The 57,160-nt window shown below is 73.1% G+C and carries 47 protein-coding genes and 3 pseudogenes (1 of these 50 running past the window's edge); 24 read left to right on the top strand and 26 right to left on the bottom strand.

The window, feature by feature from the left end:
• Positions 1–31: 31 nt before the first annotated feature.
• Positions 32–1,657, top strand: a complete 1,626-nt coding sequence (locus tag AC4OXY_RS42095) for an amidohydrolase (protein WP_491992356.1) — start codon at positions 32–34, stop codon at positions 1,655–1,657.
• Between the two features lies 1 nt (position 1,658).
• Here the strand turns inward: AC4OXY_RS42095 and AC4OXY_RS42090 are convergent, their stop codons facing one another.
• Complete coding sequence (locus AC4OXY_RS42090) at positions 1,659–2,627, bottom strand: GlxA family transcriptional regulator (RefSeq protein ID WP_491992355.1); 969 nt, start codon at positions 2,625–2,627, stop codon at positions 1,659–1,661.
• A gap of 71 nt (positions 2,628–2,698) precedes the next feature.
• Here AC4OXY_RS42090 and AC4OXY_RS42085 point away from each other — a divergent pair, with 71 nt between their 5' ends.
• Positions 2,699–3,649, top strand: coding sequence for an NADP-dependent oxidoreductase (locus AC4OXY_RS42085; protein WP_491992354.1), 951 nt, complete (start codon positions 2,699–2,701; stop codon positions 3,647–3,649).
• Between the two features lie 157 nt (positions 3,650–3,806).
• Positions 3,807–4,187, top strand: a complete 381-nt coding sequence (locus AC4OXY_RS42080) for an anti-sigma factor antagonist (RefSeq protein WP_491992353.1) — start codon at positions 3,807–3,809, stop codon at positions 4,185–4,187.
• 33 nt (positions 4,188–4,220) lie between these two features.
• On the opposite strand, the gene AC4OXY_RS42075 is transcribed toward AC4OXY_RS42080, so the two are convergent.
• Both AC4OXY_RS42075 and AC4OXY_RS42070 read right to left on the bottom strand, forming a co-directional pair.
• Positions 4,221–5,165: a ribose-phosphate diphosphokinase gene (locus tag AC4OXY_RS42075; RefSeq protein ID WP_362819453.1), complete on the bottom strand. Its 945-nt coding sequence runs from the start codon at positions 5,163–5,165 to the stop codon at positions 4,221–4,223.
• A 42-nt stretch (positions 5,166–5,207) separates the two neighbouring features.
• A complete protein-coding gene (locus tag AC4OXY_RS42070; protein ID WP_491992352.1) occupies positions 5,208–7,664 on the bottom strand; it encodes an ArnT family glycosyltransferase in 2,457 nt (818 codons plus the stop codon).
• A 259-nt stretch (positions 7,665–7,923) separates the two neighbouring features.
• Between AC4OXY_RS42070 and AC4OXY_RS42065 the strand changes: the two are divergent.
• Positions 7,924–8,772, top strand: a pseudogene (locus tag AC4OXY_RS42065) (glycoside hydrolase family 16 protein); the annotation flags it as partial.
• A gap of 18 nt (positions 8,773–8,790) precedes the next feature.
• Here the strand turns inward: AC4OXY_RS42065 and AC4OXY_RS42060 are convergent.
• Entirely contained in the window at positions 8,791–9,036 is a 246-nt protein-coding gene (locus AC4OXY_RS42060; protein WP_356029418.1) for a hypothetical protein, read from the bottom strand.
• A gap of 125 nt (positions 9,037–9,161) precedes the next feature.
• On the opposite strand from AC4OXY_RS42060, the gene AC4OXY_RS42055 reads away from it, so the two are divergent.
• Positions 9,162–10,196 (top strand): PHP domain-containing protein, encoded by a 1,035-nt coding sequence (locus AC4OXY_RS42055; RefSeq protein ID WP_491992351.1) that lies wholly within the window; start codon positions 9,162–9,164, stop codon positions 10,194–10,196.
• Positions 10,197–10,356: 160 nt separating this feature from the next.
• On the opposite strand, the gene AC4OXY_RS42050 is transcribed toward AC4OXY_RS42055, so the two are convergent.
• The 3 genes from AC4OXY_RS42050 to AC4OXY_RS42040 all read right to left on the bottom strand — a co-directional run bounded on the left by AC4OXY_RS42050 (position 10,357) and on the right by AC4OXY_RS42040 (position 16,494).
• Positions 10,357–11,238: an alpha/beta fold hydrolase gene (locus AC4OXY_RS42050; RefSeq protein ID WP_356029414.1), complete on the bottom strand. Its 882-nt coding sequence runs from the start codon at positions 11,236–11,238 to the stop codon at positions 10,357–10,359.
• 141 nt (positions 11,239–11,379) lie between these two features.
• Entirely contained in the window at positions 11,380–12,669 is a 1,290-nt protein-coding gene (locus AC4OXY_RS42045; RefSeq protein WP_491992350.1) for an ROK family transcriptional regulator, read from the bottom strand.
• Between the two features lie 645 nt (positions 12,670–13,314).
• Positions 13,315–16,494 carry a cytochrome P450 gene (locus AC4OXY_RS42040; protein ID WP_491992349.1) on the bottom strand — a complete coding sequence of 1,060 codons (3,180 nt, stop codon included), beginning with the start codon at positions 16,492–16,494 and terminating at the stop codon, positions 13,315–13,317.
• Positions 16,495–16,754: 260 nt separating this feature from the next.
• Between AC4OXY_RS42040 and AC4OXY_RS42035 the strand changes: the two genes are divergently transcribed.
• Positions 16,755–17,387, top strand: coding sequence for a helix-turn-helix transcriptional regulator (locus AC4OXY_RS42035; RefSeq protein ID WP_362819448.1), 633 nt, complete (start codon positions 16,755–16,757; stop codon positions 17,385–17,387).
• Here AC4OXY_RS42035 and AC4OXY_RS42030 read toward each other — a convergent pair.
• Positions 17,347–18,206: pseudogene (locus tag AC4OXY_RS42030) on the bottom strand (DUF3626 domain-containing protein). The gene AC4OXY_RS42035 and the pseudogene AC4OXY_RS42030 overlap by 41 nt on opposite strands.
• 27 nt (positions 18,207–18,233) lie before the next feature.
• Between AC4OXY_RS42030 and AC4OXY_RS42025 the strand changes: the two are divergent.
• The 4 genes from AC4OXY_RS42025 (at position 18,234) to AC4OXY_RS42010 (ending at position 22,466) form a co-directional block, all read left to right on the top strand.
• Positions 18,234–18,728, top strand: coding sequence for an FBP domain-containing protein (locus AC4OXY_RS42025; RefSeq protein ID WP_356032873.1), 495 nt, complete (start codon positions 18,234–18,236; stop codon positions 18,726–18,728).
• A 75-nt stretch (positions 18,729–18,803) separates the two neighbouring features.
• Positions 18,804–20,057, top strand: coding sequence for an FUSC family protein (locus AC4OXY_RS42020; RefSeq protein WP_356032876.1), 1,254 nt, complete (start codon positions 18,804–18,806; stop codon positions 20,055–20,057).
• A 71-nt stretch (positions 20,058–20,128) separates the two neighbouring features.
• Positions 20,129–21,154 (top strand): hypothetical protein, encoded by a 1,026-nt coding sequence (locus AC4OXY_RS42015; protein WP_362819447.1) that lies wholly within the window; start codon positions 20,129–20,131, stop codon positions 21,152–21,154.
• Between the two features lie 109 nt (positions 21,155–21,263).
• Positions 21,264–22,466, top strand: coding sequence for a lactonase family protein (locus AC4OXY_RS42010; protein ID WP_362819446.1), 1,203 nt, complete (start codon positions 21,264–21,266; stop codon positions 22,464–22,466).
• Here AC4OXY_RS42010 and AC4OXY_RS42005 read toward each other — a convergent pair.
• A complete protein-coding gene (locus AC4OXY_RS42005; protein WP_376292975.1) occupies positions 22,434–23,159 on the bottom strand; it encodes a DUF2470 domain-containing protein in 726 nt (241 codons plus the stop codon). The two genes, AC4OXY_RS42010 and AC4OXY_RS42005, sit on opposite strands and share 33 nt — an antisense overlap.
• 81 nt (positions 23,160–23,240) lie before the next feature.
• Positions 23,241–23,846: a TetR/AcrR family transcriptional regulator gene (locus AC4OXY_RS42000; RefSeq protein ID WP_356032887.1), complete on the bottom strand. Its 606-nt coding sequence runs from the start codon at positions 23,844–23,846 to the stop codon at positions 23,241–23,243.
• 142 nt (positions 23,847–23,988) lie between these two features.
• Between AC4OXY_RS42000 and AC4OXY_RS41995 the strand changes: the two genes are divergently transcribed.
• On the top strand, positions 23,989–25,587 hold the full coding sequence (locus AC4OXY_RS41995) for a cytochrome P450 (RefSeq protein WP_491992348.1): 1,599 nt from the start codon (positions 23,989–23,991) through the stop codon (positions 25,585–25,587).
• On the opposite strand, the gene AC4OXY_RS41990 is transcribed toward AC4OXY_RS41995, so the two are convergent.
• From AC4OXY_RS41990 to AC4OXY_RS41950, 9 genes are all read right to left on the bottom strand, one after another.
• Entirely contained in the window at positions 25,549–26,424 is an 876-nt protein-coding gene (locus tag AC4OXY_RS41990; protein WP_491992347.1) for a pentapeptide repeat-containing protein, read from the bottom strand. The genes AC4OXY_RS41995 and AC4OXY_RS41990 overlap by 39 nt on opposite strands.
• Before the next feature lie 36 nt (positions 26,425–26,460).
• Positions 26,461–27,762, bottom strand: a complete 1,302-nt coding sequence (locus AC4OXY_RS41985) for an alpha/beta fold hydrolase (RefSeq protein WP_491992346.1) — start codon at positions 27,760–27,762, stop codon at positions 26,461–26,463.
• 98 nt (positions 27,763–27,860) lie between these two features.
• Positions 27,861–28,886 (bottom strand): LacI family DNA-binding transcriptional regulator, encoded by a 1,026-nt coding sequence (locus tag AC4OXY_RS41980; protein ID WP_491992345.1) that lies wholly within the window; start codon positions 28,884–28,886, stop codon positions 27,861–27,863.
• A gap of 57 nt (positions 28,887–28,943) precedes the next feature.
• On the bottom strand, positions 28,944–30,305 hold the full coding sequence (locus tag AC4OXY_RS41975) for a BNR repeat-containing protein (protein WP_491992344.1): 1,362 nt from the start codon (positions 30,303–30,305) through the stop codon (positions 28,944–28,946).
• A complete protein-coding gene (locus AC4OXY_RS41970; protein WP_491992343.1) occupies positions 30,302–30,622 on the bottom strand; it encodes an L-rhamnose mutarotase in 321 nt (106 codons plus the stop codon). The genes AC4OXY_RS41975 and AC4OXY_RS41970 overlap by 4 nt, the downstream gene beginning before the upstream one ends.
• Positions 30,623–30,639: 17 nt before the next feature.
• A complete protein-coding gene (rhaS, locus tag AC4OXY_RS41965; protein WP_362819439.1) occupies positions 30,640–31,716 on the bottom strand; it encodes a rhamnose ABC transporter substrate-binding protein in 1,077 nt (358 codons plus the stop codon).
• A gap of 37 nt (positions 31,717–31,753) precedes the next feature.
• Positions 31,754–32,743 carry an ABC transporter permease gene (locus AC4OXY_RS41960; protein ID WP_402063630.1) on the bottom strand — a complete coding sequence of 330 codons (990 nt, stop codon included), beginning with the start codon at positions 32,741–32,743 and terminating at the stop codon, positions 31,754–31,756.
• On the bottom strand, positions 32,736–33,806 hold the full coding sequence (locus tag AC4OXY_RS41955) for an ABC transporter permease (RefSeq protein WP_491992342.1): 1,071 nt from the start codon (positions 33,804–33,806) through the stop codon (positions 32,736–32,738). The genes AC4OXY_RS41960 and AC4OXY_RS41955 overlap by 8 nt, the downstream gene beginning before the upstream one ends.
• Positions 33,803–35,320 carry a sugar ABC transporter ATP-binding protein gene (locus AC4OXY_RS41950; protein WP_491992341.1) on the bottom strand — a complete coding sequence of 506 codons (1,518 nt, stop codon included), beginning with the start codon at positions 35,318–35,320 and terminating at the stop codon, positions 33,803–33,805. Before AC4OXY_RS41950 ends, AC4OXY_RS41955 begins: the two co-directional genes overlap by 4 nt.
• A gap of 275 nt (positions 35,321–35,595) precedes the next feature.
• Between AC4OXY_RS41950 and rhaI the strand changes: the two genes are divergently transcribed.
• The 7 genes from rhaI (at position 35,596) to AC4OXY_RS41915 (ending at position 44,617) form a co-directional block, all read left to right on the top strand.
• Positions 35,596–36,762: an L-rhamnose isomerase gene (gene rhaI / locus AC4OXY_RS41945; protein ID WP_356032913.1), complete on the top strand. Its 1,167-nt coding sequence runs from the start codon at positions 35,596–35,598 to the stop codon at positions 36,760–36,762.
• Positions 36,763–36,896: 134 nt separating this feature from the next.
• Positions 36,897–38,936 (top strand): bifunctional aldolase/short-chain dehydrogenase, encoded by a 2,040-nt coding sequence (locus AC4OXY_RS41940; RefSeq protein ID WP_491992340.1) that lies wholly within the window; start codon positions 36,897–36,899, stop codon positions 38,934–38,936.
• Complete coding sequence (locus AC4OXY_RS41935; protein ID WP_356032917.1) at positions 38,933–40,381, top strand: rhamnulokinase; 1,449 nt, start codon at positions 38,933–38,935, stop codon at positions 40,379–40,381. The genes AC4OXY_RS41940 and AC4OXY_RS41935 overlap by 4 nt, the downstream gene beginning before the upstream one ends.
• A 118-nt stretch (positions 40,382–40,499) precedes the next feature.
• On the top strand, positions 40,500–41,255 hold the full coding sequence (locus AC4OXY_RS41930; protein ID WP_356032919.1) for a (Fe-S)-binding protein: 756 nt from the start codon (positions 40,500–40,502) through the stop codon (positions 41,253–41,255).
• Positions 41,252–42,763: a LutB/LldF family L-lactate oxidation iron-sulfur protein gene (locus AC4OXY_RS41925; protein ID WP_491992339.1), complete on the top strand. Its 1,512-nt coding sequence runs from the start codon at positions 41,252–41,254 to the stop codon at positions 42,761–42,763. Before AC4OXY_RS41930 ends, AC4OXY_RS41925 begins: the two co-directional genes overlap by 4 nt.
• Positions 42,760–43,401: a LutC/YkgG family protein gene (locus tag AC4OXY_RS41920; RefSeq protein ID WP_376292954.1), complete on the top strand. Its 642-nt coding sequence runs from the start codon at positions 42,760–42,762 to the stop codon at positions 43,399–43,401. Before AC4OXY_RS41925 ends, AC4OXY_RS41920 begins: the two co-directional genes overlap by 4 nt.
• A gap of 61 nt (positions 43,402–43,462) precedes the next feature.
• Positions 43,463–44,617 carry an ABC transporter ATP-binding protein gene (locus AC4OXY_RS41915; protein ID WP_491992338.1) on the top strand — a complete coding sequence of 385 codons (1,155 nt, stop codon included), beginning with the start codon at positions 43,463–43,465 and terminating at the stop codon, positions 44,615–44,617.
• A 38-nt stretch (positions 44,618–44,655) separates the two neighbouring features.
• Here the strand turns inward: AC4OXY_RS41915 and AC4OXY_RS41910 are convergent, their stop codons facing one another.
• From AC4OXY_RS41910 to AC4OXY_RS41895, 4 genes are all read right to left on the bottom strand, one after another.
• Complete coding sequence (locus AC4OXY_RS41910) at positions 44,656–45,591, bottom strand: ABC transporter substrate-binding protein (protein WP_491992337.1); 936 nt, start codon at positions 45,589–45,591, stop codon at positions 44,656–44,658.
• Complete coding sequence (locus tag AC4OXY_RS41905) at positions 45,588–46,259, bottom strand: ABC transporter permease (protein ID WP_362819428.1); 672 nt, start codon at positions 46,257–46,259, stop codon at positions 45,588–45,590. Before AC4OXY_RS41905 ends, AC4OXY_RS41910 begins: the two co-directional genes overlap by 4 nt.
• Positions 46,260–46,281: 22 nt before the next feature.
• Positions 46,282–47,025 carry an ABC transporter permease gene (locus AC4OXY_RS41900; RefSeq protein ID WP_491992336.1) on the bottom strand — a complete coding sequence of 248 codons (744 nt, stop codon included), beginning with the start codon at positions 47,023–47,025 and terminating at the stop codon, positions 46,282–46,284.
• 109 nt (positions 47,026–47,134) lie between these two features.
• Positions 47,135–47,710: a TetR/AcrR family transcriptional regulator gene (locus AC4OXY_RS41895; protein ID WP_491992335.1), complete on the bottom strand. Its 576-nt coding sequence runs from the start codon at positions 47,708–47,710 to the stop codon at positions 47,135–47,137.
• 121 nt (positions 47,711–47,831) lie between these two features.
• Between AC4OXY_RS41895 and AC4OXY_RS41890 the strand changes: the two genes are divergently transcribed.
• The 4 genes from AC4OXY_RS41890 to AC4OXY_RS41875 all read left to right on the top strand — a co-directional run bounded on the left by AC4OXY_RS41890 (position 47,832) and on the right by AC4OXY_RS41875 (position 52,549).
• A complete protein-coding gene (locus AC4OXY_RS41890) occupies positions 47,832–48,689 on the top strand; it encodes an AAA family ATPase (protein ID WP_356032934.1) in 858 nt (285 codons plus the stop codon).
• Entirely contained in the window at positions 48,686–50,044 is a 1,359-nt protein-coding gene (locus AC4OXY_RS41885; RefSeq protein WP_491992334.1) for a VWA domain-containing protein, read from the top strand. The genes AC4OXY_RS41890 and AC4OXY_RS41885 overlap by 4 nt, the downstream gene beginning before the upstream one ends.
• Positions 50,045–50,113: 69 nt before the next feature.
• Complete coding sequence (locus AC4OXY_RS41880) at positions 50,114–51,097, top strand: pyridoxal-phosphate dependent enzyme (RefSeq protein ID WP_491992333.1); 984 nt, start codon at positions 50,114–50,116, stop codon at positions 51,095–51,097.
• A 486-nt stretch (positions 51,098–51,583) separates the two neighbouring features.
• Positions 51,584–52,549, top strand: coding sequence for a pirin family protein (locus tag AC4OXY_RS41875; protein ID WP_376292942.1), 966 nt, complete (start codon positions 51,584–51,586; stop codon positions 52,547–52,549).
• Between the two features lie 106 nt (positions 52,550–52,655).
• Here the strand turns inward: AC4OXY_RS41875 and AC4OXY_RS41870 are convergent.
• The 3 genes and pseudogenes from AC4OXY_RS41870 to AC4OXY_RS41860 form a co-directional block, all read right to left on the bottom strand.
• A pseudogene (locus AC4OXY_RS41870) lies at positions 52,656–52,832 on the bottom strand (LacI family transcriptional regulator); the annotation flags it as partial.
• 445 nt (positions 52,833–53,277) lie between these two features.
• Positions 53,278–54,375, bottom strand: a complete 1,098-nt coding sequence (locus tag AC4OXY_RS41865; RefSeq protein ID WP_491992332.1) for a PP2C family protein-serine/threonine phosphatase — start codon at positions 54,373–54,375, stop codon at positions 53,278–53,280.
• An 85-nt stretch (positions 54,376–54,460) separates the two neighbouring features.
• The gene (locus AC4OXY_RS41860) at positions 54,461–54,886 is read right to left on the bottom strand and encodes an ATP-binding protein (protein ID WP_376292938.1); all 426 of its coding nucleotides are present in this window, start codon (positions 54,884–54,886) and stop codon (positions 54,461–54,463) included.
• Positions 54,887–55,079: 193 nt separating this feature from the next.
• On the opposite strand from AC4OXY_RS41860, the gene AC4OXY_RS41855 reads away from it, so the two are divergent.
• Both AC4OXY_RS41855 and glpK read left to right on the top strand, forming a co-directional pair.
• Positions 55,080–55,847: an IclR family transcriptional regulator gene (locus AC4OXY_RS41855; RefSeq protein WP_356032944.1), complete on the top strand. Its 768-nt coding sequence runs from the start codon at positions 55,080–55,082 to the stop codon at positions 55,845–55,847.
• A 45-nt stretch (positions 55,848–55,892) separates the two neighbouring features.
• A protein-coding gene (gene glpK, locus AC4OXY_RS41850) for a glycerol kinase GlpK (protein WP_491992331.1) crosses the window boundary here: on the top strand, positions 55,893–57,160 show its 5' portion. It continues 262 nt past the right edge of the window; the window shows 1,268 of its 1,530 coding nt (coding positions 1–1,268); it begins with the start codon at positions 55,893–55,895; its stop codon lies beyond the right edge, outside the window.

Here is a 57,160-nt window from a genome sequence, read left to right as displayed (position 1 = left end):
TGTCGAGCACGTGATTTCAGGGAAAGGCATCATGCACGCTGATCTTCTCTTCACCGGCGGCCCCGTGTTCACCCCGACGGGCCGCACGGCGAGCGCCGTGGCCGTCACCGGTGACCGGATCACCGCCGTCGGGCACGACGAGGTGCGCGCGCTCGCCGGGCCGCGCACCGAGGTGGTGGACCTCGCCGGACGGCTGCTGCTGCCCGGCTTCCAGGACGCGCACGTCCATCCGGTGCCGGCCGGGCTGGAGCTGAGCCAGTGCGACCTGACGGGGGTGAGGACGGCCGAGGAGTCCGTGGCCGCCGTGCGCGCCTACGCCGAGGCCCGCCCCGAGCGGACGTGGATCCTCGGCGGCGGCTGGTCGATGGAGGCGTTCGCGGGCGGTACGCCGGCCAGGGAACTGCTCGACGCGGTCGTACCGGACCGGCCGGTGTACCTGCCCAACCGGGACCATCACGGCGCCTGGGTCAACAGCCGGGCGCTCCAGCTGGCCGGCATCGGCCGGGACACCCCCGACCCGGCCGACGGACGGATCGAGCGGGACGCCTCCGGCGAGCCGAGCGGCACCCTCCAGGAGGGGGCGATGCAGCTGGTCGGCCGGCTGGCTCCGCCCGCGACCCCCGCCGACCGGCTGGCCGCGCTGCTGCACGCGCAGGCGCATCTGCACGCGCTCGGCATCACCGCGTGGCAGGACGCGCTGGTCGGCGACTTCCTCGGCATGGACGACCCGGCCGGGGCGTATCTCGCCGCGGCCCGGGACGGTTCCCTCACGGCGCGGGTGCGGGGCGCCCTGTGGTGGGACCGGGAGCGCGGCGCCGAGCAGATTCCCGAACTGGTCGAAAAGCGCCGGGAGTTGAGCCATGGGCGGTTCCGGGCGACCACCGTGAAGCTGATGCTGGACGGGGTCGCCGAGAACGGTACGGCCGCGCTGCTCGACCCCTATCTGGACCGGTGCGGGTGCGCGACCGCCAACCGGGGCAAGAGCTTCGTCGATCCTGATCGACTGCCCACGTTCGTCACCGAGTTGGACGCCCTCGGCTTCCAGTGCCACTTCCACGCGCTCGGCGACCGGGCCGTACGGGACGCGCTGGACGCCGTCGAGGCGGCGCGGGCCGCGAACGGGCCGGCCGACACCCGGCCGCATCTCGCCCACCTCCAGGTCGTGCATCCGGACGACGTACCGCGGTTCGCCCGGCTCGGCGCCACCGCGAACATCCAGCCGCTGTGGGCCGCGCACGAGCCGCAGATGGACGAGCTGACGATCCCCTTCCTCGGGGCCGAACGGGCCGCCTGGCAGTACCCGTTCGGGGCGCTGCTGCGGTCCGGGGCGCGGCTCGCGGCGGGCAGCGACTGGCCGGTGAGCAGCCCCGATCCGCTCCAGGGCATCCATGTCGCGGTCAACCGGGTCGAGCCGGGCGGCGGCGGACCGGTGTTCCTGCCCGGGCAGCGGCTGGACCTCGCGGACGCGCTGACCGCGTACACGGCCGGGTCGGCGTACGTGAACCACCTGGACGACACCGGCCGGGTGGCCGTAGGGGCGCTCGCCGACCTGGTGGTCCTCGACCGGGATCCGTTCGCCGGGCCGCCGGAGGCGATCGCCGAGGCGGCCGTGGCGCTCACCTATGTGGGTGGGGAACTGGTGTACGCCGCGCCGTGATTCAGCGGGCCTGCTGGAACGTCCTGCGGTAGGCCTGCGGGGACACCCCGATCGCCGCGTGCAGGTGCTGGCGCAGCGAGGCGCCGGTGGCGAAGCCGACCTCGGCGGCGATCCGGTCCACCAGCAGGTCGCTGGATTCCAGGAGATGGCGGGCGCGGGCGACGCGTTGCTGGATCAGCCAGCGGCCGGGGCTGAGGCCGACCTCGTCGTGGAAGCGGCGGGCGAAGGTGCGCAGGCTCATCCGGGCGTGGCCGGCGAGGTCGGTCAGGGTGAGCGGCTCGCCGAGGCGCTCCAGGGCCCACAGGCGGGTCCCGGCCGTGCTGGCCGCGCCGCTCTGCGGGACGGGCTGCTCGATGTACTGGGCCTGGCCGCCGTCCCGGAACGGCGGGACGACACAGCAGCGGGCGACGAAGTTGGCCAGCTCGCTGCCGTGGTCGGTGCGCACCATGTGCAGGCAGATGTCGACCCCGGCGGCGGCGCCGGCCGAGGTGAGAATGCGCCCGTCGGCGACGAAGAGGACGTCCGGGTCGAGGTCGACGTGCGGGAAGCGGCGCCGGAACGTCTCCGTCATGTGCCAGTGGGTGGTGGCGCTGCGGCCGTCGAGCAGGCCGGCCTCGGCGAGGACGAACGCGGCCGTGCAGATCGAGACGATCCGGGCGTCCGGGCGGATGCGAGCGAGGGCGGCGGTGACCTCGGCGGGCAGTTCGTCGGGGATGCAGGCCGGGGGCATCGAGGTGACGACCACCGTGTCCGCCGTGTCCAGGATCTCGGGGCCGTGCTGGACGCCGATCGTGAAGTCGGCGCTGCTGCGCACCGGCCGGCCGTCGACCGAGCAGGTCAGCACCTCGTAGCGGCCGTCGGCCGCGCCGAGGATCCGGCTGGGGATGCCCAGCTCGAAGGGGTAGACACCGTCCAGGGCGAGGACGGCCACCCGCTCGGGGCGCCGGGTGCGCGGCGGTACATCAGCCATGGCAGGATCCTATCGAAAGGTGACTGTCATGCCATTTCCCGGCCGCGCGAACCCCGGCAGGCTGGGTGACCATGAGCGATGTGAACACGATGCGAGCCATCAGCCAGGACGTCCTCGGCGGTCCCGAGGTGCTGCGGGAAGTGGAGCTGGAGCGGCCGAAGCCGGGACCGAACCAGGTGCTGATCCGGGTGCGGGCCGCCGGGGTCAACCCCACCGACTGGAAGCACCGGGCCCTCGGCGTCTTCCTGGGCGAGCCGCCGTTCGTGCTGGGCTGGGACGTGTCCGGCGAGGTCGCCGAGACCGGGATCGGCGTGGCCGCCTTCGCGCCGGGCGACGAGGTCTTCGGCATGCTGCCCTACCCCTACGGCGCCGGCTCGCACGCCGAGTACGTCCTCGCACCGGTGCGTGCCCTCACCCGCAAGCCGGCCTCCCTCGACCATGTGCAGGCGGGCGCGCTGCCGCTGGTGTCCCTGACCGCCTGGCAGGCGCTGACCGAGCACGCGGACGTCAGGCCCGGGCAGCGCGTGCTGATCCACGCGGCGGCCGGCGGGGTCGGGCACGTGGCCGTGCAGATCGCCAAGGCGCGGGGCGCGTACGTGATCGGGACGGCGAGCGCGGGCAAGCACGACTTCCTGCGGGAGATCGGCGTGGACGAGCCGATCGACTACCGGACGACCGACGTCAGCGAGACCGTACGGGACGTCGACGTCGTCCTGGACACCCTCGGCGGGGACACCTCCGTCACCTCGCTGCGGACGCTGCGGCCCGGCGGTGTCCTCGTGTCGATCCTGCCCGTGGGCTCCCGGGAGCTCTACGAGGAGGCCGAGCGGCTCGGCGTACGGGCCGTGCGCATGCTGGTGGACGCCGACCGCGCCGGGATGGAGGCCATCGCCGAGCTGGCCGTGTCCGGGAAGCTGACGGCGACGATCGCCGGGACGTTCCCGCTGGCCGACGCGGCGAAGGCGCACGCCCTGGGCGAGACCGGCCGGACGACGGGGAAGCTGGTGCTGCTGGCCGACTGAGCACGCGCACCCGGCGTTCGTCGGACATCCGATCGACAGGCGTCGAAACCCGTCGACATATGTCAATCGAACATGCTCAAATTCCTTCCACGGAGGGTAACTTGACGGTCGGGGACCGACCCGGAACGGCCGGGCGCGGGCGGGAGGTGAGACGGTCGTGCGGGACGAGCGCGCACCCTTCCACCGCCATCTGCGGGTCTACGAGCACCGGGCGCACACGGTGCTGGAGCTGCGGGGCGAGATCGACCTCGTCTCGGCGACGGAGATCGGTCCGCTGCTGGACCGGTTCACCGGCCGGCCCAGCGCCCGGCTCGTGATCGACCTGGGCCCGGTGGAGTTCTTCGACTGCTCGGGGCTGCGGCTGCTGCACCGGGCCCGCACCCGGGTGCTGGACGGCGGCGGGCAGTTGTACCTGGTGTGCGCGCAGCCACTGGTCCTGCGCGTCCTGGAGGCCACCGGGCTGTCCCGGTTGCTGCCCGCGCATCCGAGCCTGGACGCGGCCCTGGCCCGGCCCGGAGCCGCGTCCGGCTCGCTGTGACCGTCATCTGCCGCCGGATCCCTTCCAGGGCCGCTAGGCGTGCTCGAACAGGGCGCTCACCGACTCGCCGTTGTGGATGCGCCGTACCGCCTCGGCCAGGGCGGGGGCGATGGACAACACCCGGAGTTTCCCGGTGTGTTCGTCCTCCGGCACCGGCACGGTGTTGGTGCAGACGATCTCCAGGACGTCCGGCTGCTCGCTCAGCCGTTTGGCGGCGCCGCCCGCGAACACCCCGTGCGTGCACGCCACCCGGATCGAGCGGGGCCCCGACTCACGGAGCTTGTCGAGGAGTTCGAGTACCGTGCTGCCCTTGGCGATCTCGTCGTCCAGCACGATGACATCGCGGCCGGTGACGTCGCCGATGACGGAGCTGATGCTCACCCGGTCGTCGGCGTAGCGCTGTTTGGCGCCGGCCGCCACCTGCGCCCCGATCAGCCGGGCGAAGGCGGCGGCCTGCTTGGCGTTGCCGAGGTCCGGCGAGACGACCGTGGTGCGCGTCAGGTCGTACTGCCTGAAGTGCGCGGCCAGTTCGCGCAGCGCGTGCAGATGGTCCACCGGCACCGAGAAGAAGCCGTGCACCTGCGGGGCGTGCAGGGTCATGGCGAGCACCCGGCGGGCGCCGGCCGCGACCAGCAGGTCGGCGACCAGGCGCCCGCCCAGTGAGATGCGCGGCGCGTCCTTCTTGTCGGAGCGGGCGTAGGAGTAGTGCGGCATGACGACCGTGATCCGGGCCGCCGAGGCGCCCCGGGCGGCGTCGCACATCAGCAGCAGCTCCACCAGGTGCTCCTGCACCGGCCGGACGAGCGGCTGGATCAGGAAGACGTCCCGCTCCCGGCAGTTGGCCTGAAGCTGCACCTCCAGACAGTCGTTGGCGAACCGGCTGACCCGGGTCGGGCTGAGCGGCACTCCGAGGTGGGCGCAGACCTCCCGGGCCAGGTCGGGATGCGCGCTGCCGCTGAAGACGGAGATGTCCCGCACGATCCGCTCCTCGCATGATCGGCACCAGCTGCCGGGCTCATGCTACTGGCCCCGTCCGCACAGGTAGAGCGTCTGTGCGCTGGCCGTCGCCCCGATACGGCCCGCCAGGGACGGCGGCGCGGCGGCGGAGTCCGTGCCGCCGTAGGCCGAGGCCGGGACCTTGGCGCAGGTGGCCTGGACCCAGGCGGTGATCTGCGTGACGGCCGTCCGTCCCGTGGCCGCCGTGGCACCCTCCGCGGTGCCGGTGGCCGTCTTCGCACCGGTGCCGGGCTGCGCGGCGCCCCCGAACATGCCGCCCATGCCGCGTCCGCCGCCGAGCACCACGTACCGCACCTCGCCGCTGTCGACGAGCTGCTGGAACCGGCCCTCGGTCGGGAACGGCACCCGGCCGCTGAAGCCGCCGATGGACAGCACGTGGGCGCCGTCCGCCAGGATGTACGGCGATGCCGTGCTCCAGCTGGTGGTGGCGAACACATAGGCCGCGGTGCCCTGGTGGGCGCGGGTGTAGTCGAACAGCCGCTGCTGCGCCGCGGTCAGCGCGCCGCTCCCGGAGGCGCCGCCGAATCCGCCCATGCCGCCCATGCCCCCGGCGGCTCCGGTCCCGGTCATGCCGCGCCTGCTGCCCCGGCTCGCCCGCCCGAAGGCGCCGGCGCCGGTCCAGGCCGTCTGCCCGAGCCGTCCGGTCCCGGAGCGTGTCGTGCCGAAGCCGCGCCCGGAGGCGGACGGGCCGACCGCGCCCATGGTGTTGGTGCGGTAGGACGGGGCGAAGACCTGCACCGCCCAGGCGCTGGGGGCGATGAGGAGGGCGGCCAGCGCGGCGGCGAGCCCGCCGAGCGCGAGCCGGCCGCCGGCGCTCCGCCCGCCCGGCCGGGCCAGGAAGAGCAGCACCAGACCGGAGACGGCGAGCACGCCCACGGTGGGCGCCAGCCACGCCGCGAAGGACGTGAACTGCCCGGCGAGATAGGCGGCCCAGGCCGCCGTCGCCGCCACCGCGCCCGGCAGCGCCCAGGCGCGGGGCCCGCCGGCCCGGTAGGCGCGCCACATCAGCACGGTCCCGGCCCCGGTGAGCGCGGCGAGCGGTACGGCGATCACTCCCATGTAGTAGGTGTGCCCGGCGACGCTGCCGGCGCTGAAGACCAGGAAGTACAGGGCGAGCCAGGTGCTCCACAGGACGTACCCGGCGCGCAGCCGGTCGGTGCGCGGCCGCCCCCGGGACCACAGCAGTCCGCACACCGCGGCAATGGCGGCGATCGGGTAGAACCAGCCGGTCTGGGAGGCGAGCGACGTGCCGAACATCTTCGACCAGCCGTTCTGGTCACCGCCGAAACCGCCGCCACCACCTGTCCGCGCGGCTGCCGCGCCGGTGCCCTGCGCACCGCCCGCGCCGAGGGCACCGGCACCGCCGAAGGCACGGTCACCGCTGTGCGCACGGTGACCGGTGCGGGCGAGGTCTCCGCCGAACGCACCGGCTCCGCCGTACGCGCCCGCGCCGCCGGAGCCGGTACCCGCGGCGCCCGTGCCCGCCACCCGGCCGGATCCCGGCCCGGCCCCGAACCCCGCCGCCTGGCCGGGGCCCTGCCCGGTGCGGGCGTGGCCGCCTCCGCCGCCCTGGGTCGAGGTGACGCTGCCCGTCGAGGCCGCGCTGATGCCGAGCGAGGAGAAGCGGGTGAGGAAGTTGTAGCCGACCACCATGCTGAACGCGGAGTTGTTGGTGGTGCCGTCCACATAGGGCCGGTCCTTGGCCGGGGTGAGGGTGACGGCGAGCATCCACGACGCCGACACGGCCGTCATCACCACGGCGGAGATGCCGAGGTGGGCCAGCCGCCGGCGCAGTGTGAGCGGCGCCGAGATCAGGTAGACCAGGGCGAGCGCGGGCAGCACGGCCCACGCTTCCAGCATCTTGGCCTGGAAGCCGACGCCGACCCAGACGCCGGCCATGATCAGCGGGCGCAGCCGGCCGGCGAGGGCGGCCCGCTGGGTGGCCTCGGCCGCGAGCAGCACACACAGCGTGAACATGGGATCCTCGACCGAGGTGCGGAACAGCCCGACCGCGACGGGGGTCACCAGGAACACCGCGCCGGCGATCAGCGCCGCGTGCGCCCCGGCCCAGCGGCGCACGATGCGGTGGAGCACCAGCAGGCTCGCCACGCCCTCCAGGACCTGGGGCAGGGTCAGCGACCACGGATGGAATCCGAAGAGCCGCGCGGACAGCGCCTGCGGCCACAGGAATCCCGGCAATTTGTCGAGAGTGATGGAATTACCGGGATCGAAAGAGCCGTAGAAGAAAGCCTTCCAGCTCTCCGTCATGCTGCGGGCGGCACTCGCGTAGAACGTGTGGTACTCGCTGCGGTCGATGCCCCAGGCGTAGAGCACGGCGGCGAGTACGACGAGAACCAGCAGCACAGGGCGTGCGTACGGGGGATCGCCCTGTGGTGATCGCCAGGGCGGGCGGCGATCGGCACCGGTGGGGACGGTTGCGTCGAGGACGTTCGTGGCCATGCGCAGCAGTCTTCGGCACGCCGTGTGCCCGCAACGACGATGCGGCCCCTTTTCAAGGAAACTCTCACCGCCCCAAGGGTAATTCTTTAACCGCATGACATCGCAATTACGCCGGTCAAGCGAATCCCTTACCAGCGAAGTAACGCGTTTTCATCTGACATCACGTCAGAAACAGGTCCGGACCAGGGTGTTGACGGCCTCTTATCTCACCCCTTAAATCAAGAGGCGACTCGCACCCCCCCACAGTGAACGGAGAGTCATGGCTTCCCCACGCCTGCTCCGCAGTTGCCTCTTCGCCGCCCTGTCCGCCGCCCTGGTCGGCACCGCCGCCGTCGGACCGGCACGGGCCCAGACCGCCGCTCCGCGGGCGGCAGCCGTCAACACCTTCTCCGACACCTTCGACGGGCCCGCGGGCGCCGCGGTCGACTCCTCGAAGTGGACGTTGGAGACCGGCGACAACGTCAACAACCACGAGCGGGAGTACTACACGTCCGGGACGGACAACGCGGCTCTGGACGGCCAGGGGCATCTGGTGATCACGGCCCGCAAGGAGAACCCGGCCGGCTACCAGTGCTGGTACGGCACCTGCCAGTACACCTCGGCCCGGCTGAACACGGCTGGGAAGTTCGACGCCCGGTACGGGCACGTCGAGGCGCGCATGAAGATCCCGCGCGGGCAGGGGATGTGGCCGGCCTTCTGGATGCTCGGCACGCCGGTCAACTGGCCGGACTCGGGCGAGATCGACGTGATGGAGAACGTCGGCTTCGAGCCCTCGACCGTGCACGGCACCATCCACGGGCCCGGCTACTCGGGTTCCGGCGGCATCGGAGCCGGCTACACCCTGCCGAACGGCCAGGCCTTCGCGGACGCCTTCCACACCTTCGCCGTGGACTGGGCGCCCGGCTCGGTCACCTGGTCGGTGGACGGGACGGTCTACGAGCGGCGCACGCCCGCCGACCTGGGCGGCAGGACATGGGTGTTCGACAACAAACCCTTCTTCCTGATCCTGAACCTCGCCGTCGGCGGCTACTGGCCCGGCGACCCCGACGGCTCCACCCGGTTCCCGCAGCAACTGGTGGTGGACTCGGTGTCGGTGACGACGAGCAACGGCTGAGCGGCGCCGGGCTCAGTGCAGCGACCAGGTGTACTTGCCCCCGCCGACCCAGCGGACCGCGTCGGGGTCGTCCAGGTCGTGGATGGTGATGCCGTGCGACGCGGCGGTCTCCAGTACGTCGGTGACGTTGCGGACCGCACCGATCACCTGACCGTCGATCTCCATGATCCGGAAGGGCGGCTCGCCCGGCTTGCCCGGGCACACCCCGAGCACCAGGACCCGCGGATGGGAGATGTGGGGAGCTGCTTGTTCGGTCATGCACATCAGCCTAGAACGCATCCGGGTTCGGGGTGATCCGGAGCGTTTTCGACAGCGTGGACCGCATGCGGTCGGTCGCGCCGCTCCCCGCGCCTCCCCGGCGCGCCTGAGGCAGCCTTGGTTGCGTGGAACCCGTCGCCGCGCTCGAACGCATCGCCTTCCTCCTGGAGCGGTCACTGGCACCCGCCTATCGGGTGAAGGCCTTCCGTACGGCCGCCCGGACGCTGGCCGCGCTGCCCGAGGGCGAGGTCGCCGAGCGTGCGGCGGCGGGGACGCTGGAGGCGCTCAAGGGGATCGGGCCGAAGACCGCGCAGGTGGTGCGGGAGGCGCTGGCCGGCCAGGTGCCCGGGTATCTGCGCGGGCTGGAGGACGAGGGCGGGGGCGGCGTGCCCGCGGAGGGCGCCGGGGCCGGGCTGCGGGCGCTGATCCGAGGGGACTGCCACACCCACTCGGACTGGTCCGACGGCGGCAGCCCGATCGAGGAGATGGGGCGGACGGCGGCCGCGCTCGGCCATGAATGGACGGCGCTGACCGACCACTCCCCCCGGCTGACCGTGGCCCGGGGCCTGTCGCCGCAGCGGCTGCGCGAGCAGTTGGACGTGGTGGCGGGGCTGAACGCGCGCTGGGCGCCGTTCCGGCTGCTCACCGGCATCGAGTGCGACATCCTGGAGGACGGCTCCCTGGACCAGGAGCCGGAGCTGCTGCGACTGCTGGACGTGGTCGTGGTGTCCGTGCACTCCAAGCTGCGGATGGACGCCCGCTCGATGACCCGGCGGATGGTGGCCGCCGTACGCAATCCGCACGCGGACGTGCTCGGGCACTGCACTGGGCGCCTGATCACGGGGTGGGGACGGCCGGAGTCGGAGTTCGACGCGGACGCGGTGTTCGCCGCCTGTGCCGAGTCCGGTACGGCCGTGGAGATCAACAGCCGGCCCGAGCGGCTGGACCCGCCCCTACGGCTGCTGCGCCGGGCCGTGGCGGCGGGGGTGCTGTTCTCGGTCGACACCGACGCGCACGCTCCGGGCCAGCTGGACTGGCAGATCCTCGGCTGTGCCCGGGCTGAGGAGTGCGGGGTGCGGGCCGAACGTGTGGTCACCACCTGGCCGGCCGGGGAACTGCTGGCCTGGACCCGTGAGGGCCGGGTCCCGGCGAGGGCGTGAGCGACGTGGAAAGCCCCGGTCGCGACGGGGGAATCACGACCGGGGCGGTCTGGCGGTGGGCACGCAGGGCAGACGCCTCCCAGTGAAGGCCTCGCCCGCACCCACATGTGATTCAACGGGCAACCATCCCCGGGTGTTCCGGAGCCGTACGTGAGCCGCGTCACCGTGCGCCGGCGCCCGCCCCGGCCAGTTCGGCGGTCTGCCGCACGGCCCCCGCCTCGATGAATTCCCGCAGGTCGGCCGTGAGCCGGTCCGCGTGGGTGGCGAACAGGCCGTGACCGGCCCGTTCGTACACCTTCAGGGTGCCGTCCGGCACCAGCCGGGCCGCACGCTCGCCGGTGAGGGCCAGGGGCGCGGAGGCGTCATGGGTGCCGTGCACGACCAGCACCGGGAGGTCGAGGCCGGGCAGCTCGTCGGCGATGTCCAGACCGGCGACCACCGCCCGGACCCCGGTCGAGGCGCGCGGCCCGGCGGTCAGACAGAGGTCGATCAGATGGCGGACGTAGGCCGGCGAGACGTCGTTGCCGGGGAACCGGACGGCGAAGAAGTCGTCCGCGAGGAGCGTGTAGTAGGCGGGCCGGTCGCGCCGGAACAGCTCCTCGTCGGCGCGGATGTCCGCGGGATCGACGCCCTCGGGGAGGTTCGGGCAGCGGACGATCCCGGGGCAGACCCCGGCGACGAGGGCGACCCGGTGCACGCGACCGGTGCCGTGCCGGGTCACGCAGCGGACCACCTCGGCGGTGCCGACGGAGTGCCCGACCAGGGTGACCTCGCCGAGGTCGAGGTGGTCGAGCAGGCCGTGCAGGTCGTCGGCGAGGGTGTCGAGGTCGTAACCGGACCAGGTGTCGTCGGAGCGTCCGTGGCCGCGCCGGTCCAGGGCCACGCAGCGGAATCCGGCCTCCGCGAGCGGCAGGGTCTGGTACTCCCACATCTCGTGGCCGAGGTAGGCGCTGGCGACGAAGACGGCGACGGGGCCGGTCGCGGGGCCGTGGTCGGTGTAGTGCAGCCGGGTTCCGTCGACGGGGCTCTCGAAGTACGGCATGGGGTGCCTCCGCAGGGTGTGGGGCCGTCGGGACCAGGTGCGACGCGGCTCGGTCGCCCTGGCATCACCGATGCTCCCCGGATCCCGCGCACGGGTCGATTACCCGCGACGTCATCCCCCTTGGCCGGGCCGCGGCGCCGCTCAGCGCGGTGCGCGTTCGCGCAGGGCGGCGCGCCAGGCCGGCAGGCGGTCCTCGGCGAGGGGTTCGGGACGGCGGCCGCCGCTCGCGAAGAAGTCGGCCAGGGGGAGGATCGCGGCGCCGACGGTGACCGCGTCGGGGCCGAGCCGGCCGAGGTCGATGGTGACCCGGTCGGCCGGGTGGCGCAGTGCGTACGTCGCCGCGTGCCTGCGTACGGCGGGCAGGAAGCGGGTGCCGAGCTGGAGCCCGGCCCAGCCGCCGACGATGATCCGCTCGGGCTGGAAGAGGTTGATCAGGTCGGACAGGCCCGCGCCGAGGTACTCGGCGGTCTCCTCCAGGACCGCGAGGGCCACCGGATCGGGCGCGGTGCCCTCGGGCGGGTAGGCGGCGACGAGCATCGCGGTGAGCGCGGTCTCCTCGTCGGCGCGCTCGGGCGGCCGGCCGCCCTCCTCGCGCCAGCGGGCGAGCAGCGACTCGGCGCCCGCGTAGGCCTCCAGGCAGCCGGGCGCACCGCACCGGCAGCGGCGCCCGCGCACCCGGACCGTCAGATGCCCCCACTCCACGGCGCGCCCGTGCTCCACCTCCGGGGTGACCAGGCAGGCGCCGACGCCGGAGCCGAAGAGCACGACGACGGCGTTGCGGGCCCCGCGTCCGGCGCCGAACCACATCTCGGCCTGGCCCAGGGTCTTGGCGCCGTTGTCGATGAAGTACGGGATCTCGTCCGGGAGTCGGGAGGCGGAGCGGAGCAGCTGCTCCAGCGGTACGGCGTCCCAGCCGATGGTCTGGCCGTGCACGACGGCGCCCCGGTCCGGGGTGTGCTCGACGATGCCGGGGACGCCGACACCGACGCCGAGCAGCCGCTCGGGAACGGCCCGTTCGGCACCGAGGACCTCGGCGATGCCGTCGCGGATGTGACCGGCGATCACCTCGACGTCGTAGCCCTGCGGCGTCAACGGACGTTCTGTGCGCGCGAGTTCGGTCAGGGCCAGGTCGAACAGCTCGACCCGGACCCGGGTCTCGCCGACGTCGACGCCGATCATCTGTCCGCTGCGCGGACTGACGCGCAGCAGGGTGCGCGGCCGGCCGCCGTCGGAGTCGACGCTGCCCGCCTCCTCGACCAGGCCGTCGGCGACCAGATCCGCGACGACGTTGCTCACCGAGCCGGAGCTCAGGCCCGTCGCGGGGCCCAGCTCGAACCGGCTGAGCGGGCCGTCGAAGTACAGCTTCTGCAATACGGCCGTGCGGTTGCCCCGCCTGAGGTCGCGTACCGTGCGCCCGTTCCGCCCCGCCATGCCGCTCCCTTCACAAACCCTGCCCGACCTGCAACATACCCCTTCGGGCAGCCGGAACGCGACTTTCCCACCGTCTTAGTTCACGCTATGAGCTAAGAGGGGTTCCGCTGCGCGTGTCCCGTGGGCCGCGTGATCTCGCCCAGCACGGCCACGAGGTGCGGCGAGACCGTCTCCCGCACCCGGCGGGCATCGGCCTCCCCGATCCGCCGCCACCGAGCCCGCCACCGCAGGACCGGTCACCACCGGATCCGCCACCGCCCGGCCGATCGCCGCGACACCGGCCGCTGCCGCATCCGCCACCCGATCCGCCGCAACCGATCCAGCCACCACAAACCCGGTCGGCACCGAATCCTGCGCCATCAAGTCCGCCACCGCAGGACCAGCCACCGCCAGTTCCGCCGCCGCCTCGCCGGTCGCCGCAACGCCGGTCACCACCGGATCCGCTATCACCCGATCCGCCGCCACCGAACCGGCCGCCGCAGACCCGGTCGCCACCGGATCCTGCGGCGCCGAACCGGCTACCACAGGCCCGGTTGTCGCCGGGTCCGCCGGCGATTCAGTGGCCGGCGGATTCGTCACCGGTGAGTTCGCCGCCGGGGAGTTGCCCGCTCCTGCGTCTCCCACCGCGCGCCCCTCCCCCGCGGCTCAGCCCGCCGCGTACACGTCCTCGACGTAACGCCCGTCCGCCACCAGCGAGTTCAGCCAGTCGTCGGCCGCGGACCCGTCGGCGTCGTGGGAGCGTTCCCGGTACAGGGTACGGAACGCCTCGCGTACGCCGGGGGCCATGCGGGAACCGTCGCCGCAGACGTAGACCCGGGCGCCCGCGTCGAGCAGGTCCCAGACCTCGTCGGCCTCGGCGGCGATGCGGTGCTGGACGAACAGGGCGCCGTTCTCGGGCGCCGCGCTGAAGGCAGGGCGCAGCGAGACGGCGCCGGCGGCCTCGGCGGCAGCCAGCTCGTCCGCGTGCAGGTAGTCGGCGTCGGGGGCGTCGCAGCCGAAGTACAACAGGGCGGGCGGGAGTTCGGTGCCCGCGGCGCGGGCCGCGGCACGGTCGGCGACGGCGCCGCGGAACGGGGCGAGACCGGTACCGGCGGCGATCATGACGACCGGCGCCGAGCCGTCGATCCGGAAGACCTCGCGGCAGGGCTGGACCCGGGCGTACACGGTGTCGCCGGGCTTCAGGGCGGCGAGATGGCCGGAGCCGGTGCCCCGGTAGCGGCCGCGGCCCGAGCGGGCGGGGGCGTCGAGCACGGAGACCATGAGGTCGACGTGGTGCGCGTCGGACGCCGGGGAGGAGGACACCGAGTAGTGGCGCGGCCTGAGCGGGGTCAGCAGGTCGAGCAGGAGCGGCCAGCCCAGGGCGCCGCGCAGCGCGGGGTGGTCCTCGACGAGTTCCAGGAGGGTGCGCGGGTCGTCGTCGCCGAGCGCGGCGAGGGCGGCCCGCTCGGGCGGGCAGGGGTTGGCCTCGGCGAGCAGGGCCCGTTGCCGGGCGGTCGGGCGCTCCTGCAACTCGACGTGGCTCGTGAGGAGTTGGCGTACCGTCAGCGGGCGGTCGACGGCGAGGCCGTCGCGGCGCGGGCGGGTGGCCCGGATGTCCAGGACGGTGTCGGCGTCGAGGCCGAACGCGGCGAGCGCGCGGTCCACCGGCTCCGGCGCGTTGGCGGGGAGCACGGTGAGGTGGTCGGCGGTGCGGTAGGTGACGCCCTCGGGCAGGGCGATGCGCAGGAACCGCTTGGTGCGCGGGTAGCCGGGCGCGGTCAGGTCGTGGGCCTCGGTCACCGTCATCGGGAGCAGGTCGTGCCGCTCGGCGAGGGCGTCCAGCGGGCCACCGGCCAGGGTGCGGACCTCGTAGGCGTGGGCGGGCTCGTCCGTGGTCCGCGGCGCGGCGTCGGAGTCGCCGTACCCGGTCAGCAGGGTGGTGCGCAGCCGGGCGGTGAACTCCCGTACGGCGCCGGCGAGATCGCCGGAGGCGTCGGCGGCGGCGCGCTCGGTCAGCCTCGTCGCGCCGAGTTCGGCGAGGCGGGTGTCGACACGGGTGGGGAAGTGCTGGTAGGTGGCGGCCCAGTTGCGGTCGCCGACGCCGAGGACGGCGTAGGTGACGCCGGTCAGGTCGGGGGTGCCGTCCAGCCACGCGGCGAAGGCGGTCGCGTCGTCGGTGGGGCGGCCGTTGTAGGAGGCGGCGGTGATGACGACGGGCCGGTCGGTGGGCAGCCCGTCGGCGTACGCGTCCAGGGCGGCGACCTCGGTGGCGCAGCCGACGGCGGCGGCCTCGTCGGCGAGCTGGGCGGCGAAGGCGCGGCAGGTGCCGTAGTTGCTGCCGTGCAGGAACAGGGCGCCGGTGCCGGGGCGGACGCGGGCCGGGAGCGTGTCCGGGGTCCGGCCGGCGTCCTCCTGCGGGCGCGCGGCGCCGGGCAGCGAGGCGTGGACGCGGTCGGCGGCGGTGCGCGGGGTCAGCGTGAGGGTGAAGCCCTCGGGTTTGAGGGTGAGGGTCTCCTTGACGTGCAGCTGGTAGTCGGCGTGGTCGTGCAGCCGGTAGCGGTGGACCAGCATGGCGAGCAGCATGGTGGCCTCGTGCAGCGCGAACTGCCGCCCGATGCAGGCGCGTTCGCCGGTACCGAAGGGCTTGAAGGCGTGCACCGGGCGGGCCGCCTCCGCCTCGGCGGTGAACCGCTCGGGGTCGAAGTGCTCGGGGTTGTCGCCCCACACCGGCTGCCGGTGCAGCATCGGGGCCATGACGGTGACGGCCTGTCCGGCGCGCATCGGGATCCGGCCGCCGAGCAGGGTGTCCTCGCGGGCCTTGCGGCTGAAGGCGGCGGCCGTCGGCCACAGCCGCAGGGCCTCGTTGAGGACCTGGCGGGTGTAGGTGAGCCGGCCGATCTCGTCGTACGTCGGCTCCGGGTCGGCGTCGTCGCCCCACAGCGCGTCGGCCTCGCGCTGCACCAGGCGGAGCACGGCCGGATGCTTGGCCAGGTAGTACAGGGCGAAGGACATCGCGCCGGAGGTCGTCTCGTGGCCGGCGATGAGGAAGGTGATGACCTGGTTGCGGATGTTGGCCGGGTCCAGGGTGGTGCCGTCGGCGGGGTGCGGGGCGCTCAGCATCAGGCCGAGCAGGTCCTCGGCGCCGCTCTGGTCGGTGCCCGCGCGGGAGGCGATGACGTCGTCCACGACCTGGGCGAGATAGTCGGCGTCGCGGCGGAAGGCGGCGTCGGCGGCGGAGTGGTCCTGGCCGGGAGTGCGGGCCAGGCGGGTCATGCTCCACTCCAGGCAGCGGACCATCGACTCCACGAAGGGGTGCGGCTCTGCCCGCTCGAACGACCCGAAGTCGTAGTCGAACCCGGCCAGTCCGATGGTGTCGAGCGTCATGCGGGTCATGTCGTCGGGCACGTTCACGGCCTGGCCGCCGTGGGCCGCGCGGTCCCAGGAGTCGATGAGCCGGCGGGCCACCTTGAGCATGACCGGGTGGTAGGTGCGCATCGAGCCGAGCGCGAAGGCGGGCATCAGGATGTCGTGCGCCTTGGCCCAGTTGGGCTCGTCGTTGTACGCCGTGAACAGGCCGTCGGCGGCGAACTCGCGCACGTTCTCCAGGGCGGGACCGATGTGCTTGGCGAACCGGTCCTCGTCGGCGAGGTCCGCGACGAGATCGGCGTCGGCGACGAACATCACGTCGCGGCCGTGCAGCCGGCGCACCAGCACCGGGCCGTGGGCGCGCATCAGCTCCATGACCTGCTGGATCGGGGTGCGGCCGGGACCGGTGGCGGTGATGTCGACGACGGGGACGCCGGGCAGGGCCGCGGCCGGGTCGGGGTGCGGTGCGGTGGGGGGCATGACGCGACAACTGCCTTTCGCCGTAACGGAGTACTCGCGGTAACGGAGCACTGGATCCAGCGTGGGCGACCGGTGGCACGTGCCGGCGCCGTGGCACTACACGATCGCGCAGTCAAAACTCGGCCGCGGGGCTTGCGCCGGCCCGCGGGAGGCGTGCGGTTTGCCGCTGACCTGGATTCTCGTCTTGGATGTGCGGGGACCGACGAGCGGCGATCGACGAGCACGGACCGAGGGACGGCTCGGCGCATCGGGAGGTGGACATGGACCTGGGGCGGGCCGACGCGGTGGTCTGGCGCAACCGGGCCCTGCTGGTCTTCGACCGGGTGTCGGTGCCGGTCGCGGTGTGCGACGTGTACGGCCAGGTGGTGCTGGCGAATCCCGCGATGGCGGCGGAGTGCGGTACGACGCCGGGGCGGCTGCGCGGCCGGGACGTGCTGGAGCTGTTCCGGCCGCAGGAGGCCGGGCAGGTGGAGCGGATCGCCCAGGCGCTGCGGCTGCGGCACCGCTCGCGCTACCAGGTGTCGGTGCGCTGGCGCGCGCCCGGCGGGGCGGAGCGGTTCGGGGAGCTGACGGCGGACCCGGTGAGCGACACCGTGGACGAGACCCCGGCCCTGCTGGTGATGCTCCGGGTGCAGGGCGAGTGCGCGCCGCCCGAGCCGGAACCGGCCCCGGTCACCACGGTGGAGGGGCGGGTGCTGGCCCTGCTGGCGGGCGGTGCGAGCACGGCCGAGGCCGCCCGCGAACTGGGCCTCAGCAAGGACGGCGTCACCTACCACCTGCGCCGGCTGTCGGCCCGCTGGAACGCGGCGAACCGTACCGAACTGGTCGCCCGCGCCTACGCGTCGGGCGTCCTCAGGCCGGGGGTGTGGCCGCCCCAGGCGCGGACGGAGTAGGGCGTGCCTGTCCCGCGGGCGCCCGGGCCGTGCCCGCGCCCTCCGGCGCGCCGAAGCGGGCCAGGGTGTGCCAGACCGTCTTCAGGTGCTGGAGTTCGTGGCGGCCGGTGCGCACCGCGTCGCCGATGACACGCGGGGTGAGCAGGCCGCGCTCGGCGATCGGGGCGCCGAGGTCGGCGTACCGCGGCCCCCGGTAGTCGGCGTGGCGGCGCAGCGCGGTGACGGTGAGCCGGTGGCCGGGGCGCCATTCGACGGGGAGGGGCAGGCGCCGGGCCGCCGTCTCGACCTCGGTGGCCCGGGAGCTCGCGTCGCGGACGAGGGCCTCGACGTCGGTGTCCAGGAGAGCACCGGCGTGCACATGGCTCTCGACGTAGTCGTTGAGCGGGGCCTGCTCGTCCCGCTCGGCGAGCGCGATCAGCGGCATCGCGGCGGCCACCCCGAAGTCGGTGGGCTCGGCCGCGCTGTCGGGGTAGCGGAAGGTGGCGCGTCGCAGGACCGCGCCGGTGAGCCTCAGGTGCGGGGAGCCGAAGCGGGGGGGCCGCGCCGACCACCTGCCGGCGGAAGTCCAGGGCGCCGTACAGCGGGCGCTCCGGCGCGGGCGCGTCGTCGTACGCACCCCCGAAGATCCGGCTCTCCCGGCGTGTGCGCGCCGCCCGGGTGCGCGGTGAGCCCGCCGTCGCTGGTGCCGGTGACGTACTGCGAGTGGGAGGCGCCGTCCCGGGCCAGGGCCTGTCCGGCGGAGATCCGGGAAAATCCATTGGCCACTCTCCTTTTGGCTACATAAGCTAGTCGAAAACCTAGGCATCCTAGGCTGACCATCGCCTGCGCACCCAGAAGGACTCCCCCATGAAATCGCTCACCGAGCAGGACATCCGCACCTCCTTCGTCAACTGCTCGAAGGGGGAGGCCAAGCGGCTGGCGGTCCCGCGCGACCTCGACGAACGTCCGTGGGACGACCTGGACTTCCTCGGCTGGCGGGATCCGGGCGCGCCCGACCGCAGCTATGTGGTCGCCGAACGGGACGGCCGGCTCGTGGGCGTCGCCCTGCGCTTCCAGGCCGCGCAGCGCGGGTTCCTGCACCGCAGCATGTGCTCGGTGTGCCTGACGACGCATCCGCGCGGCGGGGTGACGCTGATGACCGCGCGCAAGGCGGGACCGGCGGGCCGCGAGGGCAACTCGGTCGGCCTGTACATGTGCACCGACCTGGCGTGTTCCCTGTACGTGCGGGGCAGGAAGGTGCCGGAGTCCGGCATCCGGATCGAGGAGAGCCTGAGCGTGGCGGAGCAGATCGCCCGCGCCCGCGGCCATCTGCACGCCTTCCTCGACAAGCTGTACGCCTGATCCGGCCCGCCCGCCGGGGCGCGGCCCCCGACCGGGGGCGTTCGAGGCGTCCGGGGAACGGGAACAGGCCAAGGGATGCACGACGTACCGAAGTGGCGCCGGGGACTGCTGCGCCTGGTGGAGCGCCGCCGGGAGCCGGTGGTCGTCCAGACGCTGCGCTCGGCGACGGCGGCGACGATCGCCTATGTCATCGCCCTGCGGCTGAGCCCCGAGCCGGCCCCGCTCACCGCGCCCCTGACCGCGTTGCTGGTGGTCCAGGTGACCTTCTACGCCACCCTCACCAACGGCATCCGCCGGGTGAACGCCGTGGTGGCCGGGGTGCTGGTCGCCATCGCCTTCAGCGTGCTGGTGGGCCTGACCTGGTGGAGCCTCGCGCTGCTGATCGTGGCCGCGCTGGCCGTCGGACATCTGGTGCGGGTCGAGGAGTACGTGGCCGAGGTGGCGATCAGCGCCATGCTCGTGCTCGGGGTCACCACGATCGGGTTCACGGCGTGGGCACGCATCGTGGAGACGCTGATCGGCGCGGTCGTCGGCACGGCCTGCAACCTGCTGCTGCCGCCCCCGGTGTGGGTGGACGAGGCGGGCCGCTCGATCGAGGACCTGGCGCGCCGGCTGCGGCAGTTGATGCTGCGCATGGGCGAGGAGGCGGCCGGCGGGATCCCCTGGCAGCGGGCGGCCGAGCGGCTGCACGAGGCCCGGCGGCTGGACCAGCACATCGCCCACGTGGACGCGTCGCTGCGGCAGGCCGAGGACAGCCTGCGGCTCAACCCGCGCGTCAAGGAGGGACTGCTGCACCGGGTGGTGCTGCGCACGGGCCTCGACACGCTGGAGATCTGCACGGTGGTCCTGCGGGTGCTGGCCCGTTCCTTCACGGACCTGGCGAAGGCCCGCGGGTCCGAGGAGCTGTTCCCGCCCCGGGTCGGGGCGACCGTGGAGCAACTGCTGTCCGAGATGGGCGACGCGGTGGTCAGCTTCGCGGTGCTGGTCACCACCCATCTCAGCGAGGACGCCGAGTCGGCGGAGGCCCGGCTGACGGCCGAGCTGCACACGGCCGCCGGCACCCGGGACCGGCTGGCCGTGCTGCTGCGGGAAGAGGTCGCCGGGAACTGGGAGAACTGGCAGCTGCTGGGTGCCGTGCTCACCGAGGCGAACCGGATCATCGACGAACTGGACACCGAGCACCGCACCCGCCGCCTGCTGGAGGAGCTCGACCGGGTCTCCCGCGAGCAGCGGGCCAAGCTGCCGCGCACCACCCGGCTGCGCGAGCGCCTGGGTGTGCAGGACGAGCTGTGGCGGAACCGTACGGGGTTCGGCGAGCGTTCTCGGTGAGGACGGACGTTCTCGGCCGAGGCGCACGTTCTGCGGCGGAGCGGACAGCGCGACGGGAGGGGGGTCACCGGATGACCGGGGCCGGGGTACGGATCACCGGGAACACGCTGCGGCTGCCGGGCGGGGCGACCGTGCGGTTCGTGCGCACGCTGCGGCTGCCCGAGACGGGCACGCACCGGCTGCCGCCGGGGCTCGGCGAGTTCCCGGTCCGGCCGGTCGCCGACCACGCGGACCGGGTGCCCGAGCGGTGGCGGGCCCGCGGGGGCGTGCTGCTGCCGGTGTATCTGCGCGAGGCGATGTGGCTGAGCTTCGCGGGCACGACGGAACCGGCCGCGCTCCAGGTCGGCGTCGGCAAGGTGTGCGCGGTCTCCGGCAAGCCCTGGAGCGAGCGGCTCGCCCGGGATCCGCAGAACTACGTGGTACTGCCCCGCCAGCCCTGGCTGGACGGCGTCAACTCCGGCGAGGGGACGGTCCGGCAGTTCGTCGCCGTGCCGCTGGGCCTCGGCGCGACGGTGGAGGGGCAGGTCACCGGCGAGGAGGTGTGGGGCGGGGTGCAGCTGCGGTCCTTCGCGCTGCGCGCGGACCCGCTCGCCGAGTGGCGGCGCCGCGAGCAGGAGAGGCAGGCGGCCGCGAACCGCGCCCGGACGGCCGGTCCGCCGGTCGGCGGATACGGCGCGGCGATGATGCCGGCCGCGCCCGGGGCGGCGGCGCCCGCCGCCATGGGGCTCGGCGTCGGCGGCTCGATGCGCCAGGAGGTGTACCGGGACGACCGGCCGCTCACCGACTGGTCCGAGGAGCCCGCCGGGCGCGTGTTCGTTCACCTGGTCACGCCGCCGCAGTGGCGGCACATCACCGGCGAGGCGCCTCCGCCGTCACCGGTGGACCGGGCGGCGTACACCCGCGCGGGCCTGCCCTGGTTCGACTACTACGACGCCGATGCCGAGGATCTGGCCCCGGCGGACGCCCTCCAGGAGGTCAAGCCGGTCGGCGAGTGGCTCGGCGACGATCTCGACCCCTGGCAGGAGCCGTCGGCCGGCCAGGTGACGCCGCTGAAGGACGCCCCGCCGGGCAAGCCGGTCGAGGACGGCGAGTGGTGACCTCGCGTTGCATGGTGCGCAATCCCCGTTGCCCTACTTGCCGTTGACGGCCGATGGGGCCAAGGTGGCTGCTGTCACGACCGGGGCGAGCGACGACCTGAGGTGCGGCATGGACACGGAGGAAACGGCGGAGAGCGGGCGCTGGAGCAGGCGCCGGTTCGTCGGGGCCGTGGCGGGGACGGCTGCCGTGGTGGCGGTGCCGTCCCCGGCGGCCCCGCCGGCCGCCGGCGCGCTCCCGGCCGGGAATCCGCGGTCCGCCGCACCACCCGGAGACCCGTCCGGCCCCCGCCCGCTGTTCATCGGCACGTACACCTCCGTCGTCGGCGGCGGCACGGGCATCGGGCTGGCCTCGTACGACCCGGTGACCGGCCGGATCTCCGGCGCGGGCACGCTCACCGGCGTCCCCGATCCGTCGTACCTCACGGTGCACCCGGACGGGCGCACGCTGTACGCGGTGGACGAGCGCGAGGACGGCGGGGTGACGGCCGTACGGCTCGCGGACCGGCACGTCCTCGGCACGCGCGCGACCGGCGGTGCGGGCCCCTGCCATGTGTCGGTGCATCCGTCCGGGCGCTGGCTGCTGAGCGCCGACTACGGCTCGGGCAGCGTCGCCGTGCACCCGATCGACGCCTCGGGCGCCCTCGGCGAACGCACCGCCCTGGTCACGCACACCTCTCCGGCCCCGGGACCGGGTCAACAGGGGCCGCACGCGCACCAGTTCATCACGAGCCCGGACGGCGGCCACGTCCTCGCGGTCGACCTCGGCACCGACACCGTCTACACCTACCGCCTGGACGAGGCCGAGGGCACGCTCACGGAGGTGTCGCAGGCGCACACCCGGCCCGGGGCGGGCCCGCGCCATCTCACCTTCCACCCGGGCGGGCGGTACGCGTACCTGGCCGACGAGGTGGACGACACCGTCGCCGTCTGCGCCTACGACCCGGCCTCCGGCCGGCTGACGATCGGCGCGCCGCAGTCCACGGGGTCGGCCGGCGGCACCACCAACTACCCGGCGCAGTTCCTGGTGACGGCGAACGGCCGGTACGCGTTCCTGGCCAACCGGGGCGACAACACCCTCGCGCGGTACGCGGTCGAGGCCGACGGCGCCCGGCTGCGGCTGCTCGGCACGGTGCCGGTGGGCGGGGACTTCCCGCGGCAGATCGCGTTCTCGCCCGACGGCACGCTGCTGTTCGCGGCGAACCAGCGCTCGGGCACGGTCACCGTCTTCCAGGTGGACCGGGACAGCGGTGAACTCCGCCCGGCCGGTGAGCCGTTCGCCTCACCCGTCGCCGTCTGCGCGCTGCCGCTGTAGCGCGCGGGGGCAGCCCGCGGTCGCGGCCTGGGCGAGCAGGGCGTGGACGCGCTCGGTGAGTTGGGTGACGTCGTCGGCGGGTGCGTGGAAGGGCAGGCGTACGTCGCCGTGGGCACGGGTGCGCTCGATGCGCAGGGTCAGTCCGTGCCGGTCGACGGCGAGGGGCAGCACACGGGTCGCGGCGTGCAGGCTCTCGGGCCGCACCAGCCGGGTGAGCCGCTCGACGGCGTCCGGGTGGGCGTCGGCGAGGTGCGTCAGCAGATGGGCCTCGGCGCTGGCCAGGGGGTCGGGCCGGGCGGCGGCGAACTCGCCGAGGTCGACGACCACGGCACCGCCCGACTGCCGCAGCACCACCCGGGTGGGCCGGAACAGCAGCTCGCCGCCGTCGGCGGCGAACCAGCCGGCGAGGTGGAGCCGGGCCCGGATCCGGCCGCGCACCGGTACGGGGGCGACGTCGGCGAACTCCAGCACGGCGGACGGCTCCTGGCGCGGGGCGCAGATCGCCGCGGTGAGCAGGCCGCTGTCGTCGGGCACCGCGAGCCGAACCGCGCCGTCGTCGGGCACGGTGTGCGCACCGACGTACTCCTCGCGGACGCCGTCCGCGGTCACCGCGCACGACCATGCGGCGGCGAGCACCGACCGCGCCCGTTCCGCCGCGCCGGGTGCGGCCGTCCAGTCCTGTGTGTCACCCATCCCGAGACCTCCTTAGGTAAGCCTTGCCTAACCTACCGAAGAACGGGGCGTGCGCCAACCACGCCTCGATGACACGAGAGGTCAGCCGAGGACGCCCAGCAGCGCCCGGGCGCACAGATCGCGCACCTGCTCCTGGCTCAACTCCCCTTCGCGCAGCCACTCCAGGCACACGGCGGTGGTGAAGGCGAGCCAGCCGCGCACCGCCAGCCGCACCTGGGGAACGGTCTCGGAGGCGGACCCGAACTCGGGGTCGGCGGCGAGCGCGGCGAGGATCTGCTCCTCCTGGGCGGCCAGCGCCCGCCGGTAGACCCGGCGCACGGCCTGGTCCCCGGCCGCGTCGGCGCGATGGAAGGCGCGGAAGCCGTGGGCGTGGGCGCGGACATAGCCGAGGTAGGTGTCGAGTCCGGCGGCGAGCTGCTCGCGCACCGGCACACCGGGCACGGCCGCCGTCATGCGCAGCATCCGCTCGCTCTCGCGCTCCACGACCGCCGCGAAGAAGTCCCGCTTGGTCGGGAAGTAGTGGTACAGCAGCCCGCGCGAGACCCCGGCGATCTCAGCGACCTGCTCGATCCACACCTCGTCGTAGGGACTGTCCGAGAACAGCTTCGCGCCGACCGACAGCAGCTGCTCGCGGCGCTCCCCGGTGCTCAGTCGGCGCCGGGCGCGCTCCCCCTGGTTCGCGGCCATGCCGTCACTTTACTGGACGCCGGTTCAACAAGCCTTGACGCCGGTTCGAGGGACGGATCACACTGGGGCCGCGTTATTGAACTCACGTACAACACGGGCGGCACCGGCTCAACAGCTCGCTGGATCAAGGGAGATCGGCGTCATGGCGCGGACGACGAAGACGGCGGAGACGGCGGAGAGCAGGGAAACCGAGCTGCCGAGGGGTTTCCGCAGTGCCGAGCTGGGCTGGCCCGAGCTGGACCGCATCCCGCACCCGCCGCGCCGGGTGCCGCTGCTCGGTGACGTCCTCGGCGTGAACCGGCGCACGCCCGTCCAGGACTCGATGCGCCTCGCACGCGAGCTCGGCCCCGTCTTCCGGCGCCGCGCCTTCGGCAAGGAGTTCGTGTTCGTGTGGGGCGCGGCGCTCGCCGCCGACCTCGCCGACGAGACCCGGTTCGCCAAGCACGTCGGACTCGGGGTGGCCAATCTGCGGCCGGTCGCCGGCGACGGGTTGTTCACCGCCTACAACCACGAGCCCAACTGGCAGCTGGCGCACGACGTCCTGGCGCCCGGCTTCAGCCGGGAGGCCATGGAGGGCTACCACGGCATGATGCTGGCGGTCGCCGAGCGGCTGACCGGCCACTGGGACCGGGAGAGCGCGGCCGGGCGCACGGTGGACGTGCCCGGGGACATGACCAAGCTGACCCTGGAGACGATCGCGCGCACCGGGTTCGGGCACGACTTCGGCTCCTTCGAGCGGGACCGGCCGCACCCCTTCGTCACCGCGATGGTCGGCACGCTCACCTACGCCCAGCGCCTGAACAGCGTGCCCGGGCCGCTCGCCCCGCTGCTGCTGCGCTCCGCCGCCCGGCGCAACGCGGCCGACATGACCTACCTCAACCGCACGGTGGACGACCTGGTCGCGGCCCGGCGCCGGGGCGGCCGCGGGGAGGGCGACCTGCTCGACCGTATGCTTCGGACGGCGCACCCGGAGACCGGCGAGAAGCTGTCGGCCGAGAACGTCCGCAAGCAGGTGATCACGTTCCTGGTGGCGGGCCACGAGACCACCTCGGGCGCGCTCTCCTTCGCCCTGTACTACCTCGCCCGCCACCCGGAGATCGCCGCCCGCGCCCGCGCCGAGGTGGACCGCGTCTGGGGCGACACCGAACGACCCGCGTACGAGCAGGTCGCCAAGTTGCGCTACGTCCGCCGGGTGCTGGACGAGTCACTGCGCCTGTGGCCCACCGCGCCGGCCTACGCCCGCGAGGCCGTGCGGGACACGGTGCTCGGCGGCGACCATCCGATGCGCCGGGGCGCGTGGGCGATGGTGCTGACGCCGATGCTGCACCGCGACCCTGAGGTGTGGGGCGAGGACGCCGAGCGCTTCGACCCGGACCGCTTCGAGGCGGCGGCCGTACGGGCCCGCCCGCCGCACACCTTCAAGCCGTTCGGCACCGGCGCCCGGGCCTGCATCGGCCGCCAGTTCGCCCTGCACGAGGCCACCCTGGTCCTCGGCCTGCTGCTGCGCCGCTACGACCTGCGGGCCGACCCCGCCTACCGGCTGAAGGTGATCGAGCGGCTGACGGTGATGCCGGAGGGGTTGCGGTTGGGGTTGGCCAGACGCCCTGAAGGGGCGCGGGGCTGCGCTGAACATGCCGCTACCGCCGCGTGCGCACGATCAACCACGACGACGCCGCGGCCGAACGACGACACGTCCCGGCACTCAGCCGCTGGTTGCCCAGTGCAGCGGCCGGCCGACTGACTCCGGCAACCGAGTACCGGCACTGCCCCGCGCGGCGTTCACCTGCGGCTGGGTGAGGAAGAAGGCACCGGTCAGGTCGGCGTCGGTCAGGTCCGCGTCACGCAGATCGGCACCGATCATGTCCGCGCCCCGCAGATCCGCCCCGGTGAGGTCCGCGGCGATGAGCAGGGCGCCCCGCAGAGTCGCCCCGCGCAGGTCGGCGCCGCGCAGCCGGGCCCCGACGAGATCCGCGCCCCGCCGGTCCTTGCCACCGCCCTTGCCCTTCTTTCCGCTCTTACCGCTCTTTCCGCTTTTCCCGTCGCCGACGTCCGCCCGGGCCAGCTCGCTGGTGCGCAGCAGGAGCACGTTGACCCGCTGCCGGTGCGCGGCCACGTCCAGGGCGGCCAGTTCCTCGGGGCTCTGCCGGGTCAGCCGTTCGGTCTCCTCCAGCGTCCGGCGCAGATCGGCGTGGACGGGCCGGGCGGCGGGCAGGCCGAGCGCCTCGGTCAGGTACCACAGCAGCTCGTGCAGCTGCCGTACGACCGGGAACACGTCGAACATCCGGCGGGCGTGCTCCTCGGACCCGGTACGCCAGTCCTGCCCGCCGAAGGTGACCTGCGCGACCTTCTGCCCGGCGCCGAAGCAGTCGTAGACCGTGCAGCCGGTGAAGCCCTTGGTGCGCAGGTCCGCGTGGATGCCGCAGCGGTGATCGCGCCGGAGGTTCGCGCACGGTGTGCCGGCGGGCTTGTTCAGCGCGAAGTCGGCGGACCTGGCGAAGGGCAGGGCGACACAGCACAGCCCGAAGCACTGGGCGCAGTCGCCGCGCAGGTCGGAGAGGTCAGCTATCTGTTCCGGCATGGGCTCCACCCTACTGACCTGCGGGAGTGCCGCGCGCTACACCTCGTCCCTCGTCAGCGCCAGCAGCCGGTCCAGCACCCGCGGCGCCCCCGTCCGCAGCCCGTCGTGCTCGAACTCGTCCGTCACCCAGGTCCGCAGGCCGCGCACCGCGCGTGCGGTCTCCAGGGAGTGGGTCGCGTCGACGTACATGTCGTCGTGGTAGACGGCCGCGGCGACCGGCACCTCGTTCGCGGCGAGGTGGGCCGGGTCGTACAGCGGGGTCCAGTCGGTGCGTGCGGCGAGGAGTTCGGCCGTCTCGCGCAGCGGGCGCAGGGCGGGGTCGGCGTCGAACATCCAGGGGTGGACCGTCTCGCCGGTGAAGAGTACCGGGGCGTCGCCCGCGAGGGCCTTGGCCGCGTCGAACTGCGGGAACTCGGCCCGGATCCGTTCGGCGGCCCAGGCCGTGGGCCGGGCGCCCTGGCCATAGATCGTCTCGTGGACGAGGGCGTACAGCGGATAACTGGCGTACGACAGCAGGCTCATGACCTGTTCCAGGAAGGCGTCCGCCAGCTCCGGGCCGGCCGGGGTGCGGACGAAGGCGTCCTCCAGGAGCAGGTGCAGACGGTGGCTGCCGTCGCTCATGCCGAGCATCAGGCCGAGGGACTGGAAGGCCTCGGCGGTGAAGCGGTAGCCGCTCGGGAGGACCACGTCGTGGGTGAGGAGGTGGTCGGCGATGCGACGGGCCCGCTCGACGTCCTGCGGGTAGCGGGCGTAGTGCGCGGTGACCTTGCGCTCGACGCGCGGGTAGGCGGCGCGGTAGACGTCGTCGGCGTGGGCGTGCAGGGACGGCAGACCGCCGGTGACGAGAGCGGCGGAGAGGCCCTCGGACGCGAGGGAGAGGTACGACACCGTGCAGAAGCCGCCGAAGCTCTGGCCGAGCACGGTCCAGGGGGCGCCGCCGGTGACCTCGGGGCGGATGGCCTCGCAGTCCCGGACGATGGAGTCGGCGCGGAAGCGGGCGAGGTAGTCGGCCTGCTCGGCGGGCCCGCCGCGCAGCGGGAGCGTCTGCCGGGTGGCGGGCGTGGAGCTGCCGGTGCCGCGCTGGTCGAGAAGGAGGACGCGGTAGTCCTTCAGGGCCCGTTCGAGCCAGGCCTGACGTCCGACGAAACGATTCGCCCCGAAGCCGGGCCCGCCCTGGAGGTACAGCAGCCAGGGCAGGTCCTGCCCGGCCTTGTCGCTCGCGACCACCTCGCGGGCGTACAGCTCGATGGTCTCGCCGCCCGGGTCGGCGTGGTCGAGGGGCACGGCGAAGCGGCGGTCGGTGAGGACGACACCGGGCTGGCGGTAGCTGAGGCTCAACGGGGCTCCCGGGGCGGACGGTACGGACGGGACCCAGTTCAGCACACGACCGGCCGTCGGCCGACCCCGGGGATCATGGTTTTCTACTGAACTTCGGGTCAGCGGGCGGCCAGGCTGGAGCGGCGCACCACCAACTCCGGCTGGAGCACCACCCGGCGGTGCTCGTGCGGCCGCCGTCCCTCGCCCTGCTCGGTCTCCTCCAGCAGCAGCTCGGCGGCGAGCGCGCCCATGGTGACGGCCGGCTGCCGTACGGAGGTCAGCGGTACGGCGGCCGCCGCTGCGAACTCGATGTCGTCGTAGCCGACGATCGCCAGGTCGTCCGGGATGCGCACGCCCGCCGCGTACATGGCCTGGAGCACGCCGAGGGCGAGCAGGTCGTTGGCGCAGAAGACGGCGGTGGGGCGGTCGGCGAGGCCCAGCAGACGGGCGCCCGCGTCCCGGCCGGCGGCCACGTCGAGACGCTCGGTGGGCAGTTCCCGCAGCGCGCCCTGGCCGAGCCCGGCCTCGGCGAGCGCGCTCAGCGCGCCGGTACGGCGGTCGCGGACCTGGTTGAGGCCGGGCGGTCCGCTGACGTAGGCGATCGAGCGGTGCCCGGCGTCCACCAGGTGACGCACCGCGAGGGCGCCGCCCGCGACGTCGTCCATGGAGACCGAGCACTCCGTGGTGCCCTCGGCGACCCGGTCGACCAGCACGAACGGGATGCCGTGGCGGCGGAAGGCCTCGATGTTGCGGCCGGTGGCGTCGGCCGGGGTCAGCAGCACGCCCCGCACCCGCTGTTCGGCGAACAGGGACAGGTACTCGGCCTCTTCGGCGGCGTTCTGCGCGCTGTTGCAGACCATCACGCCGAGCCCCGCCTCCCGGGCCGCCCGCTCGGCACCGCGTGCCACGTCCACGAAGAAGGGGTTGCCCATGTCGAGCACGAGCAGGCCCATGATCCGGCTGCGGCCCGCGCGCAGCTGGCGCGCGGACTCGCTGCGGACGTAGCCGAGCCGGTCGATCGCGGACAGCACCCGGGCCCGGGTCTCGCTCGCGACGGTGTCCGGGCGGTTGATGACGTTCGACACCGTGCCCACCGAGACTCCGGCGGCGCGGGCGACGTCCTTGATACCCACCGACTGGGTCATCGGGCGAGGACCTCCAGGGACGAAAGGGACGGACGGCGGGCGGCCTTCACATTACCGTCATGCGGGCAGGGCGAAATCGGCCACGTACAGGGGCGAGGGCACCTGACCGGTGGACCTCTCCTGGTACAGGAAGGACAGGACGCCCTCCGCCACGGCCCGCGTCTCGTCGATCACCACCTCGCCGAAGGCGTTCAGCTCGCCGCCGTCGTACAGCGCCGTCCAGTCGGTGTACCCGGAGGCCTTCGAGGCGGCGGCGATGCGGCCGTGGGGAAGGACCGCGTAGGCGTTGTCGTACCGGTCGAGGACGAGCTTGGTGCGCTGGCTGGAGTTCAGGGGGACGGGGATCTCGGTCTTCCGCCACGTCCCGTCCGGCCTCTTGCGGAGGTGGAAGGCGCGTCCGTGGGCGATGCGGTCGGCGACGTAGTCCGTGGTGCACGGCCCGAGGCGGCCCGGTACGTGGCTGATGATCGCGTGCGGCAGCCCGGCGGAGTCGGTGGCCTGGCTCTCCTGGTTCATCAGGCAGTGGTCGGGGCCGAGCGGGTCCACGACGAGACCGGGATCGGTGACGGCGACCGGATCCGGGCCGCCGGTGGTGGCGACGACCGCCCCCGCGTCGTTGCGCCAGGTCCGGCCCCGGTCGGTGGAGTGGACGTAGCCGGTGTCGTGATTGGTCAGTCCGCCGCCGCCGCACATCACGGCGCCGTCCTGCTCGCGCCAGGTGAACAGGGCGTGCAGTCGGCCGTGGACGTCGTAGTCGATGCCGTGCAGATACATGTTCCGCGCGGTGCTGGAGCCGTGCGCGCTCGTGTACGTGCCCGTCGACGCGGTCCACTCCCCCAGCACCGTCCAGCCCGAACGGCCGTACTCGGCAAGGGCGTTGCTGCCGTCGCCGGAGATGCCGACGCGGTAGCTGAGCTGGAGGTCGCCCTCGGGCGTCGTGAGGAACTGCGGGTAGGTGAACCGGGTGGTGAGGGCGAGCCCGTCGAGGGTGGTCCGTACGGCGCCGAAGACGGACGGGTCCCAGGGCGTGTCGGCGGGGCGGTCGAGCAGCCCGGCGACGGACTTCACGTACCGGAAGCCGCTGCTGTGCGCGTCCATGACCAGGTGCAGCCGGCCGTCACGCCGCGAGACGCCCATCGAGATCACGTTGTGCGAGTCGTCGCTCCCCAGCCGGTGGTCCAGCGGCACCGCCGCCCAGTCCGCCCGGCCCGCGGTGCGGCGGGCGACGGTCGCGCGGCGGTCTTCCGCGTACCAGGCCGCGTACTGCCGGCCCCGGTAGGTGAACAGGCCGTTCTTCTGGAAGGAGTTGTTGTTGACGAGCCCGTCGTACGAGACGAAGTACAGGGCCCGGTGATCGAGGAGGGTGCGGCCGAGGGGGGTGACCCGGGGTGCCGCGAGCCCGCTTCCGGCGGCGGTCATGACAGGTGGAACACCTCCGTGAGCGGTCTCACGGCCTCGTCGGGCCGGGCACCGTCCGGCGACTCGAAGAACGGCGCCATCTCCGCCTGCCAGCGGGCGTTGACGCCGGTGGCCGCCATGCCGGCCCGGGCGGCGGCGAAGTCCTCGGTCTCCAGATAGCCGACGAGCAGGCCGTCCTCACGCAGGAAGAGCGAGTAGTTGTGCCAGCCGGTCGCCCTCAGGGCGTCGAGCATCTCCGGCCAGACGGCGGCATGCCGCTCCCGGTACTCGTCGAGGCGGTCCGCCCTGACCTTCAGCAGGAAACACACGCGCTGCATCAACGCCCCTCGCTTCACTAGAAGTTGAACCGGTCGACGTTCTTCGCGTCGAACACGGTCGGCTTGCCGAGGGTGATGACGCCGTCCTTGCCGAGGGTGTACGTCGTGGCGCCGGCCTTGAAGGTCTCCCCCTCCTTGCCGGTGATCTGCCCCGAGGCCAGCGCGACCGCGGCCCGCGCGGCCAGGTCGCCGAGCGCCGCCGGGTCCCACAGCTCGAAGGCGTCGACGGTGCCGTTCTTGACGTACGTGCGCATGTCGTTCGGCGTGCCGAGACCGGTGAGCTTGACCTTGCCCCTGTACTTCGAGCCGGACAGGTACTGGGCGGCGGCCTTGATGCCGACGGTGGTCGGGGAGATGATCCCCTTCAGGTCCGGGTGCTCCTGGAGCAGTCCCTGGGTCTGCTGGAAGGACTGCTGGGCGTCGTCGTTGCCGTAAGCGATCTTGACGAGCCTGACGTCCTTGTACTTGGGGTCCTTCAGCTCGTCCTTCATGTAGCCGATCCAGGCGTTCTGGTTCGTCGCGGTCTGCGCCGCCGACAGGATCGCGATCTCGCCCTTGTACCCGATCTGCCGCGCGAGCAGCTGCACCTCGGTACGACCCAGGTCCTCGGCGGACGCCTGCGAGACGAAGGCGTCGCGGCAGCCGGGGTCCGTGTCGGAGTCGTAGGTGACGACCTTGATGCCGTTGCCCATGGCCTGCTTCAGCGCGGTGCACAGCGCCCCGGGGTCCTGTGCGGACACGGCGATCCCGTTCACCTGCTGCTGGGTGAGCGTGTTGACGTAACTCACCTGCCCCGCGGTGTCGGTGGCGCTGGAGGGGCCCACCTCCTTGTAGGTCGAGCCGAGTTCGGCGAGTGCCTTCTCGCCGCCCTTGTCGGCGGTGGTGAAGTACGGGTTGTTCACCTGCTTGGGCAGGAAGCCGACGGTGAGCCCCTTCTTGAGGGCCGCATGGGGATCGGCCTTGCCCGTGGGGGCGACGGAGTCGTTGTTCCTGACGTCGTTCTTGGTGGTGCCGCCGCAGGCGGTGAGGGCGAGGGCGAGGGAGGTTCCGGCGGCGAGGGCGGCGCAGGTACGGCGGAGGGACGGCTTGCGCATGGCGGAGGGTCCTTTGTGAGGGAGGGCTGGGGACGGGCTACGGGGCCGGAGCCGAGGCGGCTCTGCGGCTCACCCGCGCGACGGCGATCTGGCGCGCGACCCGGGGGCCGAGCACGGAGACGACCAGCAGCACACCGGTGACGACGATCTGGGACTGCGCGGAGACGTTCAGCAGGCTCATCACGTTCTGCAGCGCACCGAGCAGAAACACCCCGGCGATCGCACCGCCCAGCGTCCCGCGGCCCCCGTCGAAGTCGATCCCGCCGAGCAACACGGCTGCCACGACGGAGAGTTCGAGCCCGGTGGCGTTGTCGTAGCGCGCGCTGGCGTAGTGCAGCACCCAGAAGACACCGGTGAGCGCCGACATGAAGCCGGTGGCGACGAAGAGCAGCAGCTTGGTCCGCTTCACCCGGATCCCGGCGAAGCGCGCCGCTTCCTCGCTCGCGCCGACCGCGAACAGCGAGCGCCCGAACGGCGTGGCGTGCAGCACGAGCACGGCGATGGCGAGCAGGGCGAGGAAGGGCAGGAACGCCTGCGGCAGGAACGTGCCGCCGAGCCGGCCGGACCCGAAGTCCAGGTACTGGGACGGGAAGTCGGTGACCGCGTCGGAGCCGAGCACGATCTGGGCGAGGCCCCGGTAGGCGGCGAGGGTGCCGATGGTGACGGCGAGCGAGGGCAGGCCGAGCCGGGTCACGAGCAGGCCGTTGACCAGTCCGCACACCACGCCCAGCAGCAGGCACAGCGGGATGATCGTCTCGATCGCCATGCCCTCGTTCCAGAGCTTGCCCAGCACCGCCCCGGACAGCCCGGCCGTGGACGCCACCGACAGGTCGATCTCGCCGCAGACCACGAGCAGGGTCATCGGCAGGGCGATCAATGCGATCGGAAGCGTGTTACCGATCAGGAAGGACAGGTTCAGCGCGTTGCCGAAACCGTCCACGAAACCGAACGACAGAAGCAACAGAACGATCAGGAGCGCGCCGACGACGGTGTCCCAGCGGACGGCGCGGGTCAGTGACTCAGGCACCGGCGTTCTCCTTCGGCAGGGCGGTCCCCGGCCGGACCGACTTCTTCTTCAGGGCGGCGGCCACCCTCAGCGCGACGATCCGGTCGACGGCGATGGCGAGGAGCAGCAGGACCCCGTTGATCGCGAGCACCCACACAGAGCTGACGCCGAGCGCGGGCAGCACACTGTTCACGGAGGTGAGCAGCAGGGCGCCGAGCGCGGCGCCGTAGACGCTGCCCGAGCCGCCGGTGAAGACGACGCCGCCGACCACCACCGCGCTGACGACGGTGAGTTCGTAGCCGTTGCCGGTGCCCGAGTCGACGTTGCCGAAGCGGGCCAGGTACATCGCCCCGGCAAGTCCGGCGAGCGCTCCGCAGGCGGTGTAGGCGGTGAGGATCCGCCGGCGCACCGGGATGCCGGCCAGCCGGGCGGCCTCCGGGTTGGAGCCGAGGGCGTACAACTCCCGGCCGCCGCCGAAGTGTTTGAGGTAGTAGGCGGTGGCGACGAGGACGGCGAGCGCGATCACGGCGAGCCAGGGGATCGCTGCGACGCCGCCGGAGCCGAAGTCGACGAAGTCACCAGGGAGGTCGGCCGCGGTGATCTGGCGTGAGCCGACCCAGATGGAGTCGATGCCGCGGATGATGTAAAGGGTGCCGAGGGTGACGACGAGGGCCGGCACCTGGCCGAGGCTGACGAGCAGGCCGTTGAGGACGCCGAAGCCGACGCCGAGCAGGACGGCCAGGACGATCGCGAGGACAGGGTTCCCGCCTCCGTGGAGGTACGTGCCCGCGGCGAAGGCGCTGATGCCGAGAGTGGAGCCCACCGACAGGTCGACGTTCCTTGTGATCACCACCAGGGACTGGCCGGTGGCGACCAGCACCAGGATGGTCGCGTTGAGCAGCAGGTCCTTGATGCCCTGCTCCGACAGGAACTGGCTGTTACCGGCCTGGGTGACCGCGATCATCACCAGGAAGACGACCAGGATGGCGAGTTCGCGCATCGTGAAGACGCGGTCGGCCAACCGGGTCCCCTGCGACCGGGTTGCTTCGGCGACGGGGGTGGAGCCGGGGGTGGTCACCGTCATGCGGCGGCCCTCCCGGTGGCTGCGGCCATCACGGTCTCCTCGGTGGCTCGGGAGCGGGGGATCTCGGCGGTGATCCGGCCCTCGTGCATCACCAGCACCCGGTCGGCCATGCCGAGGATCTCGGGCAGGTCGGAGGAGATCATCAGCACCGCCACCCCCTCGGCGGCGAGTTGCGACAGCAGCCGGTGCACCTCCGCCTTCGTGCCGACGTCGATGCCCCGTGTCGGCTCGTCCACGATGAGCACCTTCGGGCCGGTCGCGAGCCACTTGGCGAGGACGACCTTCTGCTGGTTGCCTCCCGAGAGGGTGCCGACGGCATCCGCGATCCGGGCGTACTTCACCTGGAGCCTCACCGCCCAGTCCAGGGAACGGCTGCGCTCGGCGCCGCGGTCCATCAGCCCGGCGCGCACGGTCGCACGCAGCCCGGTCAGCCCGATGTTCCGCTCGATGGACATGTCCATCACCAGGCCCTGGGCGCGCCGGTCCTCGGGGACGAGGGCGAGGCCCGCGGCCATCGCCGTGGAGGGCGCGCCGCCCGTGAGCCGGCGCCCGTCGATCTGGACCTCGCCCGCGTCCCACCGGTCGACGCCGAACACGGCGCGGGCCACTTCCGTACGACCGGCGCCCACCAGCCCGGCGAGACCGACGATCTCGCCGCGCCGCACCTCGAACGACACGTCGGTGAAGACGCCCTCGCGGGTCAACCGCCGTACGCTGAGGGCCACTTGGCCGGGCTCCACCTCCTGCTTCGGATACAGCTCGGCCAGCTCGCGGCCGACCATCCGGCGGACCAGGTCGTCCTCGGTCATGCCGTCGAGCGGCTCGCAGGCGATCCGGGCGCCGTCCCGCAGCGTGGTCACCCGGTGGCAGATGCGGAAGATCTCCTCCAGGCGGTGGGAGATGAACAGGACGGCGGCGCCCTGCTCGCTCAGGGTGCGCACGACGCCGAAGAGCCGGGCGACCTCGCTGCCGGTCAGGGCGGCCGTCGGCTCGTCCATGATCAGGACCCGGGCGTCGAAGGAGAGCGCCTTGGCGATCTCGACGATCTGCTGGTCGGCGATCGACAGTCCGCGGGCGGGCCGGTCGGGGTCGAGGCCGACGCCGAGCCGCTTCATCAGGGCGGCCGTGGCCGCGCGGGTGGCCCTGTGGTCGATCCGGCGCAGGGCCCGCCGGGGCTGGCGGCCCATGAAGATGTTCTCGGCGATCGACAGGTCGGGAAAGAGCGTGGGCTCCTGGTAGATGACGGCGATCCCCGCGTCGCGGGCGTCGCCGGGGCCGTGGAAGACGACGCTCTCGCCATCGAGCAGCACCTGGCCGGTGTCCGGCCGGTGCACCCCGGCGAGGGTCTTGATCAGCGTCGACTTGCCCGCGCCGTTCTCTCCGGCGAGGGCGTGCACCTCGCCGGGCAGCAGCTCCAGGGAGACGTCCCTGAGGGCACGTACGGCGCCGAAGGACTTGGAGACGCCCCTCAGCGCCAGCACCGGCGCCGGTCCCGTGTCGGGCGGGTGGGTCATGGCAGGCTCCTCGACGACACCGGCGGAAACGGCCGCGAGGCCCGCACCCACAGCATCGTGAAAGGTTTCAACTGGATTGCCGGGACCGTAGGCACAGCAGCCATGTCACGTCAATGGGTCCGTATCGAAAAAATTTCGATAGCCCAAGGTCACGGCGGAGTCACGGAAAACCGGCTCGACCGGAGTCCTTGACACCCTTCCGAGGGGCCCCTAGCTTGCGCTTCTGAATCGTTTCACATACCTCGTTGTTCCGACCACACCACCAGGAGCCCGCAGTGACCGACCTCGCCGCGGTGAAGGCCGCGCTCAAGACCCAGGCCGTCGAGACACCGTCGTGGGCGTACGGAAACTCGGGAACCCGTTTCAAGGTGTTCGCCCAGGCCGGCGTGCCCCGCGATCCCTGGGAGAAACTCCAGGACGCGGCGAAGGTGCACGAGTTCACGGGCGTGGCCCCGACCGTGGCCCTGCACATCCCCTGGGACAAGGTCGAGGACTATGCGGCGTTGGCCAAGTACGCCGAGGAACGCGGGCTGAGGCTGGGCGCGATCAACTCCAACACCTTCCAGGACGACGACTACAGGCTGGGCAGCATCTGCCATCCGGACGCGGCGGTGCGGCGCAAGGCGCTCGATCATCTGCTGGAGTGCGTCGACATCATGGACGCGACCGGCTCCGCCGATCTCAAGCTGTGGTTCGCCGACGGCACGAACTACCCCGGCCAGGACGACGTCCGCGCCCGGCAGGACCGGCTGGCCGAGGGGCTGGCCGAGGTGTACGAGCGGCTCGGCGAGGGGCAGCGGATGCTGCTGGAGTACAAGCTCTTCGAGCCGGCGTTCTACGCGACGGACGTGCCGGACTGGGGCACGGCGTACGCGCACTGTCTGAAGCTCGGGCCGAAGGCGCAGGTCGTGGTCGACACCGGGCACCACGCGCCGGGGACCAACATCGAGTTCATCGTCGCCACGCTGCTGCGGGAGGGGAGGCTCGGCGGGTTCGACTTCAACTCGCGGTTCTACGCCGACGACGACCTCATGGTGGGGGCCGCCGACCCGTTCCAGCTGTTCCGGATCATGTACGAGGTGGTGCGCGGGGGTGGGTTCGCGGCGGAGGCCGGGATCGCGTTCATGCTCGATCAGTGTCACAACATCGAGGCGAAGATTCCGGCGATCATCCGGTCCGTGATGAACGTGCAGGAGGCCACGGCGAAGGCTCTGCTGGTCGACCGGGCGGCGTTGGCGCAGGCTCAGGCCGCCGGTGATGTGCTCGGCGCCCATGGGGTGTTGATGGATGCGTACAACACCGATGTGCGGGCGTTGTTGCGGGAGGTGCGGGGGGAGATGGGGGTGGATCCCGAGCCGATCGCGGCGTATGCCCTCTCGGGCTGGGCGGAGAGGACTGCCGCTGAGCGAGTCGGGGGGCAGCAGGCTGGCTGGGGGGCGTGAGCGTCTGCCCGGTTGAGCGCCGTTGCGGGGTGCGGGTCGTATGTGGCTGGTCGTGCCCACGCGGCGGAGCCGCACATCGATGCAGCCCCGCGCCCCTGGTTTACCCACCCCCTGCTTGAAAGGAACCGTCTCTCATGACTTCCCACCCCGAAGCCGCCGCCCTCCTCTCCCGCTCCCGTCGGCTCGGCTCCGACCCCCGTAACACCAACTACGCCGGCGGCAACGCGTCCGCGAAGGGCACCGGGACCGATCCCGTGACCGGTGGTGACGTCGAGCTGATGTGGGTCAAGGGGTCCGGAGGGGACCTCGGCACCCTCACCGAGGCCGGGCTCGCGGTGTTGCGGCTGGATCGGCTGCGGGCGCTCGCGGACGTGTATCCCGGGGTCGAGCGCGAGGACGAGATGGTCGCCGCGTTCGACTACTGCCTGCACGGCAGCGGCGGGGCGGCGCCGTCCATCGACACCGCCATGCACGCTCTGGTGGACGCCCCGCACGTCGATCATCTGCATCCGGACTCGGGAATCGCGCTCGCCTGTGCGGCCGACGGGGAGAAACTGACCGCCGAGTGCTTCGGGGACAGCGTGGTGTGGGTGCCGTGGCGGCGGCCGGGGTTCCAGCTGGGGCTGGACATCGCCGCGGTCAGGGCCGCCCACCCGCAGGCCGTCGGATGCGTCCTCGGCGGGCACGGCATCACCGCCTGGGGCGACACCTCCGGGGAGTGCGAGCGCAACTCGCTGCACATCATCCGCACCGCCGAGGAGTTCCTCGCCGAGCGGGGGAAGGCGGAGCCCTTCGGGCCGCTCGTCAAGGGATACGGCGCCCTGCCCGAGGCCGAGCGCAGGGAGCGGGCGGCGGCGCTCGCGCCGTACGTACGGGCCCTCGCCTCCCAGGACAAGCCGCAGGTCGGGCACTTCGACGACGCCGGCGTGGTGCTGGACTTCCTGGCGCGGGCCGAGCATCCCCGGCTGGCCGCGCTGGGGACGTCGTGCCCGGACCACTTCCTGCGCACCAAGGTACGGCCGCTGGTGCTCGACCTGCCGCCGGCCGCGCCCCTGGCGGAGGCCGTCGCGCGGCTGAGGGACCTGCACGCCGCCTACCGGGAGGAGTACGCCGCCTACTACGAGCGGCACGCGCTGCCCGACTCCCCCGCCATGCGCGGTGCCGACCCGGCGATCGTGCTGATCCCGGGCGTGGGGATGTTCTCCTTCGGCAAGGACAAGCAGACCGCGCGCGTGGCAGGCGAGTTCTACGTCAACGCCGTCCATGTCATGCGGGGCGCGGAGGCCGTGTCGGCGTACGCGCCGATCGAGGAGTCCGAGAAGTTCCGTATCGAGTACTGGGCGCTGGAGGAGGCCAAGCTCCGGCGGATGCCGAGGCCGAAGCCGCTGGCCACCCGGGTCGCGCTCGTCACGGGCGCCGGCAGCGGGATCGGGCGGGCCGTCGCGCGGCGGCTCGTCGCCGAGGGGGCGTGCGTCGTCGTCGCCGATCTGAACGCGGACAGCGCCGCCGCCGTCGCGCAGGAGCTGGGCGGGTCCGACCGGGCCGTCGCCGTCAGCGTCGATGTGACGGACGAGGAGCAGATCGCCGCCGCGTTCCGGGCCGCCGTGCTCGCCTTCGGCGGGGTCGACCTCGTCGTGAACAACGCCGGGATCTCCATCTCCAAGCCGCTGCTGGAGACCACCGCCGAGGACTGGGACCTCCAGCACGACATCATGGCCCGGGGCTCCTTCCTCGTGTCGCGGGAGGCGGCCAGGGTGATGATCGCGCAGCAGATGGGCGGTGACATCGTCTACATCGCGTCCAAGAACGCCGTCTTCGCCGGGCCTCACAACATCGCCTACTCGGCGACCAAGGCCGACCAGGCCCATCAAGTGCGGCTGCTGGCAGCCGAGTTGGGTGAGCACGGGATCCGGGTCAACGGGGTCAACCCGGACGGGGTGGTGCGCGGGTCCGGGATCTTCGCCGGCGGCTGGGGCGCGCAGCGGGCCGCCGTGTACGGGGTGCCGGAGGAGAAGCTGGGCGAGTTCTACGCACAGCGGACCCTCCTCAAGCGGGAGGTGCTGCCCGAGCACGTGGCCGCTGCGGTCTTCGCGCTCACCGGCGGGGACCTGACGCACACCACCGGGCTGCACATCCCGGTCGACGCGGGCGTGGCGGCCGCGTTCCTGCGATGAGCGCGGGAGTGAGGTCGTACGCCGCGGTCGATCTGGGCGCGTCCAGCGGGCGGGTGATGGTCGGCCGCGTGGGGGCCGACGCGCTGGAGCTGGGTGAGGCGCACCGGTTCCCCAACCGGCCGGTGCGCGTCCCGGAGGGGCTGCGCTGGGACGTGCTCGCGCTGTACGGCGGTGTCCTGGACGGGCTGCGGGCGGCCGGGCAGGTGGCGTCCGTCGGCATCGACGGCTGGGCCGTCGACTACGGTCTGCTGGACGCCGACGGGGCCCTGCTGGGCAACCCGGTGCACTACCGCGACGCCCGCACCGAGGGCGCCGCCGAGAAGGTGTGGGCGACGGTGCCCGCCGGGGAGTTGTACGGCGCGACCGGTATCCAGTACGCGCCGTTCAACACCCTCCTCCAGCTCACCGCCGCCCGGTCGTCACGTCAACTCGCCCATGCGGAACGGCTGTTGCTCATCCCCGATCTGCTCAGCCACTGGCTCACCGGCGAGCAGGGCACCGAGCTGACCAACGCCTCCACCACCCAGCTCATCGATCCCCGGACGCGGACGTGGGCGTACGGGATCGCCGAGCGGCTCGGCATCGACCTCGGGCTGTTCGCGCCGCTGCGGCAGCCGGGGGATCCGGCCGGAGTGCTGCGGCCCGAGGTGCTGGAGGAGACCGGGCTGGCCGGACCCGTGCCGGTGACGGCCGTCGGCTCGCACGACACCGCCTCCGCGGTGGCCGCCGTCCCGGCGACCGGGAGGAACTTCGCGTACATCTGCACCGGCACGTGGTCCCTGGCCGGGCTGGAGCTGGCCGCCCCCGTGCTCACCGAGGAGAGCCGGGCCGCGAACTTCACCAACGAACTGGGGCTGGACGGCACCGTCCGCTACCTGCGCAACATCATGGGGCTGTGGCTGCTCCAGGAGTGCCAACGCGCCTGGGACGAGCCGGACTTGGGGTTGCTGCTGCGCGAGGCCGGCACCGCGCCGGGCCTGCGCTCGGTGGTGGACGCCGGGGACGATGCGTTCCTCGCGCCGGGACGGATGCCGCAGCGGATCGCCGCGGCCTGCCGGGCATCGGGGCAGCCGGTGCCCGGGACACGGGGCGAGGTCACCCGGTGCGTCCTCGACTCGCTGGCCCTCGCCCACCGGCGGGCCGTCGCGGACGCGCGGCGCCTCGCCGACCACCCGGTGGACGTGGTGCACCTCGTCGGCGGCGGCACCCGCAACGCGCTGCTGTGCCAGCTGACGGCTGACGCCTGCGGGCTGCCCGTGGTGGCGGGGCCGACGGAGGCGGCCGCCCTCGGCAACGTGCTCGTGCAGGCCCGCGCCCACGGGCTCGCCGGTGACCTCGCCGCGCTGCGCGGGCTGCTCACCCGGACCCAGCCGCTGACCCGGTACACGCCGCGCGGCGACGACGCCCGCTGGCACGCCGCCGAGGCGCGGCTCGACCGGAAATGAACCCGCCGCACGGTCAACGCGGCGCACCATGAACGCGGCGCACGGAGTCGCCCTCTCGCCCCGGCGGTACCCGCCCACTAATCTGCACTCGTCCGATGACCGACCCCGAGGAGCCGCGATGCGTGTCGCCCTGTTCCTGACCTGTGTCAACGACACGCTCTATCCCGACACCGGCCGGGCCGTGGTGAAACTGCTGACCAGACTGGGCGTCGACGTCGACTTCCCGATGGACCAGACGTGTTGCGGGCAGGCCCACTACAACACCGGCTACCGCCATGAGACGGAGCCCCTGGCCCGGCACTTCTCCGATGTCTTCGGCGGGTACGAGGCGATCGTCACGCCGTCCGGGTCGTGCGCGGCGATGGTGCGGGAGCTGTACCCGAGGATGGGCGAACGGGCGCGCGCCGAGGGGCGCGGGGACACCCTGGCCCGCACGCTGGCGCCGGTGGTGCCGAAGACGTACGAACTGACCGAGTTCCTGGTCGACGTCCTGAAGGTCACTGACGTGGGCGCGTACTACCCGCACCAGGTCACCTACCACCCGACCTGTCACGGGCTGCGCGGCCTCGGACTGGGCGACCGGCCGCACCGGCTGCTGCGAGCGGTCAAGGGGCTCGAACTGGTGGAGCTGCCGGGGGCCGAGGAGTGCTGCGGGTTCGGCGGCACGTTCGCGGTGAAGAACGCCGCGGTGTCGGCGGCGATGGGCGCGGACAAGGTGCGCGCCGCCGAGTCCACGGGCGCGTCGGTGCTGTGCGCGGCCGACAACTCGTGTCTGATGCACATCGGCGGCACGATGAGCCGGCTGCACACGGACATGCGGCCGGTGCACATCGCGGAGATCCTGGCGAGCACGGAGGAGGAACCGGCCGTATGAGCGGGACGTTCGTCGGCATGCCTGCATTTCCCCGACCCACCCACCCGGCGTTTCCCCCGTTCCCGGAGGCGGCCGCAGAGGCCGTCGGCGACGCGACCCTGCGCGGCAATCTGCGGCACGCCACCCACACCATCCGCGCCAAGCGGGCCAGGGCGGTGGCGGAGGTGTCCGACTGGGCCGAGCTGCGGGAGGCGGGCCGGCGCATCAAGGACCACACGCTGCGCCATCTCGACCGCTATCTGGTGCAGTTGGAGGAGTCGGTCACCGCGGCGGGCGGCAGGGTCCACTGGGCCGCGGACGCCGACGAGGCCAACCGGATCGTCACCCGACTCGTCAAGGAGACGGGCGAGTCGGAGGTCGTGAAGGTCAAGTCGATGGCCACGCAGGAGATCGGGCTCAACGAAGCCCTTCTCGAAGAGGGCATCCACGCCTACGAGACCGATCTCGCCGAGCTGATCGTGCAGTTGGGCAGGGACCGGCCCTCGCACATCCTCGTCCCGGCCATCCACCGCAACCGGGGCGAGATCCGGGACATCTTCGCGAAGGAGATGGGCGCGTGGGGCCGCCCGGCCCCCGAGGGCCTGACCGACACGCCCGCCGAACTCGCCGAGGCGGCCCGGCTGCATCTGCGGGAGAAGTTCCTGCGCGCCAAGGTCGGCATCTCCGGCGCCAACTTCATGGTCGCCGAGACCGGCACCCTGGTGGTGGTGGAGTCCGAGGGCAACGGCCGTATGTGCCTCACCCTCCCCGAGACGCTGATCTCCGTCGTCGGCATCGAGAAGGTGGTGCCGACCTGGCGCGACCTGGAGGTCTTCCTCCAGACGCTGCCCCGCTCCGCCACCGCCGAGCGCATGAACCCGTACACCTCGACGTGGACCGGCACCACCGACGGCGACGGTCCGAGCGCCTTCCACCTGATCCTGCTCGACAACGGCCGCACCGACACCCTCGCCGACCGGGTCGGCCGCCAGGCCCTGCGCTGCATCCGCTGCTCGGCCTGCCTCAACGTCTGCCCGGTCTACGAACGCGCGGGCGGACACGCCTACGGCTCGGTCTACCCGGGCCCGATCGGCGCCATCCTCAGCCCTCAACTGAGGGGCACCGCAAGCGAGATCGACGCCTCGCTGCCGTACGCGTCGAGCCTGTGCGGGGCCTGCTACGAGGTCTGCCCCGTCGCCATCGACATCCCGGAGGTGCTGGTGCACCTGCGGGAGCGGGTGGCCGAGGGCGGTCCAGCCGTGCGGGAGGGCAACCGGGTGCTGCTGAAGCCCGCCAAGGGACACGCGGCCGAGCGGGCCGCCGTGCGCGCGGCCCGCTGGGCGCTGACCCACCCCGGCGCCCTGCGCACCGGACAACGGCTCGCCTCCCGCACCCGTCGCCTGCACCCCCGCACGCTGCCCGGCCCGGGGCGGGCCTGGACCGGCACCCGGGATCTGCCACCGGTGCCGGCGGAGCCGTTCCGGGACTGGTGGCAGCGCACCCGCGGCGGAGAGGACGGGGCCAAGTGAGCAGCAGGGAAAGGGTGTTGGGCCGGGTGCGGCGGGCGCTCGCCGACGTGGGTCCGGACCAGCGGCCGTACGAGGAGGTCGTGGGCCGGGACTATCTGCGCGCGCACGGGCGGCGCACCACCGCGCAGACGGTGGACCTGCTGGCACAGAACCTGGCGGACTACCGGGCGCTCGTGCACCGCGCCGACGACGAGGAGCTGCCGTACCTGGTCATGCGGCTGCTGGCCGAGCGCGGCTCGCAAGAGGTGCTGGTGCCGCCCGGGCTGCCGCCGGAGTGGATGTCCGCCGCGGACCCGGTACGGATCCACGACAGGGCGGTGAGCACCCCGCAGCGGCTGGACCGGGTCGGCAGTGTGGTGACGGGGTGTGCGGTGGCGATCGCCGAGACCGGCACGATCGTCCTGGACGGCTCCCCCGACCAGGGCCGCCGCCGCATCTCGCTGATCCCGGACCACCACATCTGTGTCGTCCGGGTTCCGGACCAGGTCGTCTCCTCCGTGCCCGAAGCCCTCGAACGCCTCGATGCGGCACGGCCGTTGACGTGGATCTCGGGTCCCTCGGCGACGAGCGACATCGAGCTGGACCGGGTCGAGGGCGTGCACGGCCCGCGCACGCTGGAGGTGATCCTGCTCGGCTGACCGGTGCCCCGTTTCACCACGCCGGCGCGCAGGGCGCGGACGGCGCCGTTAGCGTGGGGGAATGATCCGGTTCGAGCAGGTCAGCAAGCGGTATCCGGACGGTACGACGGCCGTGGACGACCTCTCCTTCGAGGTCGGCGAGGGTGAGCTGGTCACCCTCGTCGGGCCGTCCGGCTGCGGCAAGACGACGACCATGATGATGGTGAACCGGCTCATCGAACCCACCTCCGGCCGGATCCTCGTCGAGGGCGAGGACGTCGCCCGCGTCGACCCGGTGCGGCTGCGCCGGCGGATCGGGTACGTCATCCAGCAGGTGGGCCTCTTCCCACACCGCACCGTCCTGGACAACACCGCGACGGTGCCCGCGCTGCTCGGCTGGAAGCGGGCGAAGGCCCGGGCGCGGGCCGCGGAGCTGCTCGATCTGGTCGGGCTCGACCCGGCGACGTACGGCCCGCGCTACCCGGAGCAGCTGTCCGGCGGGCAGCGGCAGCGGGTCGGGGTGGCGCGGGCGCTCGCCGCGGATCCGCCGGTGCTGCTGATGGACGAGCCGTTCGGCGCGGTCGACCCGGTGGTGCGCGAGCAGTTGCAGGACGAGTTCCTGCGCATGCAGGCCGCGGTGCGCAAGACGGTGCTGCTGGTCACGCACGACATCGAGGAGGCGGTCCGGCTCGGTGACCGGATCGCGGTGTACGGGCAGGGTCGGATCGAGCAGTTCGACACGCCGGGGGCGGTGCTGGGGGCGCCCGCCACGCCGTACGTCGCCTCCTTCGTGGGCGCCGACCGCGGCCTGAAGCGGCTGTCGGTCACCGAGATCGAGCCGGACGACCTGGAGCAGCCGCTCGTGGCCCGGCCGGACGAGCCCGCCGAGCGGGCCCGGGAGCGGCTGCGGGCCGGGGGCGCGCGCTGGGCGGTCGTCCTCGACCCGGACGGCGATCTGCACGGCTGGGTCGGCCTCGACGCGCTGGCGGCGGGCGGCACGGTCGGCGCGCACACGCACCGGATGACCGCGTGGGTACCGGTGGGCGCGCCGCTGAAGCAGGCGTTCGGGGTGATGCTCCAGTACGACGCCGGGTGGGTCGCGGTGCTGGACGGCGCGCGTTTCCTCGGCGTGCTCACCCCGGCGAAGCTGCACGAGGCGCTGCGCCGCTCGGTGGACGCGGACGCGCGGGGCGTGGCGCGGGGGCAGGTGCCGTTCGACTCGGTGTCGGACGCCTGAGCCGGACCGGGCCGCCGGGATGATCCGAACGGCACCCCCTAGTTCAGCAGGCCCTTGTCCGTGAGATAGGTGCGGGCGACGTCGGCGGGCAGCCGGCGCCAGCTGTCGACCTGCTGGTTCATGGACGCCAGGTCGGCCGTCGTCAGGACGTCACCCAGCGTGCCGAGCGCCTTGGTCACGCCCTCGCCGCCCGCGCGGGAGCGGTTGACGACCGGGACGACGTAGTCGGCGTTCTGGAGGTGCTTGTCGTCGGCGAGGAGCACCAGGCCGAACTGGTCCAGGGTGGCGTCCGTGGTGGTGGTCAGCACCATCTGGTCGCGGCCCGCCTGCACGGCGCGCTTGGCCTGGGTGGTGCCGACGCCCTTGGGGTCGACGCCGGTGATGTCGATGCCGTAGACCTTCTTCAACCCCGGTTCGCAGTACGGCCGTTGGACGCACTCGTCGCCCGCCGCGAGGCGCACCTTCAGCCCCGAGGCGCCCAGGTCGCTGAGGCTCTTGAGGCGGTGTTCGCGAGCGTAGTCGGCGCGTACGGCGAAGGCGTTCTGGTCGACGGCCCGGCCGGGCGGCAGGACGGTGAGGCCGCGTGGGGTGGCGAGCCGGCGCAGGGCCCGCATCGTCGTGTCGAGGTCGGGTGAGCCGACGGGGGTGGCGTCGGCGCCGTGGGTCTTGGCGTTCAGCCAGTCGGCGAGGGTGGCCGCGTACTCGGGCACGACGTCGATCTGGCCGGACTCCAGCGCCGGTTCGTACAGCTCCCGGTTGGCGACCGTGATCATCGAGGTCTTGTAGCCGGCCCGGTTCAGGAGCTGGGCGTACAGCTGGGCGAGCAGGTCGCTCTCGGTGAAGCCGGCGGAGCCGATCGTGAGGTGGTGGCTGTCGCCGGGCGGTGCGGTGACCTCGCCGCGGTTCTCCAGGGAGGGGCCGGTGGCGCAGCCGGTGAGGGCGAGGAGGAGGGCGGCGGGCAGGGATCTTCTCATCGGCCGCCCCGGGCCCACACCGGTGCCAGCCGTTCGGCGGTCTCGAAGACGCCCTCGACGACGAGCGCGAACGCGGCGACCAGGATCGCGCCTGCCACCACCTGGGGGGTGCTGGCCAGGTTGAACCCGGCGGTGATGATGCGGCCGAGGCCGCCGCCGCCCGCGAGCGCGGCGATGGTGGCGGTGGCGACGAGCTGGACGGCGGCGATCCGTACCCCGGTCATGACCAGCGGGAGCGCGAGGGGCAGCTCCACGCGCAGCAGCATCTGCGCTCCGGTCATCCCCATGCCCCGGGCCGCCCGGACGACGCCGCGGTCGACCTCGCGCATGCCGACGTAGGCGTTGGTGAGCAGCGGCGGGACGGCGAACAGCACCAGTGCCACCACGGTGGGCCCCTCGCCCCACCGGCCGACCGGGGTGAGGAGCAGCAGCACCAGGACGGCGAAGGTGGGCACGGCACGGCCGACGTTGGAGACGTTCACGGCGAGCGCGCCGCCCCGGCCGAGGTGGCCGAGGACCAGGGCGACCGGGAGCGCGACGGCGCAGCTGACGGCGAGGCAGACGACGGTGAGGACGAGGTGCTGGAGCAGCCGGTGCCGGATGCCGTCGTCGCCCGACCAGTGCGCAGGGTCGGTGAGCCAGTGCCAGGCCGCGGTGAGCGTGTTCATCGCCGGGCCGCCGTCCGGTCGTTCATGTGCGGCCCGCCCGCGTACCGGGGAGCCGGGTGCGCGGCCGCCCGCGTGCGGCGGGCGTGCGGGCCCGGCCGGCCCTCGTCCACGGTGTGACGAGCCGCTGCACGCCCAGCAGGAGCAGGTCGGCGGCGACGGCGATCAGCACGCACAGCACGGACGCGGTGAGCACCTGTGCCTTGAAGTAGGTGTTCATGCCCGCGTAGATGAGGTTCCCGAGGCCGCCGAAGCCGACGATCGCGCCGACCGTGACCAGCGAGACCGCCGACACGGTGGCGATGCGCAGCCCGGCCATCGCGGCGGGCAGGGCGAGCGGCAGCTCGACGGTGAGCAGGAGGCGGACCGGGCCGTAGCCGAGGCCCCGCGCGGCCTGCCGGGTCTCCTCGGGGACCGCGCGCAGACCCGCGAGGATGTTCCGGACGAGGAGGGTGAGGGAGTACAGCACGAGTCCGGCGACGACGAGGGTGGCGGACAGGCCGTACACCGGCAGGAGCAGGGAGAACATGGCGAGCGACGGGATCGTGTAGAGGATCGTCGTCACGGCGAGGACCGGTCCCGCCGCCCAGCCCCAGCGGCGGGCCAGCACCGCGAGCGGCAGGGCGATGACGAGCCCGATGAGCACCGACAGGGCGGTCAGGCGGAGGTGCTGGGCAGTCGCGTCGAGCAGGATGTGCCGGCGGGTGCGCAGATAGGCGCCGCAGATCCAGGCGTTGCGTGCGAGGCAGTCGTGCGGCGGGGTGGTCACCGTCTCATTGGACCGGGTGGGCGGGCCCGGGGCGCGTTGTGCTGGCCCGTACGGGGCGCGGGGCTGCGTCGGCCTGCGGCTGCGACGGACGCGGGCCGCCGACGGCCGGTCAGTCCATCCCGGCCGCGTCCATCAGCGCGGTCACCGTCGTCACGGCCAGTCCGTCCGCCAGGTGTTCCACCCGCGCGCCGGCCCGCGCGCTGGCGCCGTCGAAGACCAGGACGAGCTGGCGGGCGAGCAGTTCGGGATCGCGGGCGCCGCCGCGCTCGGCCTCGGCACGGAAGCTCTCGGTCAGCCGCTGTTTGACGGCGCGGGCGACCACGCTCGCCGGGTGCTCGGGGTCCTTCAGCTCGACCAGGACGGCCAGGTAGGGGCAGCCGTGGTAGTCGGGGTCCGCGGCGGCCTCGGTGACCTGTTCGAAGACGTGGCGGATGCGCTCGCGCGGGGTCGCGTGGTCCGGGTCGGGGTGCGCGAGGCGGGCCTCGTACCGCGGGATCCGCCGCTCCAGGCTCGCGGCCAGCATCGCGTCCTTGCTGTCGAAGAGCTGGTACATGGACCGCTTGGAGACGCCGGCCTCCCGGCACAGGGCCTCGATGCCGATGCCGACGCCGTCGCGGTAGGAGAGCCGCGCGGCCGCGTCGAGCAGCCGGTCGCGGGAGGACGCCTTGTCGGTGGTGGTGGCCATACGGCGAGGTTACCCGGGCGACGGGCCAGGCGGAAACCGATCGGTGTATTTACGTGACACGAACACTGACCAAGCGCTTAGATAGGAGCTGGACCCCGCTCCCGACCCGCCGGAGGCCCCGTTGTTCACGTCCGTCGACGACGTCTCCGCCCGCCTCGCCGAGACCGGCTACCTCGCCTCGCCCGCCGTCGCGACGACCGTGTTCCTCGCCGACCGGCTGGGCAAGCCGCTGCTGGTCGAGGGCCCCGCCGGGGTGGGCAAGACCGAGCTGGCCAAGGCCGTCGCCCAGGTGGCCGGGGCCCGGCTGGTCCGGCTCCAGTGCTACGAGGGCGTGGACGAGTCCCGGGCGCTGTACGAGTGGAACCACGCCAAGCAGCTGCTGCGCATCAGCGCGGGCCGCGACGAGAACTGGGACGAGACCCGCACCGACATCTTCAGCGAGGAGTTCCTGCTCCCCCGCCCCCTGCTCACCGCCATCCGCGGGGACGAGCCGACGGTGCTCTTGATCGACGAGACCGACAAGGCCGACGTCGAGATGGAGGGGCTGCTGCTGGAGGTGCTCAGCGACTTCCAGATCACGGTCCCGGAACTGGGCACGGTCACCGCGACCCGCCGCCCGTTCGTCGTCCTCACCTCCAACGCCGGCCGGGAGCTGTCCGAGGCGCTGCGCCGGCGCTGCCTGTTCCTGCACATCGGTTTCCCCGAGGAGGAGCTGGAGCGGCGGATCGTCCGGCTGAAGGTGCCGGGCCTGACCGAGGCGCTGGCCGGGTCGGTGGTCCGGGTGGTCGGCGCGCTGCGGGCGATGGACCTGCGCAAGGCGCCGTCCGTCGCCGAGACCGTCGACTGGGCGCGCACCCTGCTGGCCCTGGGCGCGCAGGCGCTGGACGAGACGGTCGTCCGGGACAGCCTCGGGGTGATCCTCAAGCACCAGGACGACATCCAGAAGGCGGCGGCGAAGCTCGACCTGGACGCCCTGTGACCGAGGTCGCCGAGCGGATCACCGGCCTGGTCGGGGCGCTGCGCGCGCACGGGATGCGGATCGGCACCGGCGAGAGCGTGGACGCGGCCCGCGCCGCGCGCGAACTCGGGTTCGCGGACCGGGAGTTGCTGCGGGAGGGGCTGGCCGCGACGCTGCTGCACGGTCCCGGGCAGCGGGCGGTGTTCGACCCCGTCTTCGACCTGTACTTCCCGCGCGCGGTGGGCGGCCCGGACGGCGCCGGATCCGGCCGGGACGAGCTGCGCGACCGCCTGGCCGAGGCGCTGGCCGCGGGCGACCGGGTGTCGATGGCCCGGCTGGCGGCCGAGGCCGTCGACGGCATGGGCGGATACGGCGGTTCACCCGGCTCCGACGGCTTCTCGGCGTACCAGACCCTGGACCGGCTGCGCCCGCAGACCCTGTTGGCACGCGTGCGTGCGGACATCCGGGGCGGGAGCGGTGACGGCAGCGGCGACGGCTTCGCGGACCGGCTGCTGGACGACGAGATCCGCGCCCGGATCGAGCAGTTCCGGCGGATGGTCGGCGCGGAGGCGCGGCGCCGGGTGGCCGAGCGGCGCGGGCGGGACGAGATCGCCCGGCGCGGTGTCGCACCGACCGCGGACCGGGTGGACTTCCTGTTCGCGGGCCGGGACCAACTGGCCGAGCTGCGCAGGGCGGTTCGGCCGCTCGCGCGCAAGCTCGCCACCCGGCTGGCCGCGCGCCGGCGCCGGGCCGCGCGCGGCTCGGTCGACCTGCGCCGCACGCTGCGCTCCTCGCTGTCCACGGGCGGGGTGCCGATGCGGCCGGTGCTGCGCCGACGCCGCCCGGTCCGCCCCGAACTGGTCCTGCTGTGCGACGTGTCCGGCTCGGTGTCGGGATTCTCGGACTTCACGATGCTGCTGATGCAGGCGCTGCACGACCAGTTCAGCAAGATCCGGGTGTTCGCCTTCGTCAACCGGCTGGACGAGGTGACCGCACTGCTCGACCACGGCCGGGCCGACCCGGACGGGCTGAGCGCCCGCATCCGCGCCGAGGCCACGCTGACCGGCTGGCACGGCAGCAGCGACTACGGCGTGGCGCTGGGCGAGTTCGCCGAGCGGTACGGCGCCGCGGTCGGCCCGCGCACGACGGTGTTCGTCCTCGGGGACGCGCGCACCAACATGAGCGATCCGAACCTGGCCGCCGTGCGCGAGGTCGCGCGGCGGGCCCGGCGGGTGTACTGGCTGAACCCGGAGCCCCGGGACCGCTGGGGCACCGGCGACTCGGCCGCGCCCGCCTACGCGGAGCTGGTCGAGATGCACGAGTGCCGTACGGCCCGTCAGCTCAGCGCATTGATCGCGCGGCTGCTGCCGGTGTGATCGACTGGTACGCGACGACCGCGATCCGTATCTGAACCGCGCCCGAACCGGCGCCGAAGGACGTACGCCATGAACGCCTCCCCCGTCTCGCTCGGCACCTTTCCCACCCCCGTCGAACCCGCGCCCCGGCTCGCCGCCGCGCTCGGGCTCGGCCCGGAGGACCTGTGGATCAAACGGGACGACCTGACCGGTCTGGGCGGCGGCGGGAACAAGATCCGCAAGCTGGAGTGGACGGCGGGCGCGGCGCTCGCCGAGGGCGCCGACACGCTCGTGACCACCGGCGCCCCGCAGAGCAACCACGCCCGGCTGACCGCCGCCGCGGCCGCCCGGCTGGGTCTGGCCGCCGTGCTCGTGCTGCGCGGCACGCCCGGCGCCGCACGGTCCGGGAACCTGGCCCTGGACGGGCTGTTCGGGGCGCGGATCGCCTGGGCGGGCGAGGTCGACCAGGCGGGGCTGGACGCGGCGGCGGCCGACGTGTGCGCGCGGCTGCGGGCCGAGGGTGCCCGGCCCGCACTGATCCCGTTCGGCGGGTCGGGCGTGCTCGGCGCCCGGGGTTACGTGCGCTGCGGCGAGGAGCTGGACGAGCAACTGCCCGAGCTGCGCACGGTGGTGGTCGCGCTCGGCTCGGGCGGCACCATGGCCGGGCTGGTCGCGGCCCTGGGCGCGGGCGCGGTGCTCGGTGTCGACGTGGGCGCGCTGGCCAACCCGGCCGCGGCGGTCGCGGCGTTCGCGACGCCGCTGACGGCGCGGCAGGTCACGGCCGAAGAGCTGCGGGTGCGCCGGGACCAGGTGGGCGGCGGGTACGCGACGCTGACCGGCCCGGCCGCCGAGGCGCTGCGGCTGGCCGCCCGTACCGAGGGCCTCGTCCTCGATCCCGTCTACACCGGCCGCGCCCTGGCCGGCCTGCGCGCGGCCGTCGCCGACGGCGGCATCCGGCCGGGCGAGAAGACGGTCTTCGTGCACACCGGCGGGCTGCCCGGCCTGTTCGGGCACGCGGACGCGGTGGCGTTCGCGGAGGAGGGGGCGACGGAGTTCGCCGGTCACGCGGGCTGAGCGGGACCGGGGAGGGACCGCGGAAAAATTCGGCGCGCCGATCGCGAGTTCGCCCGCGCCGGGCACGACCCCGGCGCGGCGAACTCGACCGGCCCGTCGGTGCGTTGCGTCATCGGCACCTCTCCGCGCACATCGGTGCCGATCCCCCCGCGACCCGCACCCCCGCACCACGCCGGCCGGCCCGCCGTTGCCGGCGCGCAGCACGTCGTACGCGACCGGCTGCGCGCCGACGACGACCGTGCCGGCCCGCGGCGCGCGGCCGTCGGCGGAAGCGGCGGGCACGTACGTCCCCTCGCTCGGCGTGCCGACGCCGTACCCGCCGAAGTCCCGGCCCCGCCGGCGCACGGACTCGGTGACCCGGCCCGGACCCCTGAACCGGCGAGACTCCGTGGATCCGCGGCCCGACGGCACCGCTCGGACTCCATTCGCGGGTCGGGGGGCCCGTCCGCCCGGCGGCGCGGGGCGCCGGCCGCTAGGTTGGGCGGCATGAGCAACCTTGACCGCGCGCCCGTGCCCAGTGTCTGCGGCGGCCGTGGGTTCGTCGTCGCCGAACCCGTGCGCGAGCTGCTGAGCCCCCGTCATGTGAAGCTGGGCGAGTCGACCGAGGTGCGCCGGCTGCTGCCCAACCTGGGCCGGCGCATGATCGGCGCGTGGGCCTTCGTCGACCACTACGGCCCGGACGACATCGCCGACGAGCCCGGCATGCAGGTCCCGCCGCATCCGCACATCGGCCTTCAGACGGTGAGCTGGCTGCACGACGGCGAGGTACTGCACCGCGACTCGACCGGCAGCCTGCAGACGATCCGCCCCAGGCAGCTGGGCCTGATGACCTCGGGCCACGGGATCAGCCACTCCGAGGAGAGCCCGCGGCCGCACGCCCGCTTCCTGCACGGCGCCCAGCTCTGGGTCGCCCTGCCGGACGAACACCGGCACACCGCCCCGGAGTTCGAGTTCCACCCGGACCTGCCGACGGTCACCGCTCCGGGCCTGACCGCCACGGTGATCCTGGGCGGCCTCGACGGCTCGGCCTCCCCCGGTACGACGTACACCCCGATCATCGGCGCGGACCTCGCCCTGACCCGGGGCGCCGATGTCCGCCTCCCCCTGGAGCCGGACTTCGAGTACGGCGTGCTCGCGATGTCCGGCGAGGTACGCGTGGACGGCGTGCCGGTGCTCCCCGGCTCGATGCTCTACCTCGGCTGCGGCCGCACCGAACTGCCGCTGCACGCCGAGTCGGACGCGGGAATCATGCTGCTGGGCGGCGAGCCGTTCGCGGAGGAACTCGTCATGTGGTGGAACTTCGTCGGACGGTCCCAGGAAGAGATCGTGGAGGCCCGCGAGGACTGGATGAAGGGGGCCCGCTTCGGCGAGGTGCGGGGCTACGACGGAGGCCCACTGCCCGCACCGGAACTGCCGGCGACACCGCTGAAGCCGCGTGGAAGGGTGCGTTGACCCTCCAACTCGGCTGACACGTACCTCTGTTGACTGTAGCGAAGCAGCTCAGCCGGGACAGCGTGTCGTCGTCATGGCCGGCCACGGACACCTCGCCCGGGACGGCGACCCCGGCGCGGGTCAGCGCGGCCGGGACACCGATGGCGCACTGGTCGTTGAAGGCGACGACCGCGCTGGGCAGCCGGGGGCCGTCGAGGAGATCACGGGCGGCGCGTTCGCCGGCCGCCTCGGTCCTGTCCCCGGCGAGGACTCGGACGCGGTCGGCCAGTCCGTCCCGGCGCATGGCGGCGCGGTAACCGCGGCGCCGGGCCGTGGCGATGACGTCCTGGCCGCCGTCGACGTGCGCCTTCGCCGAGATCGACCCCGGAGCGAGGGGCTCGCCCTGGCCGCCAGGAACCTCCACAGCGCCGCGGCAGGTCTGTGATCCATATCCGGCGCGGCCCGATCCCGTGCACGTCGATGCCGTCGGCCCAAGCGGGGCCCGGCGTGACGTCGCCTCGCCGCCCGGGTCCCGGCGCCGTGTGTCCGGAGCCGGGACCGGTCGCGCCACGCGGGATGTGACAGCGCCGCTCGCCGACCTGAGCCTCAATCTGGTCGACACCTACAACTCGGCGCGGTTCGGCGTGCGTTCGTCGACGACTGCCTGGTCGCCTGGTTCCTGACGCCGGTATCGCCGATTCCCGGCCCCGGTGACCTTCACCGCCGAGACCGCGAGCCGGGGACCGGGCTCACTCCGAGGGTTCGCACAGGCGCACGGCGAGGGCGGCGATGTCGTCGTCGAGGCGTCCTCTGCTGTAGCGCAGGAGGTCGCGGTGCAGCGCCGTGAGCAGTTCGTGCGGCGGTGTCGGGGGCTGCCGGCTCATCCAGGCCGCCAGCGGGAAGAACTCGCCGTCGTGGGCGCGGGCCTCGGCGACCCCGTCGGTGTAGAGGAGCAGCAGGTCGCCGGGGACGAAGTCGTACGTGTCGACGTGGTAGTGATCGCCGATCAGGTCCGCGAGGTTGAGCAGCGGCGAGGGGGCGGTGGGTTCGAGGGCGCGGAGTTCGCCGTGGTTCAGGAGCAGCGGCGGGGGGTGTCCGCAGTTGAGGATCCCGATGCGCCCGCCCCCGTGCGGGATCTCGACGAGCAGGGCGGTGGCGAAGCGCTCGGTCGGCCCCTCGGAGGGAAAGGCGGCGTTGTACCGGGTGCTGCTGGCGTCCAGCCGGCGCGCGACGCCGACCATGTCGGCCTCGCCGTAGGCCGCCTCCCGGAACGCGTTGACGATCGCCGCGGCCGCCCCCACCGCCGGCAGGCCCTTGCCCCGGACGTCACCGATGAGCAGCCTGACTCCGAAGCGCGTGTCGACCACCTCGTAGAAGTCCCCGCCGATACGGGCCTCCGCCGCGGCCGCGAGATACAGCGACTCGATCTCGACGCCTCCGAGGCGGTGCGGCATGGGGCTGAGCACCACCTGCTGGGCCGCGTCGGCGACGAGCCGCACCTGGAAGAGGGTCCGCTCCCGCTGGAGCCGGACGTGGCTGCCGTACGCGGCCGCCACGGTGACCGCGATGATCCCCGCGGCCGTCCACCACGTCCCCAGTCCGGGGAACACCAGACTGAGCCCGATCATCAGAAAGAGACAGACGGTGCCCAGCAGGACGGTGGGGAGCACCGGCCACATGGAGGCGGCGAGGGCCGGCGCCGCGGGCAGGAGGCGGCTGAAGGCCATGTCCGGAGGGGTGGAATAGGCCAGGCTTGCGATGACGACGGTCAGGACGACCGGCGACAGCCGCACAAAACTCCCCCGGCCGCGGCGGTGGCGGGGCCGCGGCCGCCCAAGCTCGATCACACCCCACAGAATATCTACGCATTCCGGGCATAGCGCTCCGACGGATCAGCGACAGCCCCCGGCCGCGGCCTGCGGAGGCCCCGTTCTAACCGGTCGCGAGATCGGCCCAGCGGGTGACCCCGCCGGGATGGACGCGTATGCCGTGCCGCGTGGCGAGGGCGTGGACGATCGTCTCGCCCCGGCCGTGCTCGTCCGGATCGACCCCGGCGAGGGAACGGCCCGTCGCGAGGTCGGGTCCCGCGTCGGTGACCGCGATGCTCATCGTGCGGTCGCCGTCGTCCGGGCTCCAGGACACCCGCAGCACGGCCGGCGGGCGGGCGTGGATGATCGCGTTGGTGACCAGCTCGGACACCACGAGGAGCGCGTCCTCGACGACGCCCGGGGGCAGGCTCCAGTCGGCGAGGACCGCCGCCGTGGACCGGCGTACGGCGGTGACGGCGCCGGCGACGGGCGGTACCGGACACACGTGGTGGTAGGCCGCCCGAAGCAGCGTGTTGAGCTGTGCCGCCATGGTCTCTCCCGGTGATGTGAGCGACCGGTGCGACGCCGTGTCCCGGCGCATACCGGCTGAGCAGCAAGTTACGGAGACAATTCGGACAGGTCAATGAACGGCGGTCGGCATTACCGAACGCGGATCTCCCGGGGCCTACGGGGCCCGGCCCGCCCGTACGGCGAAGCCCCCGAAGCGGTAATAGGCTCGCCTCATGGCCGGACCGGTCCAGTCGATCGAACGGGCGGCGGCGATCCTGCGCCTGCTCGCCGGCGGGCCCCGCCGCCTCGGGCTCGGCGAGGTCGCCGCCTCTCTGGGACTGGCCAAGGGCACCGCGCACGGCATCCTGCGCACGCTTCAGCACGTGGACTTCGTGGAGCAGGACGCGGCGACCGGAAAATACCAGCTCGGCGCCGCCCTGCTGCACCTCGGCACCAGCTACCTGGACGTCAACGAGCTGCGCTCGCGCTCTCTGAACTGGGCCGATGCCCTCGCCGCCCGCAGCGGAGAGGCGGTTCGCCTGGGCACGCCCCTGGAGGGCAGGGTGCTCGTCGTCCACCACGTGTTCCGGCCGGACGACACCTTCCAGACCCTGGACGTGGGCTCGCTGCTGCCCTTGCACGCCTCCTCGCTGGGCAAGGTACTGCTCGCCTACGGGACCGCGACGATCGAGGCCGGCGGGGAGACGGGGCTGGAGGCGTACACCCGGCACACCCTCGTCGATCGCGAGCAGCTCACCCGGGCGCTCGCCGAGGTCCGGGAACTGGGCTGGGCCGCCGAGATCCAGGAGATGAGCATGGGCGAGGCCGGGCTCGCCGCCCCGATCCGCGGGCACGGCGGCCTCGTCGTCGGCGCCGTCGGACTGTCCGGGGCGGTCGAGCGGATCTGCGACAGCCAGGGCCGTCCCCGCCCAGGTCTGATCACCCTGATCCGCGAAGCCTCGCGGGCGATCTCCCGGGACCTCGGAGCCACCCGATGGTAGGCCGGGCCGGCCGCCTCCTCGACCCCTCGGAAGGCAGACCCGATCATGGCTGAACGGTATGTAATGTCCATCGATCAGGGCACCAACTCGACCCGATGCATCCTGTTCGACCGCCGCGGGCGGCTGGTCTCGGTGGCGCAGAAGGAGCATCAGCAGCACTTCCCCGAGCCCGGCTGGGTCGAGCACGACGCCGTCGAGATCTGGCAGAACCTCCGGCGCATCGTGCCCGAGGCCCTGTCCGTCGCCGGTGTCGACCCGGGGCAGGTCATCGCCATCGGTCTGGCGAACCAGCGCGAGACGACCGTGCTCTGGGACCGGCGGACCGGCGCCCCGCTCGGCCGGGCGATCGTCTGGCAGGACACCCGCACGGCACCGCTCGTCGAGGAGCTGGGAGAGAACCCCGGCGAGGAGTTCTTCCTCGAACGGTGCTGTCTGCCGCCCTCGACCTACTTCTCGGCGCTGCGGCTCCGCTGGCTGTTCGACCACGTCAAGGGGCTCCAGCAGCGCGCCGACGACGGCGAGGTGCTGTTCGGAACGATGGAGAGCTGGCTGATCTGGAACCTCACCGGGGGCCCCGAAGGGGGCCTGCACATCACCGACGCCACCAACGCCAGCCGCACGATGCTGATGAACATCCGCTCGCTGACCTGGGACGACGAACTGATCGCCTTCTTCGGAGTGCCCCGCTCGATGCTGCCCGAGATCCGGTCGTCCGCCGAGCTGTACGGCGATGCCCGCGCGCTGCTGCCGGGCGTCGCCATCACGGCCGCGCTGGGCGACCAGCAGGCCGCGCTCTTCGGCCAGACCTGCTTCTCCCCCGGCGAGGCGAAGTGCACGTACGGAACGGGCAGCTTCCTGCTCCTCAACACCGGCGCCGACATGGTGCGGTCCCGGCACGGGCTCCTCACGACCGTCGCCTACAAGATCGGCGACCAGCGGCCGGCCTATGCCCTGGAGGGGTCGATCGCCGTCACCGGAGCGCTCGTCCAGTGGTTCCGGGACCGGCTGGGCCTGATCAGCAGCGCTCCGGAGATCGAGACCCTCGCCCGGACGGTCGAGGACAACGGCGGCTGCTACATCGTCCCCGCCTTCTCGGGGCTGTTCGCGCCGCGCTGGCGCAGCGACGCCCGCGGGGTCATCGTCGGCCTCACCTCGTACATCACCAAGGGGCACCTGGCGCGGGCCGTGCTGGAGGCCACCGGGTGGCAGACCCGAGAGGTCGTCGACGCCATGAACGCCGATTCCTCGGTCCCCCTCCAGCAGCTCAAGGTGGACGGGGGCATGACCGCGGACAACCTGCTCATGCAGTTCGT

The sequence above is a fragment of the Streptomyces sp. HUAS MG56 genome (assembly GCF_058673395.1).
Note: the sequence above shows the minus strand (reverse complement) of the source record. Positions and strands in the feature narration are given on the sequence as shown.

Coding starts and splice junctions, on each gene's coding strand:
- AC4OXY_RS41925 (WP_491992339.1), top strand. CDS start 41,252: ATGAGCGGGACGTTCGTCGGCATGCCTGCATTTCCCCGACCCACCCAC.
- AC4OXY_RS41975 (WP_491992344.1), bottom strand. CDS start 30,305: ATGACCGCCGCCGGAAGCGGGCTCGCGGCACCCCGGGTCACCCCCCTC.
- AC4OXY_RS42050 (WP_356029414.1), bottom strand. CDS start 11,238: ATGCCGTACTTCGAGAGCCCCGTCGACGGAACCCGGCTGCACTACACC.
- AC4OXY_RS42070 (WP_491992352.1), bottom strand. CDS start 7,664: ATGGCCACGAACGTCCTCGACGCAACCGTCCCCACCGGTGCCGATCGC.
- AC4OXY_RS42020 (WP_356032876.1), top strand. CDS start 18,804: ATGCACGACGTACCGAAGTGGCGCCGGGGACTGCTGCGCCTGGTGGAG.
- AC4OXY_RS41980 (WP_491992345.1), bottom strand. CDS start 28,886: ATGACCCAGTCGGTGGGTATCAAGGACGTCGCCCGCGCCGCCGGAGTC.
- AC4OXY_RS42060 (WP_356029418.1), bottom strand. CDS start 9,036: ATGACCGAACAAGCAGCTCCCCACATCTCCCATCCGCGGGTCCTGGTG.
- AC4OXY_RS41915 (WP_491992338.1), top strand. CDS start 43,463: ATGATCCGGTTCGAGCAGGTCAGCAAGCGGTATCCGGACGGTACGACG.
- AC4OXY_RS42090 (WP_491992355.1), bottom strand. CDS start 2,627: ATGGCTGATGTACCGCCGCGCACCCGGCGCCCCGAGCGGGTGGCCGTC.
- AC4OXY_RS42035 (WP_362819448.1), top strand. CDS start 16,755: ATGGACCTGGGGCGGGCCGACGCGGTGGTCTGGCGCAACCGGGCCCTG.
- AC4OXY_RS41950 (WP_491992341.1), bottom strand. CDS start 35,320: ATGACCCACCCGCCCGACACGGGACCGGCGCCGGTGCTGGCGCTGAGG.
- AC4OXY_RS41895 (WP_491992335.1), bottom strand. CDS start 47,710: ATGGCCACCACCACCGACAAGGCGTCCTCCCGCGACCGGCTGCTCGAC.
- AC4OXY_RS41990 (WP_491992347.1), bottom strand. CDS start 26,424: ATGCCGGAACAGATAGCTGACCTCTCCGACCTGCGCGGCGACTGCGCC.
- AC4OXY_RS41905 (WP_362819428.1), bottom strand. CDS start 46,259: ATGAACACGCTCACCGCGGCCTGGCACTGGCTCACCGACCCTGCGCAC.
- AC4OXY_RS42040 (WP_491992349.1), bottom strand. CDS start 16,494: ATGCCCCCCACCGCACCGCACCCCGACCCGGCCGCGGCCCTGCCCGGC.
- AC4OXY_RS41880 (WP_491992333.1), top strand. CDS start 50,114: ATGAACGCCTCCCCCGTCTCGCTCGGCACCTTTCCCACCCCCGTCGAA.
- AC4OXY_RS42025 (WP_356032873.1), top strand. CDS start 18,234: ATGAAATCGCTCACCGAGCAGGACATCCGCACCTCCTTCGTCAACTGC.
- AC4OXY_RS42010 (WP_362819446.1), top strand. CDS start 21,264: ATGGACACGGAGGAAACGGCGGAGAGCGGGCGCTGGAGCAGGCGCCGG.
- AC4OXY_RS41940 (WP_491992340.1), top strand. CDS start 36,897: ATGACTTCCCACCCCGAAGCCGCCGCCCTCCTCTCCCGCTCCCGTCGG.
- AC4OXY_RS41860 (WP_376292938.1), bottom strand. CDS start 54,886: ATGGCGGCACAGCTCAACACGCTGCTTCGGGCGGCCTACCACCACGTG.
- AC4OXY_RS42045 (WP_491992350.1), bottom strand. CDS start 12,669: ATGGCGGGGCGGAACGGGCGCACGGTACGCGACCTCAGGCGGGGCAAC.
- AC4OXY_RS41855 (WP_356032944.1), top strand. CDS start 55,080: ATGGCCGGACCGGTCCAGTCGATCGAACGGGCGGCGGCGATCCTGCGC.
- AC4OXY_RS41955 (WP_491992342.1), bottom strand. CDS start 33,806: ATGACGGTGACCACCCCCGGCTCCACCCCCGTCGCCGAAGCAACCCGG.
- AC4OXY_RS42095 (WP_491992356.1), top strand. CDS start 32: ATGCACGCTGATCTTCTCTTCACCGGCGGCCCCGTGTTCACCCCGACG.
- AC4OXY_RS42015 (WP_362819447.1), top strand. CDS start 20,129: ATGACCGGGGCCGGGGTACGGATCACCGGGAACACGCTGCGGCTGCCG.
- AC4OXY_RS42085 (WP_491992354.1), top strand. CDS start 2,699: ATGAGCGATGTGAACACGATGCGAGCCATCAGCCAGGACGTCCTCGGC.
- AC4OXY_RS41930 (WP_356032919.1), top strand. CDS start 40,500: ATGCGTGTCGCCCTGTTCCTGACCTGTGTCAACGACACGCTCTATCCC.
- AC4OXY_RS41935 (WP_356032917.1), top strand. CDS start 38,933: ATGAGCGCGGGAGTGAGGTCGTACGCCGCGGTCGATCTGGGCGCGTCC.
- AC4OXY_RS41995 (WP_491992348.1), top strand. CDS start 23,989: ATGGCGCGGACGACGAAGACGGCGGAGACGGCGGAGAGCAGGGAAACC.
- AC4OXY_RS41910 (WP_491992337.1), bottom strand. CDS start 45,591: ATGAGAAGATCCCTGCCCGCCGCCCTCCTCCTCGCCCTCACCGGCTGC.
- AC4OXY_RS42005 (WP_376292975.1), bottom strand. CDS start 23,159: ATGGGTGACACACAGGACTGGACGGCCGCACCCGGCGCGGCGGAACGG.
- AC4OXY_RS41970 (WP_491992343.1), bottom strand. CDS start 30,622: ATGCAGCGCGTGTGTTTCCTGCTGAAGGTCAGGGCGGACCGCCTCGAC.
- rhaS (WP_362819439.1), bottom strand. CDS start 31,716: ATGCGCAAGCCGTCCCTCCGCCGTACCTGCGCCGCCCTCGCCGCCGGA.
- AC4OXY_RS42000 (WP_356032887.1), bottom strand. CDS start 23,846: ATGGCCGCGAACCAGGGGGAGCGCGCCCGGCGCCGACTGAGCACCGGG.
- AC4OXY_RS41875 (WP_376292942.1), top strand. CDS start 51,584: ATGAGCAACCTTGACCGCGCGCCCGTGCCCAGTGTCTGCGGCGGCCGT.